Origin of the sequence: Siccibacter colletis, from assembly GCF_000696575.1 — a bacterium.
Classification (GTDB): Bacteria; Pseudomonadota; Gammaproteobacteria; order Enterobacterales; family Enterobacteriaceae; genus Siccibacter; species Siccibacter colletis.
In genome coordinates, this window is sequence record NZ_JMSQ01000008.1 from 229743 (window position 1) to 285945 (window position 56203).

General features: G+C 58.8%; 55 protein-coding genes (1 of these 55 running past the window's edge). 27 read left to right on the forward strand and 28 right to left on the reverse strand.

Annotated elements, in window-relative coordinates; all coding sequences use genetic code 11:
- The 3 genes from selB to ET34_RS0111170 all read right to left on the reverse strand — a co-directional run.
- A protein-coding gene (gene selB, locus ET34_RS0111160) for a selenocysteine-specific translation elongation factor (RefSeq protein WP_031522068.1) crosses the window boundary here: on the reverse strand, positions 1-1501 show its 5' portion. Its footprint begins 350 nt before the window's first position; only the first 1501 of its 1851 coding nucleotides appear in the window; it begins with the start codon at positions 1499-1501; its stop codon lies beyond the left edge, outside the window.
- A complete protein-coding gene (gene selA, locus ET34_RS0111165) occupies positions 1498-2889 on the reverse strand; it encodes an L-seryl-tRNA(Sec) selenium transferase (RefSeq protein ID WP_031522070.1) in 1392 nt (463 codons plus the stop codon). The genes selB and selA overlap by 4 nt, the downstream gene beginning before the upstream one ends.
- A gap of 123 nt (positions 2890-3012) precedes the next feature.
- Positions 3013-3621: a glutathione S-transferase gene (locus ET34_RS0111170; protein ID WP_031522071.1), complete on the reverse strand. Its 609-nt coding sequence runs from the start codon at positions 3619-3621 to the stop codon at positions 3013-3015.
- A gap of 533 nt (positions 3622-4154) precedes the next feature.
- Between ET34_RS0111170 and ET34_RS0111175 the strand changes: the two genes are divergently transcribed.
- The 7 genes from ET34_RS0111175 to lldD all read left to right on the forward strand — a co-directional run bounded on the left by ET34_RS0111175 (position 4155) and on the right by lldD (position 12311).
- On the forward strand, positions 4155-6077 hold the full coding sequence (locus ET34_RS0111175; RefSeq protein ID WP_031522073.1) for a PTS mannitol transporter subunit IICBA: 1923 nt from the start codon (positions 4155-4157) through the stop codon (positions 6075-6077).
- A 142-nt stretch (positions 6078-6219) separates the two neighbouring features.
- Positions 6220-7368 carry a mannitol-1-phosphate 5-dehydrogenase gene (gene mtlD / locus ET34_RS0111180; RefSeq protein WP_031522074.1) on the forward strand — a complete coding sequence of 383 codons (1149 nt, stop codon included), beginning with the start codon at positions 6220-6222 and terminating at the stop codon, positions 7366-7368.
- A 53-nt stretch (positions 7369-7421) separates the two neighbouring features.
- A complete protein-coding gene (gene mtlR, locus ET34_RS0111185; protein WP_051640518.1) occupies positions 7422-7958 on the forward strand; it encodes a mannitol operon repressor MtlR in 537 nt (178 codons plus the stop codon).
- 143 nt (positions 7959-8101) lie between these two features.
- On the forward strand, positions 8102-8464 hold the full coding sequence (locus tag ET34_RS0111190) for a YibL family ribosome-associated protein (protein WP_031522078.1): 363 nt from the start codon (positions 8102-8104) through the stop codon (positions 8462-8464).
- Between the two features lie 243 nt (positions 8465-8707).
- The gene (gene lldP, locus ET34_RS0111195) at positions 8708-10363 is read left to right on the forward strand and encodes an L-lactate permease (RefSeq protein WP_031522080.1); all 1656 of its coding nucleotides are present in this window, start codon (positions 8708-8710) and stop codon (positions 10361-10363) included.
- Positions 10360-11133 (forward strand): transcriptional regulator LldR, encoded by a 774-nt coding sequence (lldR, locus tag ET34_RS0111200; RefSeq protein ID WP_031522081.1) that lies wholly within the window; start codon positions 10360-10362, stop codon positions 11131-11133. Before lldP ends, lldR begins: the two co-directional genes overlap by 4 nt.
- Positions 11130-12311: an FMN-dependent L-lactate dehydrogenase LldD gene (lldD, locus tag ET34_RS0111205; RefSeq protein WP_031522083.1), complete on the forward strand. Its 1182-nt coding sequence runs from the start codon at positions 11130-11132 to the stop codon at positions 12309-12311. The genes lldR and lldD overlap by 4 nt, the downstream gene beginning before the upstream one ends.
- An 88-nt stretch (positions 12312-12399) precedes the next feature.
- Here lldD and ET34_RS0111210 read toward each other — a convergent pair whose 3' ends face one another.
- The 5 genes from ET34_RS0111210 to ET34_RS0111230 form a co-directional block, all read right to left on the reverse strand.
- The gene (locus ET34_RS0111210; RefSeq protein ID WP_051640519.1) at positions 12400-13770 is read right to left on the reverse strand and encodes a Fic family protein; all 1371 of its coding nucleotides are present in this window, start codon (positions 13768-13770) and stop codon (positions 12400-12402) included.
- Positions 13771-13870: 100 nt separating this feature from the next.
- Complete coding sequence (locus ET34_RS0111215; protein ID WP_031522086.1) at positions 13871-15250, reverse strand: carbohydrate porin; 1380 nt, start codon at positions 15248-15250, stop codon at positions 13871-13873.
- Positions 15251-15399: 149 nt separating this feature from the next.
- The gene (locus tag ET34_RS0111220; protein WP_031522088.1) at positions 15400-15702 is read right to left on the reverse strand and encodes a PTS lactose/cellobiose transporter subunit IIA; all 303 of its coding nucleotides are present in this window, start codon (positions 15700-15702) and stop codon (positions 15400-15402) included.
- A gap of 78 nt (positions 15703-15780) precedes the next feature.
- Positions 15781-17106, reverse strand: a complete 1326-nt coding sequence (locus ET34_RS0111225) for a PTS sugar transporter subunit IIC (RefSeq protein ID WP_031522090.1) — start codon at positions 17104-17106, stop codon at positions 15781-15783.
- A 12-nt stretch (positions 17107-17118) separates the two neighbouring features.
- Entirely contained in the window at positions 17119-17433 is a 315-nt protein-coding gene (locus tag ET34_RS0111230) for a PTS sugar transporter subunit IIB (protein ID WP_031522092.1), read from the reverse strand.
- A 293-nt stretch (positions 17434-17726) separates the two neighbouring features.
- Here ET34_RS0111230 and ET34_RS0111235 point away from each other — a divergent pair, with 293 nt between their 5' ends.
- The gene (locus ET34_RS0111235; RefSeq protein WP_031522093.1) at positions 17727-18680 is read left to right on the forward strand and encodes a LacI family DNA-binding transcriptional regulator; all 954 of its coding nucleotides are present in this window, start codon (positions 17727-17729) and stop codon (positions 18678-18680) included.
- A 41-nt stretch (positions 18681-18721) separates the two neighbouring features.
- Here ET34_RS0111235 and yiiM read toward each other — a convergent pair whose 3' ends face one another.
- Complete coding sequence (gene yiiM, locus ET34_RS0111240; RefSeq protein WP_031522095.1) at positions 18722-19423, reverse strand: 6-hydroxyaminopurine reductase; 702 nt, start codon at positions 19421-19423, stop codon at positions 18722-18724.
- Between the two features lie 171 nt (positions 19424-19594).
- Between yiiM and ET34_RS0111245 the strand changes: the two genes are divergently transcribed.
- Entirely contained in the window at positions 19595-20488 is an 894-nt protein-coding gene (locus ET34_RS0111245; protein WP_031522097.1) for a dihydrodipicolinate synthase family protein, read from the forward strand.
- A gap of 50 nt (positions 20489-20538) precedes the next feature.
- Here ET34_RS0111245 and sodA read toward each other — a convergent pair whose 3' ends face one another.
- From sodA to rhaS (ET34_RS0111260), 3 genes are all read right to left on the reverse strand, one after another.
- Positions 20539-21159 (reverse strand): superoxide dismutase [Mn], encoded by a 621-nt coding sequence (sodA, locus tag ET34_RS0111250; RefSeq protein WP_031522099.1) that lies wholly within the window; start codon positions 21157-21159, stop codon positions 20539-20541.
- Positions 21160-21299: 140 nt separating this feature from the next.
- A complete protein-coding gene (rhaR, locus tag ET34_RS0111255) occupies positions 21300-22148 on the reverse strand; it encodes an HTH-type transcriptional activator RhaR (protein ID WP_031522100.1) in 849 nt (282 codons plus the stop codon).
- A gap of 72 nt (positions 22149-22220) precedes the next feature.
- Complete coding sequence (gene rhaS / locus ET34_RS0111260) at positions 22221-23057, reverse strand: HTH-type transcriptional activator RhaS (RefSeq protein ID WP_031522102.1); 837 nt, start codon at positions 23055-23057, stop codon at positions 22221-22223.
- A 288-nt stretch (positions 23058-23345) separates the two neighbouring features.
- Here rhaS (ET34_RS0111260) and rhaB point away from each other — a divergent pair, with 288 nt between their 5' ends.
- The 9 genes from rhaB to rhaM all read left to right on the forward strand — a co-directional run bounded on the left by rhaB (position 23346) and on the right by rhaM (position 33230).
- Positions 23346-24815 carry a rhamnulokinase gene (rhaB, locus tag ET34_RS0111265; RefSeq protein WP_031522104.1) on the forward strand — a complete coding sequence of 490 codons (1470 nt, stop codon included), beginning with the start codon at positions 23346-23348 and terminating at the stop codon, positions 24813-24815.
- A complete protein-coding gene (locus ET34_RS0111270; protein ID WP_031522106.1) occupies positions 24812-26071 on the forward strand; it encodes an L-rhamnose isomerase in 1260 nt (419 codons plus the stop codon). Before rhaB ends, ET34_RS0111270 begins: the two co-directional genes overlap by 4 nt.
- 119 nt (positions 26072-26190) lie before the next feature.
- Entirely contained in the window at positions 26191-27021 is an 831-nt protein-coding gene (gene rhaD, locus ET34_RS0111275; RefSeq protein ID WP_031522108.1) for a rhamnulose-1-phosphate aldolase, read from the forward strand.
- A gap of 77 nt (positions 27022-27098) precedes the next feature.
- Positions 27099-28091 carry a rhamnose ABC transporter substrate-binding protein gene (gene rhaS, locus ET34_RS0111280; RefSeq protein ID WP_035891232.1) on the forward strand — a complete coding sequence of 331 codons (993 nt, stop codon included), beginning with the start codon at positions 27099-27101 and terminating at the stop codon, positions 28089-28091.
- Positions 28092-28176: 85 nt separating this feature from the next.
- Entirely contained in the window at positions 28177-29688 is a 1512-nt protein-coding gene (locus ET34_RS0111285; RefSeq protein WP_031522111.1) for a sugar ABC transporter ATP-binding protein, read from the forward strand.
- Positions 29688-30692: an ABC transporter permease gene (locus ET34_RS0111290; RefSeq protein WP_031522112.1), complete on the forward strand. Its 1005-nt coding sequence runs from the start codon at positions 29688-29690 to the stop codon at positions 30690-30692. The genes ET34_RS0111285 and ET34_RS0111290 overlap by 1 nt, the downstream gene beginning before the upstream one ends.
- On the forward strand, positions 30689-31693 hold the full coding sequence (locus ET34_RS0111295; protein ID WP_031522113.1) for an ABC transporter permease: 1005 nt from the start codon (positions 30689-30691) through the stop codon (positions 31691-31693). The genes ET34_RS0111290 and ET34_RS0111295 overlap by 4 nt, the downstream gene beginning before the upstream one ends.
- Before the next feature lie 77 nt (positions 31694-31770).
- Positions 31771-32919 (forward strand): lactaldehyde reductase, encoded by a 1149-nt coding sequence (fucO, locus tag ET34_RS0111300; protein ID WP_031522114.1) that lies wholly within the window; start codon positions 31771-31773, stop codon positions 32917-32919.
- Entirely contained in the window at positions 32916-33230 is a 315-nt protein-coding gene (gene rhaM / locus ET34_RS0111305; protein WP_031522115.1) for an L-rhamnose mutarotase, read from the forward strand. The genes fucO and rhaM overlap by 4 nt, the downstream gene beginning before the upstream one ends.
- Positions 33231-33269: 39 nt before the next feature.
- Here the strand turns inward: rhaM and ET34_RS0111310 are convergent, their stop codons facing one another.
- The 9 genes from ET34_RS0111310 to ET34_RS0111350 all read right to left on the reverse strand — a co-directional run bounded on the left by ET34_RS0111310 (position 33270) and on the right by ET34_RS0111350 (position 40241).
- Positions 33270-33569 (reverse strand): type II toxin-antitoxin system RelE/ParE family toxin, encoded by a 300-nt coding sequence (locus ET34_RS0111310; protein ID WP_051640520.1) that lies wholly within the window; start codon positions 33567-33569, stop codon positions 33270-33272.
- Complete coding sequence (locus tag ET34_RS0111315; RefSeq protein WP_031522118.1) at positions 33550-33816, reverse strand: type II toxin-antitoxin system ParD family antitoxin; 267 nt, start codon at positions 33814-33816, stop codon at positions 33550-33552. The genes ET34_RS0111310 and ET34_RS0111315 overlap by 20 nt, the downstream gene beginning before the upstream one ends.
- Positions 33817-33961: 145 nt before the next feature.
- Positions 33962-34318 (reverse strand): type II toxin-antitoxin system PemK/MazF family toxin, encoded by a 357-nt coding sequence (locus tag ET34_RS0111320; RefSeq protein ID WP_236633843.1) that lies wholly within the window; start codon positions 34316-34318, stop codon positions 33962-33964.
- Between the two features lie 12 nt (positions 34319-34330).
- Positions 34331-34561, reverse strand: coding sequence for an AbrB/MazE/SpoVT family DNA-binding domain-containing protein (locus ET34_RS0111325; protein ID WP_051640521.1), 231 nt, complete (start codon positions 34559-34561; stop codon positions 34331-34333).
- Between the two features lie 118 nt (positions 34562-34679).
- Positions 34680-35954, reverse strand: a complete 1275-nt coding sequence (locus ET34_RS0111330) for an MFS transporter (RefSeq protein WP_031522123.1) — start codon at positions 35952-35954, stop codon at positions 34680-34682.
- Positions 35955-36005: 51 nt separating this feature from the next.
- The gene (locus ET34_RS0111335; protein ID WP_031522125.1) at positions 36006-38129 is read right to left on the reverse strand and encodes an alpha-galactosidase; all 2124 of its coding nucleotides are present in this window, start codon (positions 38127-38129) and stop codon (positions 36006-36008) included.
- Positions 38130-38231: 102 nt separating this feature from the next.
- On the reverse strand, positions 38232-39242 hold the full coding sequence (locus tag ET34_RS0111340) for a LacI family DNA-binding transcriptional regulator (RefSeq protein WP_031522126.1): 1011 nt from the start codon (positions 39240-39242) through the stop codon (positions 38232-38234).
- A gap of 107 nt (positions 39243-39349) precedes the next feature.
- Entirely contained in the window at positions 39350-39559 is a 210-nt protein-coding gene (locus tag ET34_RS0111345; RefSeq protein WP_031522128.1) for a YdgH/BhsA/McbA-like domain containing protein, read from the reverse strand.
- 133 nt (positions 39560-39692) lie between these two features.
- The gene (locus tag ET34_RS0111350) at positions 39693-40241 is read right to left on the reverse strand and encodes a helix-turn-helix domain-containing protein (protein WP_031522129.1); all 549 of its coding nucleotides are present in this window, start codon (positions 40239-40241) and stop codon (positions 39693-39695) included.
- A gap of 100 nt (positions 40242-40341) precedes the next feature.
- On the opposite strand from ET34_RS0111350, the gene ET34_RS0111355 reads away from it, so the two are divergent.
- Positions 40342-41004 carry an AzlC family ABC transporter permease gene (locus ET34_RS0111355; protein WP_031522131.1) on the forward strand — a complete coding sequence of 221 codons (663 nt, stop codon included), beginning with the start codon at positions 40342-40344 and terminating at the stop codon, positions 41002-41004.
- Positions 41004-41327 (forward strand): AzlD domain-containing protein, encoded by a 324-nt coding sequence (locus ET34_RS0111360; protein WP_031522133.1) that lies wholly within the window; start codon positions 41004-41006, stop codon positions 41325-41327. The genes ET34_RS0111355 and ET34_RS0111360 overlap by 1 nt, the downstream gene beginning before the upstream one ends.
- On the opposite strand, the gene ET34_RS0111365 is transcribed toward ET34_RS0111360, so the two are convergent.
- The 3 genes from ET34_RS0111365 to fdhD form a co-directional block, all read right to left on the reverse strand.
- Entirely contained in the window at positions 41328-42782 is a 1455-nt protein-coding gene (locus tag ET34_RS0111365) for a flagellin N-terminal helical domain-containing protein (protein WP_031522135.1), read from the reverse strand. It lies immediately after the preceding gene.
- A gap of 176 nt (positions 42783-42958) precedes the next feature.
- Entirely contained in the window at positions 42959-43168 is a 210-nt protein-coding gene (locus tag ET34_RS0111370) for a YdgH/BhsA/McbA-like domain containing protein (protein ID WP_031522136.1), read from the reverse strand.
- A 125-nt stretch (positions 43169-43293) separates the two neighbouring features.
- Positions 43294-44118, reverse strand: coding sequence for a formate dehydrogenase accessory sulfurtransferase FdhD (fdhD, locus tag ET34_RS0111375; protein ID WP_072002012.1), 825 nt, complete (start codon positions 44116-44118; stop codon positions 43294-43296).
- 215 nt (positions 44119-44333) lie between these two features.
- Between fdhD and fdnG the strand changes: the two genes are divergently transcribed.
- The 4 genes from fdnG to fdhE are packed head-to-tail and all read left to right on the forward strand — an operon-like array spanning position 44334 to position 49857.
- A complete protein-coding gene (gene fdnG / locus ET34_RS0111385) occupies positions 44334-47384 on the forward strand; it encodes a formate dehydrogenase-N subunit alpha (RefSeq protein WP_152548385.1) in 3051 nt (1016 codons plus the stop codon).
- Positions 47385-47396: 12 nt separating this feature from the next.
- Positions 47397-48299 (forward strand): formate dehydrogenase subunit beta, encoded by a 903-nt coding sequence (gene fdxH, locus ET34_RS0111390; protein ID WP_031522144.1) that lies wholly within the window; start codon positions 47397-47399, stop codon positions 48297-48299.
- Positions 48296-48931: a formate dehydrogenase cytochrome b556 subunit gene (gene fdoI / locus ET34_RS0111395; RefSeq protein WP_031522145.1), complete on the forward strand. Its 636-nt coding sequence runs from the start codon at positions 48296-48298 to the stop codon at positions 48929-48931. Before fdxH ends, fdoI begins: the two co-directional genes overlap by 4 nt.
- Complete coding sequence (fdhE, locus tag ET34_RS0111400) at positions 48928-49857, forward strand: formate dehydrogenase accessory protein FdhE (protein ID WP_031522147.1); 930 nt, start codon at positions 48928-48930, stop codon at positions 49855-49857. Before fdoI ends, fdhE begins: the two co-directional genes overlap by 4 nt.
- Positions 49858-49897: 40 nt before the next feature.
- On the opposite strand, the gene ET34_RS0111405 is transcribed toward fdhE, so the two are convergent.
- Positions 49898-50269, reverse strand: coding sequence for a type II toxin-antitoxin system VapC family toxin (locus ET34_RS0111405; RefSeq protein WP_031522148.1), 372 nt, complete (start codon positions 50267-50269; stop codon positions 49898-49900).
- A 2-nt stretch (positions 50270-50271) separates the two neighbouring features.
- On the reverse strand, positions 50272-50514 hold the full coding sequence (locus tag ET34_RS0111410) for a ribbon-helix-helix domain-containing protein (RefSeq protein ID WP_031522150.1): 243 nt from the start codon (positions 50512-50514) through the stop codon (positions 50272-50274).
- A gap of 294 nt (positions 50515-50808) precedes the next feature.
- Between ET34_RS0111410 and ET34_RS0111415 the strand changes: the two genes are divergently transcribed.
- The 3 genes from ET34_RS0111415 to ET34_RS0111425 are packed head-to-tail and all read left to right on the forward strand — an operon-like array spanning position 50809 to position 52221.
- Positions 50809-51120 carry an antibiotic biosynthesis monooxygenase family protein gene (locus ET34_RS0111415; RefSeq protein ID WP_031522152.1) on the forward strand — a complete coding sequence of 104 codons (312 nt, stop codon included), beginning with the start codon at positions 50809-50811 and terminating at the stop codon, positions 51118-51120.
- Positions 51121-51124: 4 nt separating this feature from the next.
- Complete coding sequence (locus ET34_RS0111420; RefSeq protein WP_031522153.1) at positions 51125-51517, forward strand: amino acid-binding protein; 393 nt, start codon at positions 51125-51127, stop codon at positions 51515-51517.
- Between the two features lie 2 nt (positions 51518-51519).
- Positions 51520-52221 carry an ArsR/SmtB family transcription factor gene (locus ET34_RS0111425; RefSeq protein WP_031522155.1) on the forward strand — a complete coding sequence of 234 codons (702 nt, stop codon included), beginning with the start codon at positions 51520-51522 and terminating at the stop codon, positions 52219-52221.
- A 146-nt stretch (positions 52222-52367) separates the two neighbouring features.
- Here ET34_RS0111425 and yicI read toward each other — a convergent pair whose 3' ends face one another.
- Together yicI and ET34_RS0111435 are read right to left on the reverse strand one after the other, a co-directional pair.
- Positions 52368-54692, reverse strand: coding sequence for an alpha-xylosidase (yicI, locus tag ET34_RS0111430; protein WP_031522156.1), 2325 nt, complete (start codon positions 54690-54692; stop codon positions 52368-52370).
- A 12-nt stretch (positions 54693-54704) separates the two neighbouring features.
- On the reverse strand, positions 54705-56099 hold the full coding sequence (locus tag ET34_RS0111435) for a glycoside-pentoside-hexuronide family transporter (protein ID WP_031522158.1): 1395 nt from the start codon (positions 56097-56099) through the stop codon (positions 54705-54707).
- Positions 56100-56203: the final 104 nt, after the last annotated feature.

Here is a 56203-nt window from a genome sequence, read left to right on the forward strand (position 1 = left end):
GCGGCCTGATACGGTCCCAGCGCGCCTGCTGCTCCTGGCTGAATCCGGCTTCATGGCCCGGCAACGAGAGCCAGCCCTGCTGGCTTTGCAGCTCGCCCGCCTGACGCATGGCATCCAGCAGCGCCAGCACCAGCGCCTCAGGTTCGGTGGGCAACGCCATGCGGCGCAGACGTTCCCGGCCCGGCCCCGGCTCGTCGGCATGCTGTTCGTGGTAACGCGCGAGGGTGGTCAGCAGCGTGGTTTTCCACTCCTGCGCCAGCGCATCGCTGACCAGCATCCCACCCGCTTCAATACCGCTCACCTGCCCGACCAGACGACGCAGCCCGGCATCGCTCAGCTGCCGCGCCCACGCAAATGCCTCAAGGCGCACCGCGCCGCGATCCAGATGCCGCGCCAGCGCGTGCTCATCCGGCGTCGCCTGCGCCAGCTGCATCAGCCAGGCCAGGTACGCCGGCTTGCGTTTCCCGCGCCGCGGCGAGTCGACGAGGATCACCCGCGCTCCACCGAGGGTCGCCCGGGCGGAGATATCGCGCAGGATCAGACGATCGTTATCCGCCACCCACAGCGGCGTATCAAACACCAGCTCCGCCAGGGTGTCGGTGAGCAGCGAGACGCGGCCCGTCACGTGGCTTGCCGCGTGATGCACATGCACCGGCTGCCACTGGCTCAGCGGCGCATCCGCGCGGAGTTCAACGATGACCCGCTCCGACGGCGCGTCGGGTTCGCGCGCCAGCAGCCAGTCACCACGGCGCACCGCCTCTTTCTCTACGTCACCGCTGATGTTCAAAGCGATACGCTGCCCGGCATGCGCATCGGTGGCAGGCTGGTTCTGGGCGTGCAGGCCGCGCACGCGCACCGGCGTAGCGGCTCCCGTTAACCAGAGGGTATCGCCCACGCTCACCGTGCCCGAGAGCGCGGTTCCGGTCACCACCAGCCCGGCGCCCTTCACCGTGAAGGCGCGGTCAATTGCCAGACGAAAACGCTGATGCTCCGGGTGCGGACGCGGGGCGAGCTGCCGCAGATGCTGTTGCAACTCTGTAATACCCTGCTGCTGCGCGGCGGCGGTGACAAACAGCGCCACATCATGCCAGCCCTGTGCCGTAAGAGTGTCGAGCACCGCGGCGCGCACCTCTGCGATACGCGCCTCGCTGACGCGATCGGCTTTGGTCAACGCGACGGTGATGGCTGGCTGTCCCGCCAGGCGCAGGATCGCCAGATGCTCGCGCGTCTGCGCCATCACCCCATCGTCGCAGGCCACCACCAACAGCGCATGGTCTATGCCGCCTACGCCCGCCAGCATATTGGCGAGAAACTTCTCATGGCCCGGCACGTCAATGAAGCCGATCACGCGTCCGTCGGGCTGCGGCCAGTAGGCATAGCCCAGATCGATGGTCATGCCGCGCTTTTTCTCTTCCGGCAGCCGGTCGGCATTCACGCCGGTGAGCGCTTCCAGCAGGGTGGTTTTTCCGTGATCGACATGTCCGGCAGTAGCAATAATCATTTCAGCAACATCTCCATCAGGCTGGTATCCGCGTCCAGGCAGCGGAGATCCAGCCACAGCCGCCCGTCGTACAGCCGGCCAATCACCGGCACCGGCAAGTCACGCAGCGCGCGCGAGAGCGCCTGCAGCTCGCTGCCGCGTCCGCTATGAGGGGTTAAGGTGATGGCGGCAGAGGGCAGCCGGTCAACCGGCAGTGAACCGCTGCCGATCTGCGACAGGCAGGGTTCCACCGTCACCGCGAAGCGTTCGCCGAAGCGGGCCTGAAAATGGGGGATAAGACGCGTGGCCTGAGCGTGGATCTCGTCTGCGCTGCGGGTCAGCAGCCGCAGCGTCGGCAGACGTTGCGCCAGCGTTTCCGGCTGGCGATACAGGCGCAGCGTGGCATCCAGCGCGGCGAGGGTCATTTTATCGGCGCGCAGCGCGCGTTTGAGCGGATGCTGCTGTAGCTTCTCAATCAGCGCCTTTTTGCCAACGATAATGCCCGCCTGCGGCCCGCCCAGCAGCTTATCGCCGGAGAAACTGACCAGGCTGACGCCGGCGCGGATCAGATCGCGCACCACCGGCTCTTTCGGCAGGCCGTACTGGCTGAAATCCACCAGCGAGCCGCTGCCGAGATCGGTAATCACCGGGACGCCGCACGTCTCGCCGAGCTGTGCCAGCTCCGCTTCGTCCACCGCTTTGGTAAAACCTTCAACATGATAATTGCTGGTGTGGACCTTCATCAGCAGCGCGGTCTGATCGTCCAGCGCGCTGCGGTAGTCCTTAAGATGGGTACGATTGGTAGTGCCCACTTCCACCAGCTGGCATCCGGCCTGGCGCATAACATCCGGAATGCGGAACGCACCGCCGATCTCCACCAGCTCGCCGCGCGAAACCACCACTTCCCGGCCGCTGGCGGTGGCGGCCAGCATCAGCAGCACTGCCGCCGCGTTGTTATTGACGATACAGGCGTCTTCCGCCCCGGTCAGCTCGCACAGCAGCGCCGCCAGCGCCTGGTCGCGATGCCCGCGTCCGGCCCCGTCGAGATCGTACTCCAGCGTTACCGGCTGGCGCATCGCCTGGGTCACTGCCGCGATCGCTTCGTCAGCCTGCTGCGCACGCCCAAGATTGGTGTGCAGCACCGTCCCGCTCAGGTTAATGACCGCCCGCAGCGCCGGGGCATTCTGCGCGACGAGTTGCGCCTGCGCCTGCCCGGCCCAGTCATTGCACCAGGCTGGCAGCGCCCCGGCGTCCCGAATAGCGTGGCGCGCCGCCTGCTGAAGCTGTTGCAGCACGGTCACTACCTGCGTGTGGCCCCAGGTTTCCAGCAGCGGAGAGAAGCGCGCATCGCGCAGCAGACGATCGGTGGCAGGAAGCTGACTGTAGAGCGAACGGTTTTCGGTTGTCATGAGCGAGGCCTGGCTGAGAATGTGTACACCGCAACACCATTACTGTGCGGGGCGCGGGAGATCCGCGCCGCGGTTAAAAGTGGTGTCGATTGTACAGGCTCATCGCGTCAGGCCCAAGCCGGGTCAGGAAGCAGGAGGTTCAGTACGGGCAAAGCTCTCACGGCTGAACAAGTTCTCTACCAGCTTCACCAGCTGCGGACGATCCACGCACCAGCCGGGCGCGACGCGGCGGAAATTGAGATAGCCAATCGCACAGGCTACCGCGATGGTGGCGATGGTCAGCTCATCGGCTTTCAGCGACCCGTCGGCGACGTGGCCTTCCAGCGCGTCCAGGCTCTGGTTGATTTTCTCACGCTGGCGCAGCAGTTCAGCCTCGGATTGCTGCTCCGCCGGACGCGCCTGCTCGCGGACAGAGGCCAGCGCCGCATCCATCACGCCGTCGGCCAGTGCTTCCAGCTGACGCACTTTCAGCGCCGCTCTGGCATCGCGCGGCAGCAGCGCCGGGGCGATATCGAGCTGCTCCAGATACGCGGCAATAATCGGCGAGTCGAACCAGGTTTCGCCCTCGTCGGTGACCAGCGCCGGGACTTTACCGAGTGGGTTGTACTGCGCGACGCCGTGGTTTTCGCTGTACGGCGATTCGTTTACGAATTCAAAGGTGATGCCTTTTTCCAACAGGATGACCGAGATTTTACGCACGAACGGGCTTGTATAGCTGCCAACGAGTTTCATTGCCTGCTCCTTAATAAGCGAAATGCCAACTGGGGGTAAGTATGGTTCAGGATACGCAAAAAGGCTGACAAAGCGACCCATTGCGCCGCTGCGGTTGCCGGGCGGTGCGTCATCGTTTTGTCACGCCGGACAGCTGTAATTTTCTTTCACCGCGTAACGAAAAGGATGTTGAAGAAGTGAACAGCTTTACTTAAGAAAAATCCTGGAAAATATTTCGTGATCGCCATCACAAATAGTTAACAAAGCGGCCGCGACAAAACGTGATTTGTTTCACATTTAACAGGATGTTACGACGGTTTTTTCGCCATTGTGATCTTTTTACAGGGCGTTTTTGTGACAAAAATCACACTTAATAGCCCCTGTTGCGGACAACCTGCGTGATGCAGATCACACTTTATTCCCCGGTCTGGACACCATAGCGATTCAGTGCCAGATTTCGCGTCACCAGAGCATGGGTCCGGCTACCTCTGCCGCCACGTAAACAATAAAACTCGGGCTACGAGCCTGCGCGTCAACACAATAAGGGGTGTTCTATGTCATCCGATATCAAGATCAAAGTGCAAAGCTTTGGTCGTTTCCTCAGCAATATGGTAATGCCAAACATCGGGGCGTTTATCGCCTGGGGTATTATCACTGCGTTGTTTATTCCAACAGGATGGTGGCCGAGCGAAACGCTGGCCAAGCTCGTCGGTCCGATGATTACCTATCTGCTGCCGCTGCTTATCGGTTATACCGGTGGCCGTCTGGTGGGTGGCGATCGCGGTGGCGTGGTCGGTGCGATTACTACGATGGGCGTAATCGTCGGTGCAGATATGCCGATGTTCCTCGGCGCAATGATTGCCGGTCCGCTGGGCGGCTGGTGCATCAAGAAGTTTGACGCTGCGGTAGACGGTAAAATCAAATCCGGCTTCGAAATGCTGGTGAACAACTTCTCCGCCGGCATCATCGGTATGATCCTGGCGATTCTGGCGTTCCTCGGCATTGGCCCGGCGGTTGAAGTGCTCTCTAAAGCACTGGCGGCTGGCGTTAACTTCATGGTTGTCCATGACATGCTGCCGCTGGCGTCCATCTTTGTTGAACCGGCGAAAATCCTGTTCCTCAACAACGCCATCAACCACGGCATCTTCTCGCCGCTGGGTATTCAGCAGTCCCATGAAATCGGCAAGTCTATCTTCTTCCTGATTGAAGCGAACCCGGGTCCGGGTATGGGCGTTCTGCTGGCGTACATGTTCTTCGGTCGCGGCAGCGCGAAGCAGTCTGCGGGCGGCGCGGCGATCATCCACTTCCTCGGTGGTATTCACGAAATTTACTTCCCGTACGTGCTGATGAACCCGCGTCTGATCATCGCCGTTATCCTCGGCGGTATGACCGGCGTGTTCACCCTGAGCGTGCTGGACGGCGGCCTGGTTTCTCCGGCGTCTCCGGGCTCCATCCTCGCGGTACTGGCGATGACGCCGAAAGGCGCGTACTTCGCTAACATCGTCGCGATTGTTGCCGCGATGGCGGTGTCGTTCGTGGTCTCAGCCATCCTGCTGAAAACCAGCAAGGTGAAAGAAGAAGACGACATCGAAGCAGCGACCCGTCGCATGCAGGACATGAAATCCCAGTCTAAAGGCGGCGCGGTAGCGGCCACCGCTGGCGATGCCACTGGCGACCTGAGCCACGTGCGTAAAATCATCGTTGCCTGTGATGCCGGTATGGGTTCCAGCGCAATGGGTGCGGGCGTACTGCGTAAGAAAGTGCAGGATGCAGGTCTGAGCCATATCTCCGTCACCAACAGCGCCATCAACAGCCTGCCGGGTGATGTGGATCTGGTGATTACCCACCGTGACCTCACCGAGCGCGCAATGCGCCAGGTGCCGCAGGCGCAGCACATTTCCCTGACTAACTTCCTCGACAGCGGTCTGTACACCAACCTGACCGACCGTCTGGTGGCGGCCCAGCGCCATACCCAGAACGAAGAGAAAGTGCGCACCAGCCTGCAGGACAGCTTTGACGAGAGCAACAGCCACCTGTTCAGACTCGGCGCGGAAAATGTGTTCCTCGGCCGCACCGCGACCCACAAAGAAGACGCGATCCGCTTTGCCGGTGAGCAACTGGTGAAAGGCGGCTACGTGCAGCCAGAATACGTGGAAGCGATGCTGGAGCGCGAGAAGCTGACCCCGACCTATCTGGGTGAGTCCATCGCGGTTCCGCACGGCACCGTGGAAGCCAAAGACCGCGTGCTGAAAACCGGCGTGGTATTCTGCCAGTATCCGGAAGGCGTGCGCTTCGGCGAAGACGAAGATGATATCGCCCGTCTGGTTATCGGTATCGCGGCGCGTAACAACGAGCACATCCAGGTGATCACCAGCCTGACCAACGCGCTGGATGACGACACCGTTATCGAACGCCTGGCTAACACCACCAGCGTGGATGAAGTGCTGGCGCTGCTGGCAGGTAATAAGAGCGCATAATACGCTCCGGCCTCCTCTCCACGGTGAGGGGGCCGGTCGTCAGTTTCATCCCTCTCCTTCGGGAGAGGGCCAGGGTGAGGGAACACCGTACGCTGCCTTCACCCTGGCCCTCTCGGGTAAAAACATTAGTAAGGATATCCACATGAAAGCATTACATTTTGGTGCAGGTAATATTGGACGCGGCTTCATTGGCAAACTGCTGGCGGATGCGGGTCTTGAACTCACGTTCGCCGACGTCAATCAGGTCGTGCTGGACGCCCTGAACGCCCGTCACAGTTATCAGGTACATGTGGTTGGTGAGAATGAGCAGGTGGACACCGTGTCCGGCGTTAATGCCGTGAGCAGCATCGGCGATGAGGTTATCGATCTAATCGCTCAGGTCGATCTCATCACCACCGCGGTCGGTCCGGTGGTACTGGAGCGCATCGCTCCGGCGCTCGCCAAAGGCCTGGCAAAACGTAAAGCGCAGGGCAACGACGCGCCGCTGAACATCATCGCCTGTGAAAACATGGTGCGCGGGACCAGCCAGCTGAAAGGCCACGTCTTCAATGCCCTGAACGATGAAGATAAAGGCTGGGTTGAGAGCCATATCGGCTTCGTTGACTCCGCCGTTGACCGCATCGTGCCGCCGTCTGAATCCGCAACCAACGATCCGCTGGAAGTGACCGTAGAAACCTTCAGCGAGTGGATTGTCGATAAAACCCAGTTCGTGGGCGCGCTGCCGACCATTCCGGGGATGGAACTGACCGACAACCTGATGGCGTTCGTTGAGCGTAAGCTGTTCACCCTCAATACCGGCCACGCTATCACCGCGTATCTCGGCAAGCTGGCGGGCCACCAGACTATCCGCGACGCTATTCTGGACGACGCCATTCGTGCGGTGGTGAAAGGCGCTATGGAAGAGAGTGGCGCGGTGCTGATCAAGCGCTACGGTTTTGAAGCCGATAAGCACGCGGCCTACATTGAGAAAATCCTCGGCCGCTTCGAAAACCCGTATCTGAAAGACGACGTAGAGCGCGTCGGCCGTCAGCCGCTGCGTAAACTCAGCGCCGGCGATCGCCTGATCAAGCCGCTGCTCGGCACCCTCGAATATGACCTTCCGCATCACAACCTGGTACAGGGTATCGCTGCCGCAATGCACTACCGCAGCGAGCAGGACCCGCAGGCCCAGGAGCTGGCGCAGCTTATCGATGAAAAAGGCCCGCAGGCCGCGCTGGCGCAGGTCTCTGGCCTGGACGCCCAGAGTGAAGTGGTGGCGGACGCGGTCAACGCGTATAACAGCCGGGCGTAATCAGTACCGGAAGCGCCCGCCAGCGTGGCGCTTCCGTTTTCAGGTTGTCAGATATGCAGGCAAAATTGGAAGAACCACAGGCCTTCGAAAACCGTGTGCTTGAGCGTCTGAACGCCGGTCAAAGCGTGCGCAGCCTGATCATCGCCGCCGTTGAATTACTCACCGAAGCGGTGAATCTTCTGGTGCTGCAGGTGTTTCGCAAGGACGACTACGCGGTGAAATACGCCGTTGAACCCTTGCTTGACGGCAACGGTCCGCTGGGCGATCTGGCGGTTCGTCTGAAGTTAATTTATGGCCTCGGGGTGCTCAGCCGCCCGGAGTATGAAGATGCCGAGCTGCTGCTGGCCCTGCGCGAAGAGCTGAATCACGACGGCAGCGACTACCGGTTTACCGACGATGAAATCCTCGGGCCGTTTGGCGAGCTGCACTGTGTTGCCGCTCTGCCGTCCGCGCCGCCGTTCGATCCCAGCGACGCCGCTTTATATGCGATGCAGAAACAGCGCTATCAGCAGATCGTGCGCTCAACGATGGTGTTATCCCTCACCGAGCTTATTTCAGGAATCAGCCTGAAAAAGGCGTTTCAGAAGTAGTTTTTCCTCAGGGCGGGGAGCGCATGCTTACCCGCCCTGAGGCGTTCCTGCCATTTCCCCCACCGCGAAAAATCGTGGCACCTGCGTTCCCGCAATCAATAGTGTATCCTTTGGGAGATACACACTTGTAGAGTCAATTTGCTATGAAAGAAGTCGAAAAAGCCGAAATTAAACGCCTGAGCGACCGCCTCGATGCGATTCGCCACCAGCAGGCCGATCTCTCGCTGGTTGAGGGAGCTGAAAAATACGCCGAGCTGGAAAAAGAGAAAGAGACCCTGGAAACCGAGATCGCGCGTCTGCGTGAAGTTCACGGTCAGAAGCTTAGCAAAGAGGCGCAGAAACTCGCCGACATGCCGTATCGCCGCGCCATCACCAGGAAAGAACAGGCCGACATGGGCAAGCTTAAGAAAAGCGTGCGTGGGCTGGTCGTGGTTCACCCGATGACCGCGCTGGGCCGCGAGATGGGCCTGAAAGAGATGACGGGCTTCTCGAAGACGGAATTCTGATCCTGTCGGGTGTGCCTCTCTGGCGCACCCGCTAATTGGTCCAACCAATCCCCTGCAATCTTTCGTCTGTCCTCACAAATCCCGCATCGTCTCTGACAATAATATTGCTCAAACTTAACATTCGGTTAACCATTTGTTGTCATTTACCCTACAACAACACTTTGGTTGGACCACCTTTACACTGACTGCAATCAGGCGAACGCAGAGTCGCCGCGCGGAACAGGTGGGCCACGGGAGCGCGCTATGCAACTCTGGCAGCAAAATTACGATCCGGCAGGCAATATCTGGCTCTCCAGTCTGATTGCCGCTTTACCGATTCTGTTTTTCTTTTTTGCCCTGATAAAACTGAAGCTTAAAGGCTGGCAGGCCGGGACCATCACCGTCGCCATCGCCCTCGCCGTCGCGCTGTTCTTCTACGATATGCCTTACGATCGCGCGTTCGCCTCAGCGGTGTATGGCTTCTTCTACGGCCTGTGGCCCATTGCCTGGATCATTATCGCCGCGGTCTTCGTCTACAAAATTTCGGTAAAAACCGGCCAGTTCGACATTATTCGCTCGTCGATTCTGAGTATCACCCCGGACCAGCGCCTGCAGATGCTGATCGTCGGCTTCTGCTTCGGGGCATTTCTTGAAGGGGCGGCGGGCTTTGGCGCACCGGTGGCGATTACCGCCGCGCTGCTGGTCGGGCTGGGCTTTAATCCGCTCTACGCCGCCGGGCTGTGCCTGATTGTTAACACCGCGCCGGTGGCCTTTGGCGCGATGGGGATTCCTATCCTGGTGGCGGGCCAGGTTACCGGTCTCGACAGCTTCGAGATCGGCCAGATGGTGGGCCGTCAGCTGCCGTTCCTCACCATCATCGTGCTGTTCTGGATCATGGCGATTATGGACGGCTGGCGCGGCATCAAAGAGACCTGGCCGGCGGTCATTGTTGCGGGCGGCTCGTTCGCTATCGCCCAGTACCTCAGCTCGAACTTTATCGGCCCGGAACTGCCGGATATCATCTCGTCACTGGTCTCGCTGGTCTGCCTTACCCTGTTCCTCAAACGCTGGCAGCCAAAACGCATCTTCCGCTTTGACGATATCAATGCCCAGGCTGCGGACCCAGCTGTTGCGCCCAAACGCTATACCGCAGGCCAGATCGTCAAAGCCTGGTCGCCATTCCTGTTCCTCACCGCCACGGTGACGCTGTGGAGCATTCCGCCGTTTAAAGCGCTGTTTGCCAAAGGTGGCGCGCTGGCCGACTGGGTATTCAACCTGCCGGTGCCGTTCCTCGATAAGCTGGTCGCCCGCATGCCCCCGGTGGTGGCTGACGCTACACCTTACGCCGCGGTCTATAAGTTCGACTGGTTCTCCGCCACCGGCACCGCCATTCTGTTTGCGGCGCTGCTCTCCATCTTCTGGCTGCGCATGAAGCCGAAAGACGCGGTGGTGACGTTCGGCCAGACCATGAAAGAGCTGGCGTTGCCTATCTACTCCATCGGCATGGTGCTGGCGTTCGCGTTTATCTCTAACTATTCCGGGCTGTCGTCCACTCTCGCGCTGGCGCTGGCCCATACCGGTCACGCGTTTACCTTCTTCTCGCCGTTCCTCGGCTGGCTGGGCGTGTTCCTGACCGGGTCGGACACCTCTTCCAACGCGCTGTTTGCTGCGCTCCAGGCCACGGCGGCTCAACAAATTGGCGTCTCGGACGTGCTGCTGGTCGCCGCCAACACCACCGGTGGCGTGACCGGGAAGATGATCTCCCCGCAGTCCATCGCCATTGCCTGTGCGGCGGTAGGGCTGGTGGGCAAGGAGTCAGACCTGTTCCGCTTCACCGTGAAGCACAGCCTGATATTCACCTGCATCGTCGGGATCATCACCACGCTGCAGGCCTACGTCTTAACCTGGATGATCCCATGACCTTCACTACCCGGCGTCTGACGGACGAGGTTGCCGAGCGTCTGCGGAAGCTGATTGACGATCGCGGGCTGGAGGCAGGCATGAAACTGCCCGCTGAACGCCAGCTCGCCGCCCTGCTTGGGGTATCGCGCAACTCGGTGCGCGAGGCGTTGCAGGTGCTGAATACCCAGGGCGTGCTGATGAGCCGCCGCGGCGGCGGCACCTTTGTACGCTGGCAGCACGATACCTGGTCGGAGCAAAACATCGTGCAGCCGATCAAAACCCTGCTGGCGGACGACCCCGGCTACAGCTACGACATTCTCGAAGCGCGCCACGCCATTGAGGCCAGCACCGCCTGGCATGCGGCGATGCGCGCCACCGCGGCGGACAAAGAAAAGCTGCGGCTCTGCTTCGAGGCGACCCAGGGCGATGACCCGGACCTGGCCTCCCGGGCCGACGTGCGTTTCCACCTGGCGATTGCGGAAGCATCGCACAACATTGTGCTGCTCCAGACCATGCGCGGCTTCTTCGATCTGCTGCAATCGTCGGTGATTGAGAGCCGTCAGCGCATGTACCTGGTGCCCCCGGTGTTTGCCCGCCTTACCGAGCAACATGAAGCCGTGCTCAACGCGATCCTCGATGGCGATGCCGAAGGTGCGCGTCGGGCGATGATGGCGCACCTGGGCTTCGTCCATACCACGATTAAACAGTTTGATGACGATCTGGCCCGTCAGGCGCGTATTACACGCCTGCCCGGTGACCCGAGCGAAAACCTGGAGAAAGACGCATGATTATCTCAGCAGTGAGCGACTACCGTGCTTCCGCGCAGCGGATACTGCCGCCGTTTTTATTTCACTACATCGACGGCGGAGCGTATGCCGAATATACCCTGCGCCGCAACGTGGAAGACCTCGCGCAGATTGCGCTGCGCCAGCGCGTTCTGAAAAACATGGCGGACCTGAGCCTCGAAACCACCTTGTTTAACGAAAAGCTCGCCATGCCGGTAGCGCTGGCCCCGGTTGGGCTGTGCGGCATGTACGCCCGCCGCGGTGAAGTGCAGGCCGCAGGCGCGGCAGCGGATAAAGGTATCCCGTTCACGCTCTCCACCGTCTCGGTATGCCCGATTGAAGAGGTCGCTCCCACCATTAACCGTCCGATGTGGTTCCAGCTTTACGTGCTGCGCGATCGCGGCTTTATGCGTAATGCGCTGGAGCGCGCTAAAGCGGCGGGCTGTTCAACGCTGGTGTTTACCGTTGATATGCCAACGCCGGGGGCACGTTATCGCGATGCGCACTCCGGGATGAGCGGGGCCAACGCCGCCATGCGCCGTTACTTACAGGCAGTGACGCATCCGCAGTGGGCGTGGGACGTGGGTCTGCATGGTCGCCCGCACGATCTCGGGAATATCTCGACCTATCTCGGCAAGCCTACCGGGCTGGAGGATTACATCGGCTGGCTGGGGAATAACTTCGATCCGTCTATTTCCTGGAAGGACCTGGAGTGGATCCGCGAATTCTGGGATGGCCCGATGGTGATCAAAGGGATCCTCGATCCGGAAGATGCCCGCGATGCGGTGCGCTTCGGTGCCGACGGCATTGTGGTGTCCAACCACGGCGGACGCCAGCTCGACGGCGTGCTCTCCTCGGCGCGCGCGCTGCCGGCCATTGCCGATGCGGTGAAGGGGGATATCGCGATTCTGGCCGACAGCGGCATTCGCAACGGGCTGGATGTGGTGCGCATGATCGCGCTCGGGGCTGATACCGTGCTGCTGGGCCGGGCCTACCTCTACGCGCTGGCCACGCACGGGCGGGCCGGCGTCGCCAACCTGCTGAATTTGATCGAAAAAGAGATGAAGGTGGCGATGACCCTCACCGGTGCGAAGTCCATCAGCGAGATCTCCCGCGACTCGCTGGTGCCCGATCCGGAGTTCACCTCGGTGCTGGCCTCGCTGCCTGCTGCCAGCGCGTAAGGACATTTTGGCGGGTGCAAGCACACCCGCCGCCACATCCAGGCAACACCTGTAGGGTGGGTAAGCGCAGCGCACCCACCACAAAAAATCACCAGTCCTGGGCAGAGGGTTGATTCGCGGTTTTACCGTGCCATTTTTTAAGTTCATGCAGGCTTTTCGGAGACAAATAAACGTTTCCTTTACCTTCTTTCATGGCCCGCATTAAACCTAAAGCGGTGAGCTTTTTCAGATCGTCACGCGCTGTGTTTTCGGACACGCCCATGCGCGTCGACACTTCCATAGCGGTAAATAACACGCCAGGCTGGTTGATGGCGATAGTCGCTAAATCACGTTGACGGCTATTTATCTCGTTAAAAATTCCGGAGTCGTAAAGCCACTGGCGAAGTTCAGTGCGGGTATTAATTATCCCTTTAATATAATCAATGTATTCAACCACAGCGCGCGAAACGATTTCACACTGGTAATTAACGAAATAGGTCAGATCCATATTGTCGGTTTCAGTGTAGAGGTAAGCCCGCACGTATTTCGCTGGCGCGTTTTTTAATAGCTTAGAGATAGAGATATAGCGAAACGCGGTATAACCGCACTTAAGCATATACCAGTAAAATAGCGCCCTTGCGGTACGCCCGTTACCATCTTTGAAGGGGTGTAAATAACCAATCATAAAATGGATAACGCAGGCTTTGACCAGCGGATGGAGATAAGTCTCGTCTTCAGCTTGCTCATGACGGGTATTAATGAATTCACACAGTTCCTCTACCCCTGCCAGCATAAGCTCAGCCGCTGGAGGCGTATGAATTACATTACCTTCGTGATCGGCCACCACCACGTTATCCTCTGGCCCTCTGAATCTACCGGGGGCGTATTTTTCGTCATCAATACCGGCGATAGCAACGTGGTGTATTTCGAGCAGTTCGGCAACACTGAACGGGGCGTTATCCCGCTCCGATACGTACTGCATCATGCGCCAGTTGCCCATGATCATTTTCTCGCCTTCATCACGCGGCTTGCGTCCTACCTTGAGCATCTCCAGCGCAACCCGGCTGGTCGTCGCCGCCCCTTCAAGCTGGCTTGAGGCGATAGCTTCAGCACGCTCAAGCTCATCCATCAAATATTTTCTGGCATCTAATTTTTCATACCGCTCCGTTTCCGCTGCTGAAGAGGTAAGCCGGTCTACGATGGAGCATGATTTTTGGATCGTCGCGGTGGTATTCAGATATACGCCTGAACCCTCGTTGTCGGTCTGTAGCGGGTCAAGAAACATACTGGAGAGCAGACGAGATATTTTCATCGCCGCCCAGATGGCATCGCATTTCTTTTTATCGCTAAAGCGATGACGCAGCTGGTCATAATGAAGATAAGCCACGCCCTGACTACGAATTTCAGCGTAATACCCGAAAAGATCATCTTCTTTCCAGCTGGGACGCGTTTTAACAACTGGCGGTCTGGTTACCCTCACACTTCACCTCAAAATCAATCGAAATTGAGGTGAATATAGGCATGGCATGTTCAAAAAGCAACCAGGACGGGAATGCAAGCACACCCGCCGCTGGCATCTGTCAGAACCAGGCTTCCCACATCGCGCCGACGTTGAAGGAATCCAGCGTTTCATCGTCGGTGCCGTTGACGCGCGCGGTACGCTCGTTATCCACTTCGCCGCCGGTGACGTAGAAGCGCAGCATCGGACGGAACTCCGGCCCCATGGCGATGGAGATGTTCTGCGACAGCGTCAGCTTCCAGCCGCTGTTGTCCCCGCCCTGGTCGTAATCGACGCGCTGCCAGCCGGCTTCCAGCCAGGTGGAGTGCACGTCGTTCCACCAGTACATCGGTCGCACAATCGCGTTGTAGTTGCGGCGATCGTCACGGTTATCCGCATCATTAGCGTAATCATGCCAGGCGAGCAGGTATTCCACCTGGGCCTGTTGAGTAAATTTATACAGCCCTTCGAAGCTGGCATAGATGGCTGTCAGATCGTCGGTTTTGTTGTAAACACTGTTATCAGCGTTATCGGAGTAGCGCGCAATCAGCTTGTTAACGCCGTTGTCACCGGTGTGGCTCAGCACCACGCCACCCTGCCAGGCCTTGAGGCGCTCGTCGCTGTCGACCGCTTTTGAGTCAAAGCCATAGTTCGCATACAGCTCCAGATCCAGCGGCCCGACCTTCATGCCGTGCACTTTCGACGTCAGGGCGTAGTTACCTTTATCGCCGGTGCCGGAGCCGCCGGTACAGGTGATGCGTGACGGGTTACCCTCGTCGTTCATGATTTCCGGGCTGCAGGACTCCACCGCCGCGACGGTGGCAACGTCAAACTTCACGCCGCCGATATCGAAGTTTTTAATCCCGCCGCCCTGGCCGTCATGGTTCATCCAGAAGTAGTCGTTGATGCCCTGCTGCGGACGCTGATGGAAATCACGGCCAGCCCACAGGTAGGCGTCCGGATTAGACTCCAGAATGTTGGTCACACCGGCATAGGCTTTTTTCAGGTTCACCTCATCGCCCCAGTGGTCGATCATGACGTTAACGTCCCAGATAGCGCCGTTATCGCCCTTAAACGCCTTAGAAAGCTGGAATTCACCGCCGTTGCCTTCGTTACCTAAACGGCCAATTGCCGACGAGCCGTTATAGGAGCCGTCAACGCCGACAAATTTCTGATCGCCGCTCTGGAACTGCGCACCGTAGCGGGCGTAACCGGAGAACTTCACGCCAAAAGGAATAGCCAGATCCGGCGATTGCGCTGCGCTTTCCGGCTCGGTAATCGGATCGGCTTTTTTAGCGATCGCGGCATCGATTTTTTCCTGCCGTTCGGCGAGGGCCTTATCCACCGCTTTCGCGACGATGGCGTCGATTTGTTCCTGGGTAAATTCTTGTGCGAAGGTGTTTCCTGAGCAAAGCGCAGCCATGACCGCCAGTGCCACTGGAAGTTTTTTCTGTAATTTCATGTTTGTCTCGATGTAGTATTTTATTTTCAGACAATAACTATCCCGCCCGACTTTCACGGAATAATTGCGCTACCACCATGTCATTATTTATTGGGTACAGAGCGATATTTCTATTTTCGTTGCGGCTTCTCCGTTATTTCATTTATTAATTAACGCTGATACAGCTGAATAATTTCTTCAGATAATTCACGCGCCAGCAGAGAATTCATTAAATGATCCTGAGCGTGCACCATAATAAGCGTCATCGGCTGGCGTGCTTCGCCGGCGTCCTGCTCGATAAGCTTTGTCTGTATCTGGTGCGCCCGGCGGGAATAGCCATCGGCTTCGCGTAGGAGACTTTTCGCTTCATCCAAATCGCCCTGGCGTGCCGAACGCAGCGCTTCAAAACAGAGACTGCGCGACTGACCGGCATTGACGATAATTTCCATTACCGCATCTTCTAATTCAATCATGGCGAATTCTCGTAATTAAGGCGTGGGGAGCCGAAGCGCCGGATAATAATATCCAACGCTGCGGGGTAAATATCGCTATTACTGGCTGACCGGCTGGGCCAGCGGCGCGCTGTTCTGCGCTTTCTGCTCTTCGGTTTTCAGCAGGGAACGTTCGTAAGCGCGCAGGAACGGCAGGTACATCAGCGCCGACATCACCATACACACGACGCACATCACCACTGGACTGAGCGCCCAGTTTGCCGCCCAGGAGGCACCGATCGGGGCCGGGGTCGTCCACGGCGTCAGCGAAACCACCTGCGCCAGCCAGCCAAGCTTCGTAGCGCCATACGCGAGGCAGGCGTTGATCAGCGGTACGCACACGAACGGGATAAACAGCATCGGGTTCATGATAATCGGTGCGCCAAACAGGATCGGTTCGTTGATGTTGAAGAAGCTCGGCACCACGCCCATTTTACCGATGGTGCGCAAGTGGGTGACGCGGCTACGCAGCAGCAGGAACGCCAGCGGCAGTGTGGAACCCACCCCGCCAATCAGCAGATAGTGGTCCCAGAACCCTTGCAGATAGACGTGCGGCAGCGTTGCGCCCGCCGCCAGCGCGGCCTGGTTGGCAGACAGATTCGCCATCCAGAACGGGTTCATGATGCCGGTGACAATCAGCGAGCCGTGGATACCGGCGAACCAGAAAATCTGGCACAGCAGCACCGAGAGCAGAATGGCGGGCAGCGAGTCTGATGCTGACACCAGCGGCTCCAGCAGATGCATGATCGCCTGCGGCAGGATCATCCCGGTCTGCGCTTCGATAAACAGGTTAAGCGGATGCAGCGTCCCCATCACCACCACTACCGGGATCAGGATTTCAAACGAGCGCGCCACACCGGTCGGCACCTCTTTCGGCAGACGGATCGTAATCTTGTTCTGCTTCAGCCAGGCGTACACGCGGGTGGAATAGATGGCGGTAATCAGCGCGGTGAAAATCCCCTGCCCGGAGAGATACTGGGTAGAGATTTTGCCATCCGCATAAGGTGCGGCCACCAGTAAAAACGCCATGAACGCCAACAGGCCGGACATCACCGGGTCCAGCTGAAACTGCCGTCCAAGGCTGGCGCCGATACCGACGGAGATGAAAAACGTCATCACGCCCATGCTGAGGTTAAACGGCAGCATGAGCTGTTCGCGATACGTCTCGGAAAAGTTCAGCCAGCCGCGGGCGAAACCGTTAGTGGTATCGGCGGAGAACGGCGGAAAGATGAAAACCAGCATAAACGAGCCGATGATCATAAACGGCAGCGCGGCGGTGAAGCCGTCGCGGATCGCGATCACGTACTTTTGCTGTCCAAGACGACCAGCCAGCGGGGTGATGGTTTGCTCGATGACGGCAACCATTGACTGATAGAGCGAACTCATAGGAACACCTTTTTAGTGTGCCGCTTCGATAAGCGACAGAGCATAGTCCAGTACTTTATCGCCGCGCTGCATGCCGTAGTCCATCGGGTCGATGGGCTGTACCGGAACGCCGCGGGCGGCAGCCTTTTCTGACAGCGTGCTTAACATGTACTTCACCTGCGGCCCCAGCAGCACCACCTGGTAGCGGGGAAACTGCGTATCGAATTCCGCCACGCCATAAGCGTCGATTTCGACCGGCAATTGACGTGCCTCGGCAGCTTCCACCATTTTTCGTACCAGCAGGCTGGTAGACATTCCCGCAGAACAACACAGCATGATCCTGACCATCGACAACCATCCTTAAATGTAAATAGTTATTGCGGCGTTGATTGGATATTATACGGAAACCGATTTCCATTGGCGGTGATGAGAAGTGAGAGACGCATCATAAAGTGCAGGGCACTGGCGCGTAGTAAGGAGAGTTCCATCACAGCTTTTTGGGCGCTTTTGATAGCAATCAAGCCGAAATGGAAAATCGGTTTCCATGAAAAATGGAAAGCGGCTATACTGCGCTGGCGATTTTATGAGCCGTTATTCGCAACAGAATTATTGGGCCGTATACAGGCCTCCCAGGGGAAAAAATGTCAACAATCAACGACGTATCGCGTTTAGCTGGGGTATCAAAAGCCACGGTTTCACGGGTGTTGAGTGGGTCGCGTGGCGTCAAGGAAGCCAGCCGTCAGGCGGTGCTGAAAGCAGTCGAAGAACTGAATTATCGGCCAAACGTTATTGCTCAATCCCTGCTCAGCCAGTCTACGGGCTGCATCGGCGTCATCTGCGCTCAGGAAAATATTAACCAGACCACGGCTTATCTGTATGCGCTGGAGAAGCAGCTCAGCCAGCATCAGAAGCATCTGCTGCTGCGTTTCGCCAACAGCAAAGCGGAGGTGATGAGCGCGCTGGATGAGCTGACCTGCGGCCTGTGTGACGACGTGCTGATCATCGGGGCGCGCTTTCCGCTCAGCGTACCGCACGACAACGTGATTGTGGTGGACTGTGCGGAAACCGATACGCCAAACAGCATTCAGTTCGATCATGCTTTTGCTGCCGAAACCGCCTGTAATTACCTGATTAGCCAGGGGCGACGTCAAATCGCGCTGATTCATCCGGATGCCAGCGGCTCTGGCGAGCAGGTGCTGCTGGGCTACAAACACGCGCTGGAAAACAACTTCCTGCCGTTCAACCGCAACCTGGTGTTTATGGACTCCACCACCTCTTCGGTAGCGCTCCAGGTATTGCTGAATAATGCCACCACGCTGAACTTTAACGCGTTACTGGTGGCGGATGAGCAGGAGGCACAGCGGGTGATTACCCAGTTGCAGGCATTTAACAAATCGGTGCCGGGCGACATCATGGTATTCAGCCTCGCCGGTTCACTGCAGCTGCCCGGCGTGCCCACCATTCCGGCGATTGAATATTCGATGGACGCGATGGCCGCGCGCATCGTGAGCTGGCTGACGGAAAAAACTCAGCGCGTGCTCGGCTCGCAGGTGCTGCGCGGCGACCTGATCATACCCAACATGCGCAAGCGTTAAAAAAAAGCCTCCGTATGGAGGCTTTTTATATGGGTTAGCGGCTACACGCCTGACGACTTCACCGCAGGCTTATTTCCCCATAAACGGCGATGAAAACTCTCTATTTTGCGGGCATCGCGTCGCTTCTGCATGGTTTTCGCCCAGCTCGCCGACAAGCCGGCAGCGCTCAACAGGCGACGCGTCTGCTCATCGTCGAACGGCTGATGCCAGGCAATGGCAGCGGCGTCAAACACGCTGACATCGCTCAGCCGTGACGCCAGTTCCAGCGGCGTGTCGCTGTTGACCGGCCCGTCATTCAGCACCCGATACAGCCAGCCGGTGCGTCCGCTCTCCTGCATCAGGGAGGAGATATCCGTGATGCCAAAATGGAAATTGATCTTAAAGCACGGGGAACGCGGCTGCGTTACCTGAATCAGCGCGTCGCCCCAGCGATAGATATCGCCGATAAACACGCTCTTCTCATCCATACCCAGAGTGGAAAGATTTTCGCCAAAGGCTGGCGCGACAAAGCGTTCGGCCTGCTCCGGAAATGCCTGCGCCCACCAGGCGTAATGCTCGCGCGGGTAATGACACAGCGCGCGCTCCGGCCCACCGTGGATCTTCTTCTCCGCCTGCTGGTCACCTTCAAGGCCGAGGGTGGTGAGGATCAGTTCCCCTTCCACGCTGCGCTTGGCAATCGCGCTCGGGCGCGTGCCCGCGTATTTCTGGATGCGACCGGTAAAGACCTGAACGGGAAATTTCATCTGCGACTCCTTTTGCCAGTAACCCTTAACAGGCTCGCCGCTGCGCCTCGGCATTGCAACAAAATTCGCGAGGCACCGTCCAAAATCCGATATCGATGAAGGTGCGTGACGCGCTGAGGTGCTATCACTTAAAGGAGTGAAACGCCATTTCAGGATTAAGGAGAGAACGACGTGACTTTACAGCCCGCATTTAACGGCGTCTGGTGCCCCTCTATAACGCCGCTCGACACCCAGGGAAATATCGATCTGACAGGCCTGGCTCGCCACCTTGAGCGGCTGACCGCTGCAAAACTGGATGTCATTTTGCTGATGGGCAGCATCGGCGAGTTCGCCTCGTTCACGCTTGAGGAGCGTCTGCTGCTGATCCACGAAGCCCGCGCCATGAGCGCGACGCCAATGGTGGTGAACGTCTCCTCGACCTGTATTCCGGATATTCTGCGGCTGGCGGATGAAGCGCACCGCGTCGGCTATGAAGCCGTGATGATCCTGCCGCCGTACTACTACGGCCAGACCAGCGCACAGCTGTTGGCGTACTATCGCGAGCTGGGCCGTCAGATTCAGGGGCCGTGGTTTGCTTACAACTTCCCGGCACGCACAGGATGCGATCTGACGCCGGAGCTGATCGCGACGCTGGCCGCAGAGTTCCCGCAGTTTGCCGGCATCAAAGATACCGTGGATTGCCAGTCTCACACCCGCAACATGATCCTCGCCACCCAGGCGGTGCGTCCGGACTTCACCGTGCTGTCGGGCTACGACGAGTACTACATCCCCAATCTGCTGACCGGCGGCAGCGGGATTATCTCCGGCCTGAACAACATCGTGCCGGAACTGTTTGTCCGCGCGAGGGAGGCGTTTGTCCGTGGCGATCTGGTGACCCTGTGCGAGGTGCAGCGCGATATCAGCCGCTACTCGGCGATTTACGCTATCGGGGATGACTTCGTGACCACCATCAAAACCGTGGTGGCACGCAAGTTTGGTTACAGCCAGACCCGCTCACGCAATGCGGGTGGCGAACTCACCGCGGCACAGCTCAGCCAGCTCGATGCGCTGTTCAGCATAGGGTAACGCGCACAAAAAAGCCGACCCTGAGGTCGGCTCGTTCTGTTCAGGACAGATTATTTTTTCGCTGCGAAACGCGCTGCAGCTTCGTCCCAGTTCACAACTTCCCAGAACGCTTTGATGTAATCAGGACGTTTGTTCTGATATTTCAGGTAGTAAGCGTGTTCCCACACGTCCAGACCCAGGATCGGGAAGCCGGATGCGCCAGAGATCGCTTCGCCCATCAGCGGGCTGTCCTGGTTTGCGGTAGAAACCACAGCCAGTTTGTCGCCCTGCAGAACCAGCCACGCCCAGCCGGAGCCGAAACGGGTTGCTGCTGCTTTCTCGAACTCTTCTTTGAATTTCTCAACGCTGCCGAAATCGCGCTCGATAGCCGCTTTCAGGTCGCCCTGCAGGGTGGTGCCGAGTTTCAGGCCTTTCCAGAACAGGCTGTGGTTAGCGTGGCCGCCCGCGTTGTTGCGCAGTACGGTTTTCTTGTCAGCCGGAACCTGATCCAGTTTGGTGATCAGCTCTTCAACCGGCAGGTTAGCGAACTCCGGCAGGCTTTCCAGCGCCGCGTTAGCGTTGTTTACATAAGTCTGGTGATGCCTGGTGTGATGGATTTCCATCGTCTGCTTATCGAAGTGCGGTTCCAGTGCGTCATAAGCGTACGGCAGGGATGGCAGTGTATAACTCATAATCATCATCTCCATTGTTGTCGGGCGGCAGAGGTGTAAACGCCGCGTAAGCAGTGGGTTCATTATAGTTAATTAAATGATCTTGAAAATGTTTATCAATGCCGCATTCGTTATAAGGTTATAACGCCACGCAATGAGAGCTATGCCGCCTGATGGCTGGACTGACGCCACTGGCTGGGCGTCATGCCGGTTTCGCGGGTGAACACCACGGAAAAATAGTTGCTGTCTTCGAAACCGCAGCGCATGGCAATTTCACTGATGAACAGGTCGCTATGGCGCAGCAGATACTGGGCGTGGCAGATGCGCAACTGGCGCAGATACTGATTGATGGTCATCCCGGTCTGGGTGCGGAACTGCTGGCGCAGCGTACGCTCGCTGCACTGGTGACGAGCGCAGAACGGCTCAAGGACGAACGGTTTTTCCAGGCTGCGCGCCAGGGCGGTAATCAGCTTGTCGAGCAGCGCTTCCGGCTCGTCCGGGCTGGCGGTATCGGTGGCGTAGCGGGCGCGTTTTAGGGTAATGGCGAGCTGGGCAAACAGCGTTTCGGCGAGGGTGGCGCTCAGCGCATCCTGCTTGTGACTCTCCTGCTCCAGCTGACTGATGATGGCGCGCGCCTGGGTCATGCCCGCGCTGCCGAGCCGCCACCAGGGCTGGAACGGGCCGCCATTCAGACCGGGGATCAGGCTGTGCCAGTCGAGGTTGAGCCGCAGCCGCTCGGGGCAATAAATCACATTCTGCAGCACCAGATCGTTCACCGAGGCGTAGCTGTGACGGTCTTCGGCGCGGATATAAAACAGATCGCCGCGGGTGATGCGGTACGGACGATCGTTAAGCACGTGCAGGCCATTGCCGCGCCACACCAGCACCAGCTCCCAGAACTCGTGGCTGTGCTCGGCGAAAACGTTTTGCGGATAGCGGTCCGCCACCGCCACGGGTTGCCCCGGCCAGGCAAAGAAGTCGTTTTTGCGAAGAATAAGCGGAGCCGCCACGGCGTTACCTCAGATGCTAACAACCTGACATTATTAGCCCTTTCGGTAAAAAAAACGGTGACTCCCCTCGCGTTACTGAAGCTGCGCGTCGCGCCCCTGACGCACATCGCGCGGTGACCAGCAGAATTCGCGCTTAAACAGCGTCGAAAAGTGGTTACTGTCGCCGAACCCGCAGCGATAGGCGATATCGGTGACGCTCTCGTCGCTGTGGCGCAGCAGATGACGCGCTTTTATCAGCCGCAGGCGATTAAGGTAGCGCTGCGGCGAAAGTCCGGTTTGCTGCTTGAGCTGGCGGTGCAGCGTGCGCAGCGAGAGCGAGAAGCGGTCGGCTATCGCTTCCCAACACACCTCATCGGCATAGTGATCTTCCAGCCAGGCAATCAGCTGATTCAACCGCGCATCGTTGTCTACCGCCCCTTCTGCGAGGCTGCTTTTACGCAGCAGCACCAGCAGTTGCATAAACACAATTTCCCGGTTGGCAACCGCATGAGGATCGTCACCCTGCGGCAGCGCGTCCATCTGCTCAATCAGCACGCGCACCTGGTGCAGCACGCTCTGGTTAACGCGCCAGTGCGAGGGGTAGTGCCCGTCGCGTTCCTGAGGCAGCAGCTTATCCAGCCCCGACAGGAACGAAAACGCGTCCGGCGCGCGGTAGAGCACGTTAGTCAGACAGAGGTTATCGGTGTGCTCATAGAGATGGCGATCGTGATCGCGCACGAAGCAGACCGAGCCGCCGCTCAGGGTATAGGGCTGACCGTTGAAGACGTGAATACCGGTGCCGTGCTCCACGATGACAATCTCATGAAAATCATGGTGATGCTCCGGAAACGCGGACTGCGGCAGGCGTGGCTCAATCGCCAGCGATGTCCGCCCCGACGGGAAAAAATCAATGCCATGCAGTACCGTCATCATCATCTCCGCCCACCTGAAAGTGTCCAGATAGTAGTTAACGCCCTGGCGCCTCACCTTAACTTTTTGACAACAAAGCGCGCAAAGGCTGCGCGTTTTTCAAGATCCGCGCAGCAGATAACAGAAATGCGGCAGGGGTCACAGGGAAGAGCCTTACTGAAATGTGAGCTGCCTCACGTCCATCTTTGCTTTCTTGCCAGCCGCCTGCGGGCGCTGTCACTGGCGAGAAGGTGGCATGCATCGCCCCTTTTTTAGACTGAACGGCATGTTTATCAGAAGGACTTCATCATGCCTGTTCGTCATTGCGTTGCGGTTGATCTTGGCGCATCCAGCGGCCGCGTCATGCTTGCCCGCTACGACAGCGCCAGCTGCGATCTGACGCTGCGCGAAATCCACCGTTTTACCAATACGCTGCGCCGGGTTGACGGGTTCGATACCTGGGATCTCGATGCGCTGGAGCAGGCGATCGTTATCGGCCTGACCCGCGTCACGGCGGAGGGCATCAAACCCGACAGTATCGGCATCGATACCTGGGGTGTGGACATGGTGCTGCTCGACAGCGCCGGTAACCGCGTCGGGCTGCCGGTGGCCTATCGCGACCACCGCACCGACGGCATTATGGCGCAGGCGCTTGCGCAGCAGGGCAGCGCTGATATTTACCAGCGTACCGGCATTCAGTTTCTGCCGTTTAACACCCTGTGGCAGTTTCGCGCCATTGCCGACCAGCAGCCGCAGTGGCTGGAGCAGGCGGCCCACGCGTTGCTGATCCCGGACTATTTCAGCTACCGCCTGACCGGCAACCTCAACTGGGAATACACCAACGCCACCACCACCCAGATGGTCAATATCAACAGCGACAGCTGGGACGAGACGCTGCTGGCCTGGGCAGGCGCGCCGCGCCGCCTGTTCGGGACGCCAACCCATCCCGGCAACGTCATTGGTCACTGGCACAGCCCGCAGGGCGAGGCCATTCCGGTGGTGAGCGTCGCCTCTCATGACACCGCCAGCGCGGTGATTGCTGCCCCGCTGGTTCATCACGACGCAGCCTATCTCTCCTCCGGCACCTGGTCGCTGATGGGCTTTGAAAGCCGCACGCCCTGGACAAACGAGGCCGCGCTGGCGGCCAACATCACCAACGAGGGCGGTGCCGAAGGCCGCTACCGGGTGCTGAAGAACATCATGGGGCTGTGGCTGCTGCAGCGCGTGGTCAAAGAGCAGCAGGTGAGCGATCTGCCGGACCTGATCCGCCGCGCCGCGGCGTTGCCCGCCTGTCTTAGCCTGATCAATCCCAACGACGATCGCTTTATCAACCCGGACAACATGAGCGTCGAAATTCAGGCAGCCTGCGCTGAGCGCCACCAGCCGGTGCCGCAGGGCGATGCCGCGCTGGCACGCTGCATCTTCGACAGCCTGGCGCTGCTCTACGCTGAGGTGCTGCACGAGCTGGCCGCACTGCGCGGTACGCCGTTCCGCAGTCTGCACATTGTCGGCGGCGGCTGTCAGAACCCGCTGCTGAATCAGCTCTGCGCCGACGCCTGCGGCATTCCGGTGATCGCCGGGCCAGTGGAAGCCTCCACCCTCGGCAACATCGCCATCCAGCTTATGACCCTCGACGACATCCGCGACGTCGGGGATTTCCGTCGCCGGGTGACGGCCCGTCAGCCGCTCGTCACCTTCACACCCAATTCCGATAGCGAAATTGCACGCCACGTTGCGCAGTTTCAGCAACAACGTCAAACAAAGGAGCTTTGCGCATGACAACTCAACGAGAACAGGCCTGGATGATTGCGAAGGAGCGCTTTGCGGCCGTGGGCGTGGATGCCGAGGCGGCGCTGCGCCAGCTCGACAGACTGCCGGTCTCCGTTCACTGCTGGCAGGGGGATGACGTTGCCGGGTTTGAGAACCCCGAGGGGCAACTCACCGGCGGCATTCAGGCCACCGGCAACTATCCGGGCAAAGCGCGTAATGCCAAGGAGCTACGCGCCGATCTGGAGCTGGCGTTCTCCCTCATTCCCGGGCCAAAACGCCTGAATCTGCACGCCATTTACCTGGAATCCGACACCCCGGTCAGCCGCGATGCCATTAAGCCCGAGCATTTCAGCCGCTGGGTGGCATGGGCGAAAGAGAATCATATCGGCCTCGACTTCAACCCGTCCTGTTTCTCGCACCCCAACAGCGCCGACGGCTTCACGCTGGCCCACGCCAACGATGACATTCGCCAGTTCTGGATTGACCACTGTAAAGCGAGCCGCCGGGTATCGGCCTCGTTTGGCGAAGCGCTGGGTACTCCTTCGGTGATGAACATCTGGGTACCAGACGGCATGAAAGACGTCACGGTGGACCGCCTCGCGCCGCGTCAGCGTCTGCTGGCGGCACTGGACGAGATCATCAGCGAAAAACTCAATCCGGCGCACCATATCGACGCGGTGGAGAGCAAGCTGTTCGGCATCGGCGCGGAGAGCTACACCGTCGGCTCTAACGAGTTTTACATGGGCTATGCCACCAGCCGCCAGACCGCGCTTTGCCTGGACGCCGGCCACTTCCACCCGACCGAAGTGATCTCCGACAAGATCTCCGCCGCCATGCTCTACGTGCCGCGCCTGCTGCTGCACGTCAGCCGCCCGGTGCGCTGGGACAGCGACCACGTAGTGCTGCTCGACGACGAAACCCAGGCCATCGCCAGCGAAATCATTCGCTATAACCTGTTTGACCGCGTGCATATCGGCCTCGACTTCTTTGACGCTTCCATCAACCGCATCGCCGCCTGGGTGATTGGTACCCGCAACATGAAAAAAGCCCTGCTGCGCGCCCTGCTGGAGCCGGTGGAGCAGCTGCGTCAGCTGGAAGCCGCGGGGGATTACACCGCCCGCCTGGCGCTGCTGGAAGAGCAGAAGTGCCTGCCGTGGCAGGCGGTCTGGGAAACGTACTGCGAGCGTCATGATGCGCCAGCCGGTAGCCAGTGGCTGGAGAGCGTGCGCGGCTATGAGCAAGCGGTGCTGAACCAGCGCGGATAACCCACCGAAGGGTCGTAGGGTGGGTAAGCGTAGCGCACCCACCAGAACAGCATACCCTCCCCGATCGGAGAGGGCCTGGCGAGGGGATACTTCGCCACGACAACAGGAACAGAACGACTATGCAGAACATCCTTAACGCCTGGTTCGTACAGGGCATGATCAAAGCCACCACCGACGCCTGGCTCAAGGGCTGGGACGAGCGCAACGGCGGTAACCTGACGCTGCGTCTCGACGCGCACGATCTGGCGCCCTACGAGGCAGATTTCCACGCCGTGCCGCGCTATATCGCCCTCAGCCAGCCGATGCCCCTGCTGGCGAACACCGCGTTTATCGTCACCGGCTCCGGCAAGTTTTTCCGCAACGTCCAGCTCGACCCCACCGCGAATCTCGGGGTGGTAAAAGTCGACAGCGACGGCGCGGGCTACCACATTTTGTGGGGGCTGACTGACGAGGCGGTACCGACGTCCGAACTGCCGTCACACTTCCTGTCGCACTGCTCGCGCATTCAGGCCACCGGCGGTAAAGATCGCGTCATTATGCACTGCCACGCCACCAACCTGATTGCCCTGACCTACGTGCTGGAGAACGACACCGACATCATCACCCGCTATCTGTGGGAAGGCAGCACCGAGTGTCTGGTGGTGTTCCCGGATGGCGTCGGCATTCTGCCGTGGATGGTACCAGGCACCGATGAAATCGGCGCCGCCACCGCCCATGAGATGACGAAACATTCCCTGGTACTGTGGCCGTTCCACGGCGTGTTTGGCAGTGGCCCGACCCTGGATGAGGCGTTTGGCCTGATCGACACCGCGGAAAAGTCGGCAGAAGTGCTGGTCAAAGTGATTTCGATGGGCGGCATGAAGCAGACCATCAGCCGCGACGAGCTGATCGCGCTCGGCAAACGTTTTGGCGTGACACCGCGCGCCAGTGCTTTAGAGATTAAAAAATAAAATAACTTACCTGCGCTTTCGCCGGGTGCTACGGCGAAAGCAACCTGTACCTGAAACCTGCAAACGTGGAGTACAACATGAAAATAAAAGCAATACCGGCTTGTACGCTCATCGCATCTGTTCTGGCCTTCTCCGGCCCGGCGCTGGCCGAGGTTAAAATCGCGCTGGTCGCCAAATCGCTGGGGAACGGCTTTTTCGAAGCCGCCAACGTCGGCGCACAGCAGGCTGCCAAAGAGCTGGGGGATGTGAAGGTCATCTATACCGGGCCAACCACCACCACCGCCGAGGCGCAAATTGAAGTGCTCAACGGGCTTATCGCCCAGGGCGTGGATGCCATCGCCATCTCCGCCAACGATCCGGACGCGGTAGTGCCGGTACTCAAACGCGCCATGCAGCGTGGCATTAAGGTAGTTTCCTGGGATTCCGGGGTGGAAAAAGCGGGCCGCCAGATCCACCTCAACCCGTCGAACAATGCGCTGATTGGCGAAACCAACATCAAGCTGGCCGCCGCGGCGCTGAAAGAGCTTAAGGTGGAGAAAGGCGACGTGGCAGTGCTGAGCGCTACGCCCACCTCCACCAACCAGAATATCTGGATTGAAGAGATGAAAAAGGTGCTGCCGAAGTACCCTTCCGTCAATCTGGTGACCGTCGCCTACGGTGACGACCTCTCCGATAAGAGCTACCGCGAAGCGGTGGGCCTGCTGAAGTCCCACCCCGATTTGAAAGTGATTGTTTCCCCCTCCTCGGTAGGCATTGTCGCCGCAGCGCAGGCAGTGAAGGACCAGAACAAAATTGGCAAGGTGTACGTTACCGGGCTGGGCCTGCCGTCTGAGATGGCGGGCGCGGTGAAGTCCGGGGCCACCAAAAGCTTTGCCATCTGGAATCCAATCGATCTCGGCTATGCCGCCACTTACCTCGCTCACGATCTGGTGAAAGGCACCGCCACTAAAACCGAGGCCAGCATGGGCAAGCTCGGTAAAGTGAAGCTGGATGCGGATGGCAACGGCGCAATGGCTGAGCCTTACGTCTACGACGCGAGCAACATCGACAAGTTCGCGAAGATGTTCTGATCGGCGCCCAGGCGTGAACAATCCCGCCCTCTCCTGCAGAGGGCCGGGGTGAGGGTGGTTTAACCCATCGATTCGGAGAGACATCATGACGGCATCCACACCGCTGCTGTCGCTCAGGGGCATCACCAAAGTTTTTCCTGGTGTACGCGCTCTTGAGAACGTGCAGCTCGACCTCTGGCCAGGCCAGGTCACCGCGCTTATCGGCGAAAACGGCGCGGGCAAATCCACGCTGGTCAAAGTGATGACCGGCATCTATCAGCCTGACGGCGGCGAAATCCTATATAAAGCGATCCCCATCCAGCTCCCGACACCGGAAGCCGCCCACAAGGTTGGCATCACGGCGATACACCAGGAGACGGTGCTGTTCGACGAGCTGACCGTCACCGAGAACATTTTTGTCGGCCAGTACCTGCATAGCGGGCTGTTCAGAAAGCTCGACTGGCCAGCAATGCATCGCCGGGCACAGGAGATCCTCACCCGCCTGGAAGTGCAGATTGACCCGCGTGCCATCCTGAAAACCCTGAGTATCGCCCAGCGGCATATGGTGGCGATTGCCCGCGCGCTGTCGTTCGACGCCCAGGTGGTGATCCTCGACGAGCCAACCGCCGCGCTGTCACAGCATGAAATTCTGGAGTTTTATCAAATTGTTGAACGCCTGAAGCATGACGGCAAAGCAATTCTGTTTATCTCGCACAAGTTCGACGAAATCTTCGAGCTGGCAGACCACTACACCATTCTGCGCGACGGCGAATTTATCAGCGCCGGGGCGATGAACGACATCACCGAAGAGCGCATGGTATCGATGATGGTGGGGCGCGCCATCACCCAGACCTACCCGAAAATCGCGTGCGAGCCGGGGGAGACGGTGCTGGAGGTAAAAAATCTCAGCCACCCCACCGAGTTCGCCAACATCAGCTTCTCGCTGCGCAAAGGGGAGATCCTCGGCTTCTACGGCCTCGTCGGTGCCGGGCGCACCGAGCTGATGCAGGCGCTGTGCGGCGTCTCCCGACCCGCCAGCGGTGAGATTGTCCTTAATGGTGTTCCCGTCTCGTTCAGCCAGCCCGCCGATGCCATCTGCGCCGGTATCGTCTGCGTGCCGGAGGAACGCCAGAAACAGGGGGCGATTATCGAACTGCCGATCGCCCAGAACATCAGCCTGCCGCAGCTCGGCACCCTCAACCCCAACGGCGTACTCAATGAGACACGCGAATGGGCGCTGGCCGATGAGTATGCCCGTCGCCTGCAGGTGAAAGCGTTTAGCTGGCGCCAGGCGGTGGAAACGCTCTCCGGCGGCAACCAGCAAAAGGTGGTGATTGCCAAATGGCTGGCCACTCACCCGACGGTGATTATTCTCGATGAGCCGACGAAGGGCATCGACATCGGCTCAAAAGCGGCCGTGCACCAGTTTATGTCCGAGCTGGTAGCCCAGGGGCTGGCGGTGATCATGGTCTCGTCCGAACTGCCGGAGGTGATGGGGATGGCGGACAGCATTATCGTGATGCACGAGGGGCTGATGGTGGCGCACTATCGCGCCGGGGAAGCCAGTGCGGAAACCATCGTCAGCGCCGCCAGCGGCGCGGGCAAGGAGGCAGCATAATGTGGCAATCCCTGCTTAAAAATCGCGAAGCGCTGCTGGCGGTGGTCATCGTGCTGATGATTGCCGCCATCGGCAGCCGCGTGCCGTCGTTTGTCAGCCCCGGCAACCTTGTTGAGATGTTCAACGACACCTCGATCCTGATTATTCTCGCCCTCGGCCAGATGATGGTGCTGCTCACCAAAGGCATCGACCTCTCTATGGCCGCTAACCTGGCGCTCACCGGGATGATCGTCGCCCTGCTGAATTTCCACTATCCGGAGTTGCCGGTCTGGACGCTGATGCTGATCGCCACCGCGCTTGGGCTGGTGATGGGCGCGATCAACGGCCTGCTGGTGTGGAAGCTCGGCATTCCGGCGATAGTGGTGACCCTCGGCACCATGAGTGTCTATCGCGGGATTATCTTCCTGCTTACCGACGGCGGATGGATCAACGCCCACCAGATGAGCCAGGCGTTTCTCGCCCTGCCGCGCACGGCGCTGCTTGGCCTGCCGGTACTGAGCTGGTGCGCCATCGCCGCGCTGCTGCTGGTGGGCTACTTCCTGCGCTTCAGCCGCACCGGACGCGCGCTTTACACCGCTGGCGGCAATCCGACCGCCGCCTGGTACACCGGCATTAACGCCGGCAAGATGCAGTTCATCAGCTTCTGCCTCTCCGGCACTCTGGCCGGGTTCTGCGGCTACCTGTGGATCTCGCGCTTTGCGGTGGCCTACGTTGACGTGGCAAACGGCTTTGAGCTTCAGGTGGTGGCGGCCTGCGTGATCGGCGGTATCAGCACCATGGGCGGCATTGGGCGCGTGCTCGGCTGCCTGTGCGGTGCGCTGTTCCTCGGCGTCATCAACAATGCGCTGCCGGTGATTGGCGTCTCGCCGTTCTGGCAGATGGCGATTTCCGGCGCGGTGATCGTTATCGCCGTGTTGCTCAACGAGCGCGGCAACAAACGCAAAGGGCGGCTGATCCTGCGTGATGCGGCGCTGGCCCGACAAAAACAGGCGGTGAATCCATGAGCAAAATAATGATGACCGATGCGCCGGCCGTTGCGCCGGTGCCTCCCACCTTCCTGAAACGCCTGCTGTGCTGGGAAGGGTTTCTGTTGGCGGTGACGCTGGCGGTGTTTGTCGGTAATGCCATCGCCTCGCCGTGGTTTCTGGATATCTGGAATCTGTCGGACGCCACCTTCAACTTCACCGAAAAAGCGATCATCGTGCTGCCAATGGCGATGCTGATTATCGCCAGGGAGATTGACCTCTCGGTAGCCTCCACCATTGCGCTCAGTTCGACGGTGATGGGGTTCTGCGCCCAGGCGGGATTCGGCACTCCGGCGCTGGTATGTGTCGGGCTGGGGGTCGGGTTGCTGTGCGGGCTGTTCAACGGCCTGCTGGTCACGCGCTTCAACCTGTCGTCCATCGTTATCACCATCGGCACCATGAGCCTGTTTCGCGGTATCACTTACATTCTGCTCGGTGACCAGGCGCTGAAAGCGTACCCGGAGAGCTTCGCCTGGTTTGGTCAGGGCTACGTCTGGGGGGCGCTGTCGTTTGAGTTCGCGCTGTTTATCGTGCTGGCGATAGCCTTCTCTTTCCTGCTGCATCGCACCAACTTTGGCCGCCGCACCTACGCCATCGGCAACAACCCGACCGGCGCGTGGTTCTCGGGGATCAACGTGAAGCGCCACAACCTGCTGCTGTTTGCGCTGGTGGGCCTGATGGCCGGGCTGGCTGCGGTGCTGCTCACCTCGCGTCTCGGCAGTACCCGCCCGACCATCGCGCTCGGCTGGGAGCTGAGCGTGGTGACCATGGCGGTGCTCGGCGGGGTCAACATCCTTGGCGGCTCCGGCAGTATGCCGGGAGTGATCATCGCCGCGTTCCTGATGGGGCTGGTGACCTTCGGCCTGAGCCTGCTTAACGTGCCGGGCATCGTTATGTCGATCATTATCGGCCTGATGCTGATTGTGGTGATTTCCCTGCCGATCGTTACCCGTCGCCTGCTGGCGCGGCGGCGAATGTGACGTTGCCCCTTCAGGTATTCACCCCGGCGACACCGGATGCCGCCGCACGAAATATTTCAATATCAAGGAGATATACCATGAGCTTTATGTTGGCATTGCCAAAAATCAGCCTGCATGGCGCAGGCGCAATCGGCGATATGGTGCAGATGGTCGCGGGCAAACGCTGGGGCAAGGCCCTGATCGTGACCGACGGCCAGCTGGTCACGCTCGGCCTGCTGGACAGCCTGTTTGCCGCGCTCGACGCCCACCAGATGCCGTATCACCTGTTTGATGCGGTATTCCCTAACCCGACCGAAGAACTGGTGCAGCAGGGCTATGCCGCGTTTCAGCAGGCAGAGTGCGACTACCTTATTGCCTTCGGCGGCGGCAGCCCCATCGACACCGCCAAAGCGGTAAAAATCCTTACCGCCAATCCTGGCCCTTCTACCGCTTATTCGGGCGTGGGCAAAGTCACCCATCCCGGCGTGCCGCTGGTGGCGATCAACACCACGGCGGGTACTGCGGCGGAGATGACCAGCAATGCGGTGATAATCGATTCGGCGCGCCACGTTAAAGAGGTGATTATCGATGCGCATATTATTCCGGATATCGCCGTGGACGATGCCAGCGTGATGGTCGCCATACCGCCCGCTGTGACCGCCGCCACCGGCATGGACGCCCTGACCCACGCGGTGGAAGCCTATGTCTCTGTGGGCGCGCATCCGCTGACCGACGCCAACGCGCTGGAGGCCATTCGTCTGATTAGCCACTGGCTGACCGCCGCCGTTGAGAACGGCAGCAACCTGGAGGCGCGGGAGATGATGGCCTGCGGTCAGTATCTGGCGGGCATGGCCTTCAACAGCGCCGGTCTGGGGCTGGTCCATGCCCTCGCCCACCAGCCGGGCGCCACACACAACCTGCCGCACGGCGTGTGCAACGCCATTCTGCTGCCGATCATCGAAAACTTTAACCGCCCCAACGCGGTGGCACGCTTTGCCCGCATCGCGCAAGCCATGGGCGTTAACACCCAGGGGATGAGCGATGAAGCTGCCAGCCAGGCGGCGATCGACGCCATTCGCCAGCTTAGCGCCAGGGTCGGCATTCCCTCTGGCTTCAGCCAGCTTGGCGTCACGAAAGCCGATATTGAAGGCTGGCTGGATAACGCCCTCGCCGATCCGTGCGCACCCTGCAACCCCCGCAGCGCCAGCCGCGACGAGGTGCGCGAGCTCTATCTGGAGGCCTTATGATCCGCAAAGCCTTTGTGATGCAGGTAAATCCGGACGCCCATGACGAATATCAGCGGCGGCATACCCCGATCTGGCCGGAGCTGGAAGCGGTGCTGAAAGCGCACGGCGCGCACCACTACGCCATCTGGCTCGACCCGGTGCGTAACCTGCTATTCGCCACGGTAGAGATTGAATCCGAGGAGCGCTGGGACGCTGTCGCCCGCACCGACGTCTGCCAGCGCTGGTGGCAGCATATGCGCGATATCATGCCGAGCAACCCCGATAACAGCCCGATCAGCGAGCCGCTTACAGCGGTGTTTTATCTGGAGTGACAGGCCATAAAAAAGCCCGTGCAAGCGGGCTTTTATGCCTTACAGGGAAAGGTGAAGCATCACGTCCTGCGAATGGTGTAATACGCGAACAACAGTAATGGACATGTCGGTACGGAAAAAAAAGAGTACGTGGTGGGCGCAAGCAAAAGAGTAAATACCTTTACTCAACTCAGGGCGCTTAATCCCAACGTCATGGCGGGCAAGCATATCGAAATGCGAAGAAAGCTTTCCAATATAGTTATCCGCCTGTGCCTCCCCAAACCGGCCCTTGCCATAGCGCCAGATCGCTTCCATGTCCTCACTGGCTTTCGGCGTTAGCTCAATCCGTCTCGTCATCATGCCGATCCCTGGCTTTTAGGTTTTGAAGGAAAGCATCCTGCTTCCACTCTTGCGGGGCACCGCTGTTCACCCCTTCATTGATGAGCGCTCGCAACTGCTGCAGATGCGACTGCGCCTGCTGTTCTCGCAGTAAACGCAGCGAGTCCCGAATCACTTCGCTTTGCGTTCGGTAGTCTCCGGTAGCGATCAGAGACTCCACAAAACCACGAAGCTCTTCACCCAGATCGACGGTCATGGTACGCGCCATATTGCCTCCACTGTAAGAACTAATCTTACAATAGTACCCTGACTCTGGTTACTTTTCCAGCAGGAAGACAGTGAGAAATTGTCCTCAGGTATGACAAAAAAAGCCCGCGCGAGCGGGCTTTTTTATGTAGTAACAAATAACGCGTTTACTGTGGGTCGATAAGATCAACAACCTTATCAAGTACCTCACGCATGACGGCGGCTTCTACCGTGGAGTGATACCGGGCGCCACGTGCTTTGAGATCCATACTTCTCAGCATGTAACACAGGGCCACACCGGTTACGCTGCCTTTATCGGTACTGCCGCCGTCCAGCATGACCGTAACCTGTGCAGATCGCGCGGCGCTTCCACCTGTGGTAATGGGCACGCAGGTGGCGACGCCCAATGCTTTAACCAGCTGTTTGTCGGTAATCACCAGATAATAGTGTGGACCCTGAAATTCACGGCCTTTTGTCGGGTCGCCATTTACGTGCCAGATTTCTCCCTTATGCGGAAATTTCATCCCTGGTGCCATCTACACGATCTCCTTGCCAACGGGTGGTGAGTTCAGCACATCGCCCATCGCCTCGTTAAGCTGTTGAATTTCATCCTCGTCGATACCCTTAAGCAGCTCGGCGAGTGATTTTTTCCCACGCGGACGCGGCTGTTTCGATGTTACCGTCAGCGATTGCCCGGCAGGGTGCAATTCCACCACCATTCCTGCTTCCCAGTTCATTTGCGTCAGCGTTTCTTTAGGGATGGTCATGATGACCGCCCCACCTTGTTGCCTTAGCCTTGTTGCATTCATTTCAGACCCCAGGTCTCACAAAGTAACACTTTTGAGCATAACATAATCATCCGCGAGCTGTAACGCTGTTTAAATATTATACGCGCTGCGCCAGCTCCTCTGGCTGCGCTACCGCACCTTTACGTTTGCTGGATGAGAGCGTAAACGCCGATACCACCGTCACGGTCAGCACGAAGCAGCCGAGCATCAGGTAGGTATCCTGGAAGCCGATGCGGTCATACATATTGCCGGCGAAGGCGGAGAGGAAGATCGCCATCATCTGCTTGGAGAACTGGAAACCAATCAGATAGATGGTGGCGGAAAGGCGCGTATCGAACACGCCGGTAATGTACTTGAAGGCACCCACCAGCAGGAACGGCACTTCCAGCGCGTGCAGCATTTTCAGCGCCACCACTTCCACCACGGTGGTGGCGAATGCCGAGCCGATAATGCGTGTCGCCATAATGGTACCGGCGATCAGCAGAGTATTTTTCGCGCCGATGCGGTTAATGATCCACGGCGAGCAGAACATGATGATGGCATTGCACAGCTCCCCGGCGGTGGTGGCAAAGCCAAATGCCCGCGTACCCGCTTCCGGCGTGGCGAAGAAGGATTTAAAGAAGGTCGCGAACTGCTGATCAAACACGTCATAGACGCAGGCCACGCCGACAACGTACAGAATGAACATCCACATCTTTGGCAGACGGAACAGGCCAAATACCATCTTCGCGGTGATCTGCGGCTGGTTAGCCCCGAGCGCGCCCATCACCTGCGCCGTCTGATTAGGTTTCGGCCGCGCCAGGATCAGCAGCACCATCATCAGCAGTGCCGCGCCGGACCCCATCCAGAACACCAGCGCCGGATTAACATTGAACAGGATGCCAGCGGTGGAGGCGCACAGCCCCCAGCCGAGGCAGCCGAACATGCGTGCCTTGCCGTACTCAAACGCGCTGTTGCGGCTGACGCGTTCAATATAAGCCTCAATCGCCGCCGAGCCGGATGAAAAGACGAAGCCGATATACAGCCCGCCACTTAGCGCTCCGAGCCAGATATTCACCTTCAGCAGCGGACCGAAAACGTAGAGGAAAAACGGCGCGAACAGCACCAGCAGCAGGGTGATGATCCACAGCAGGTGCTTCTTCAGCCCGAGCTTATCGGAAATCACGCCAAGCAGCGGCTGGAAGCTGATGGCGGCCAGCGAGATGCAGGAGAAGACGATCCCGGTATCGGTTTTGTTCAGGCCAATGATGTCCGACAGCCAGATCGGCAGGAACGGAAAGCAGGTCGCCATGACAAAGAAGTAGAGAAAAAAGAACAGACCGAAAATCCAGAAGTTAGGGTTATTTTTGTAGGTACAGGCGGTGGTGTTCATTCAGGATATCCTCAAAGGCGTGGCGCGTCGGGGCCATGCGGCCCCGCTCCGTTACACTCGTTCAACGACAATCAGCAGGGCCGTTTCCGGGTCCATTACCGGCAGCTGTAGCCCGGCCTGCGCCAGCCATTCGCCGCTGGCGCTGACTGGCGAAGTCATCCAGCCTGGCAGCTTGCGCATGGTATGCCCGCCGGCACCGGTTAACGGCAGGGTGGACGGATCTTCCAGCCGAATCTGGTAACGCGCGCCCGGCTCCAGGCCCGGTATTCTCAGGGCGCCAGGCAGCGTGTAATCCGGCATCGCCAGCTGGCTCACCAGCCACAGCCCCTGGGTTTTGTCTTCGCTCACCACGCCCTGTACCTGCGTGGTGTTGTCCGGCATCGCCACCCGCCACATCGTGCCGGAATGGATCAGCCCGCGCCAGCGCTTGTAGAGCGTGGCGTAGCGCTGATAGCCTGCGTATTCGTCGGCATCGGCGGTGACCGGGTCCAGCTCCAGCCCCATATGACCAAACAGCGCAGTCAGGCCGCGGAAGGCAATGCTGTGCTGGCGAAACGTGGCATGACAGTGACTGTTGCCGATATGCGCGCCCATCACTTCCGGCGGGAAGAAATAGCTCATGCCGCGCTGGATGGTGCTGCGCTCCAGCGCATCGTTGTTATCGGAGGCCCAGAAACGGTGGCTGCGGGTCAGTACCTCATAGTCGATACGTCCTCCGCCCGAGGCGCAGGACTCAAACTCCACCTGCGGGAAGCGTGTCCGCAGGGTGTCGAGCAGGCGATAAAACTGACGCGTCTGGGCATCTGCCGCGGCCCTGCCATGATGCCCCGGCTGTACCAGCTCGCGGTTCATGTCCCACTTCACGTAATCGACGGGATGCTCACCCAGCAGCCAGCTCAGGCGCTCCACCAGATAGTCAAACGCCTCGGGAATACTCAGGTTCAGCACCCACTGGTGGCGTCCGGTGGTTTTCGGGTAGCCCGGCAGCGCCAGTACCCAGTCGGGATGCGCGCGGCAGAGGTCGGAATCGGGATTAATCATCTCCGGCTCCACCCAGATACCGAACTCCATGCCGAGGGATTTCACATAGTTGATCACCGGCATCAGGCCGTCCGGATACTTGTTCTCATCAAGATACCAGTCGCCGAGCGCAGCATGGTCGTCGTTGCGCCCCTTAAACCAGCCGTCATCGATGATAAAGCGCTCGACGCCCAGTTCGGCGGCGCGGCTCGCCATCTGCATGATGTACGCCGGGTCATGATCAAAATAGATGCCTTCCCAGGTATTGAGATGCACCGGGCGCGGCTTGTCGCCGGGGAAGCGGATAATCTCGTCACGCAGGAAGCGGTGGAACTGCTGGCTCATGCCGTTTAACCCGGTAGCGGAGAAGCTGGCATAGAGCCACGGAGTATGCAGCGTTTCCCCTTCTTCCAGCGCCATTTCGCCAGGCAAATAGAGCGCTTCGGCCTGGATCAGACGGCGACCATCGGTTTTCGCTTCGCACTTGATACGGTGGTTGCCGCTCCAGCCAAGATGCACGCCCCAGACATCGCCCTGCTGCTCGTGGAAGCCCGGCGTGCCGGCAATCAGCGCCGGAAAGTGTTCATGCGACGTGCGCCCGCGACGGTTTTCCAGCACGAAGCCGTCATGGCTCAGCGCTACGCGGTGCGGCTGGAACTCGCGGATCCATCGACCGTGAAACGCCATCACCTCCCCCGCCCGCTCCGGCACCGGCAGCGTGACGGCGAAGCGATCCACCTGCCACGGCTGCGCACGCTGGTTGGTGAGCGCGTGGCGCACCTTCAGCACGCCGCTGTCGGTCAGCACCAGTTCACTGACCAGCCCCAGACCGGCGTTCACGTCCTCGCAGAAGATCGTCAGGGCATTGCCCTGCTGCTCAACCCTTACCGGGGTAAACACCGGTGAGGCGTCCTGGCCGTTGCGATGCCCTTCCAGGCCTGGCGCGCCAAACAGGCCATGACCGCTCTCTGCCATCAGGGTAATCGGGGAATCAACATCCAGCCGCCCGTTAGCAACCGGGCGCGTCAAACTGTGGCAATCCTGCGGCGAAAACCAGGCAAGATGTGCCCCCCAGTAAACAATTTCCGGGAATGGTGCGAGGACAATGATCACGTCGGTGGCATTGCTGGTGAGGCGGTAACAGGTCTCTTCCATAAAGCATCTCCTGAATCGGGTCCGCTTTAACTGTTGATCCGAAACGTTTCGGATGCCAACCACAACGTTTCGGTTATGTGAGCGTTGTTAAATTATTGAGAATTACTGCGGGGGTGTATTCAGGGTCACACCGGGGAAAAATTCTGGCTGCCAGAGCACCTGCAGCTGCGTCAGCGGCTCACCGGCAATAAGGCGGCGCACCATGTCGGCAATCTGCTGCCCCACGCCCTGACGGGTGGACTGGATCACAGCAGCAACATCAAGTTCAACGATGCTGTCCGGCGGCAGTCCGTCGTACACCACCAGCGATACCGCGTTATCGCCTTGCAGACGACCGAGGGTTTGAAGTGCCATCGCCGCGCCGTCGCCATGGGAGTTGCAGTCCGTGACGATCGCCGTGGGCGGCGTGGGCAGTGCGAGCAGCTCCAGTGTAGCTTTATACCCGGCGCGACGGGTAGGCGGCAGCAGGCGCAGCCATGCATCAGAGAGATGGTACGCCCGCAGCGCGTCGCGCCAGCCGTCCCGACGCTGGGTGATAAACGCCTGGCTGTTGTTCTCCCCGAGCAGGGCAATGCGCTGATGGCCGAGCGCAATCAGACGCTCCGTTGCCTGCCGCGTTCCGGCCTGATTATCGAAATCAAACCAGGCGTAGGGCTGCGCAAGCTGGCTGCGACCCAGCGCCAGGAAAGGGAAATTCGCGCGCTGTAACTCCTGCAGCCGGGGATCGTTATCGAGGGTGTGCGCGACGATCAGGGCATCGACGCGGCGGCTCTGCACCTGGCGCATATAGCTGTGGCGGTCCGCCAGATCGTCATCAGCAATCAGCAGCAGATCGATTTCGTACTGCGCCAGTTCGCGACTGATCTCGCCTACCATCCCGAGAAACACGCTGTTATTCAGCGGGGCGGGCAGCACCGGGAACACCAGTCCGACAGCGTCGATTTTGCCCATCTTCAGACGGCGGGCGAAGGTATTTGGCCGATAGCCGCGACGCTGTGCTTCCGCCTCGACGCGCGCCCGGGTCTCCTGCGACACGTCGTCATAGCCGTTCAGCGCACGGCTGACGGTGGTGACGGAAAGACCCAGATGTGTGGCGATGGCTTTTAGCGACATGGTGAGCGGCCCGTAAAGAGTGATCGCGGGCTAGTGTCGCGCATCCCCGTCACCGAGTCCATATAACAAAAAAAGCGCCCTCAGGCGCTCTTTCGACATGAATTCATTTATTTAGTCAGTTCAGCGGTCATATAAACCTGGTCGCGATTGAACGCGGAGGTGATTTTATAGGATGCGCCCATCTCATGCGCCTGCGCAGCGATTTTCGCTTCGGTATCATCGAGGGTAGAACCGGTTGCGGTCACGGTCTGGCCAGCGAAAGCACCAAAAGCAGAAGTCAGGGCGATAACTGCAACAAAAGTTTTGATAGTTTTCATCGGGTATTCCTTCATCTTATTTTGTCAGGGAGAAGGCTGATTGCCTTCGATGGGTTAATAATAGCCCCCTCTTCCCTGAACAAAAAGCGGAAGGATTTGCTGAGCTTGTTCATAAAAATTGAACAAATATTTATCAGTTCTGCTCTGCCACCAGCAGCGCCTGGGTAGCTGGCTCCAGCGCGCGGAAAACGTGCTCCCGATCGGCGGGATAGCAGATGTAATCCCCCTGGTGCAGCTCTTCCGGCGCCTCCGTCAGCCCGACCAGCGCCCGCCCCTGGGTAATAATGATATGTTCGACGGAACCCGGCGGATGCGGGTGCGATACCCGGTCCGCCCCCGGCTCTGCCATCAGCAGGTAGATGTCACGGCGCGCGCCGGGCGGACAGGTCGCCAGTAAAATGGCCTGATAGTTGGCCTGCTCTGCCACCACCTTAGTGCCCTCCCCGCGGCGAATAACCTGCGTCTGGGCAGCCTGAGGTTCAAACAGGCGCGCAAACGGGATGCCAAGCGCTACGCACAGCGACCACAGGGTTTCGAGACTGGGATTACCATTACCCGCTTCCAGCTGGGACAGGGTTGATTTGGCGATCCCGGCGCGGCGCGCAATCTCGGCCAGCGATAGCCCGGTTCGGGCGCGTTCGCGCACCAGGCTTCTGGAAATCACATCAATGGGCGGTGTCATTTACGGCTCCGGTGTTCTGTAAAACGAACGATCGTTCGCTTGAAATTTAAATTCGCTGTGTTCATTATAATGGATACTCGTTCGATATGGCTAAAGATCTATGTTCACTCAACGTTTCTCTTGCCTGAGCGCCGATACCAGAAAAGCGATTTTCCTGGTGTGCCTCGCGGTTGCGGTGGTCGGCGTCTCTTATGGTTCATTAGCAATGGCCTACGGCTTCCCGCTCTGGCTGCCGCTGGTGCTGTCGATCACCGTACTCGCCGGCGCGTCAGAGTTTATGTTTATTGGCATTATTGCCAGCGGCGGGCATCCACTGGCCGCGGCGGCGGCTGGTCTGCTGGTGAACGCCCGGCATATTCCGTTTGGCGTGGCGGTGCGGGACCTGGTGGGTAATCGCGCGGCCGCCCTGCTCGGCTGCCACATTATGAATGATGAAAGCGTGGTGTTTGGCCTCGCGCAGTCCACTCACGAACAGCGTAAAGCCGCGTTCTGGCTGTGCGGGCTGGGGGTGGCGACGCTGTGGCCGCTCGGTGCGCTGCTGGGGAGCGTGATTGGCTCGCTGCTGCCGTCGCCTGAAGCGATTGGGCTTGATGCGGTCTTCCCGGCCATTCTGTTGGCACTGGTGATCCCGGCGTTGAAAAATCGTACCACCCTGATCCGCGCGACCAGCGGCGCGGCTATTTCCCTGGCGGCGGTGCCGTTCGCACCGGTGGGCCTGCCGGTGCTGCTGTCGCTGCTGGGCGTTCTGACGAGGAAGAAATGATGCACGCTACGCTGTTAGTGATTGCTGGCATTGTGGTGCTGTCGCTTGGCACCTGGCTGATGCGTTTTGGCGGCGCGAAACTGGGCAGCCGCATGGCGCTCTCCGAGCGCTCTCAGGCGATGCTGTCCGATGCGGCCACCACGCTGCTGTTCGCGGTAGCGCTCGCCACCACGCTCTATTCCGGCACCAGTTTCGCCGGGATGGCGCGCCTGTGCGGTGTTGCGGTGGCGGTACTGCTGGCGTGGCGTAAAACGCCGCTGATCATCGTGATTATCGCCGCGGCGGCAGTTACCGCCGGGCTGCGTCTGCTTGGCGTACCCTGATTAGCCTTTCAGTAGGGTCAGCGCCACTTCCGGCATCTGATTCGCCTGCACCAGTACCGCGGTGCTCGCCTGAGAGATAATCTGCGCCCGGCTCATCTTGCTCACTTCCATCGCGTAGTCAGCATCTTCAATGCGGCTGCGCGCTGCCGTGGTGGCAAGCGTGCTCTGCGCCAGCGTGGCTTTGGCGGATTCGAAGGTGTTGATGTGGCTGCCGTACTCGCTGCGGTAGCCGCTCACCTTTTCCAGCGCCTTATCGAGCGCGCCCAGCGCTTTGCTGGCCTCTTCTGCCGGGTCGAGTTTACTTTTCGAAATCCCTAACGTTTTGGTATCGGCCGGCGTTGGCGCAATGGTTTTTTTGCTGATCTCATCGCCGAAGTTGGCGCTGGTCACAATCTCAATCGGCTCACTGGCGCGCGGTGGTTTCGCCGGCACCATCGTCGGTGCCGGCAACGAACTCCAGGTGACGTTGCTGCTGAACGAACCGTTTCCCACTACCATCACAATCAGATCTTCCGGCACGGTGCCCAACAGGCGGAGACGTTCCTGCATCTGCGCGCCGTTCTGCCCATCGTTGAAGCCGCCATTTGACGCGTCTTCGTAGCGATCGGTATCGCCGCTGTAGCGGATCGTCAGGCCGTTCAGCGTCGCGGTCGCGCCACCGTTAAATACCCAGATCGGCCCGCCCTGCGTCAGGGAACTGTCGTCATAGCTCGCGCCCGGCAAAAAGCCGTTCGACTCATTAATAAACTTCGCATTCGCCGAGGCGTCGTCCGTGATCCCTTTGCTCACCCAGGTGTAGTCCGGGTTGGCATCGTTGAACGGCGTACCGACAATATGCTTACCGTCGCGGGTGAAGAGCTGAATATCATCGTCCAGCCCCAGCGAGTTGATGGTGATCACCACGTTAGTCGCGCCGGCAGGCACATAGGCCAGCGGCACGATACCGGAGGTGAAGTTATAGTCGGTCCCAGGCGTCGGGAACTTCACGCTGAGCGGCGGCACGTCGCCATACACCAGCGGCGGCAGCTCCGGGTCATCGGTCGCCAGCGGATACTTGCCAAAAATCTCGGTGTTATTCGAGATATGGTTGATGGTGGCGCTGATGGACTCGAACTCTTTCTGAATGCTGGCGCGGTCCTCCAGCGATAACGTGCCGGTCGCCGCCTGCACCGCCAGCTCTTTGGCGCGGATCAGCAGGTTGCTGATGTTGGCCAGCCCGCCCTCGGCGGTCTGCGACAGGCTGATCCCGTCGTCAATGCCACGCGCCACCGCGCTGTCGGCGCGCAGATTCGCCGTCATACGGTTAGCAATAGCCTGTCCGGCGGCGTCATCGCGCGCGCCGTTGATTCTCATCCCTGAAGATAGCCGCTCCATTGCCTGACTCAGTGCAGATTCGACTTTAGTCTGGTTATTTCTCGTTTTATCGGCGTAGAGATTGGAATTTAAAGTGATCATAGCGGTATTCACATACGGACGGTTTCCCGAATACATGCTATATCGGCCCAGAGAAATTTCGCTTTAAGTGTTTTTTTAATGACCAACGCCCCTGGAAGCCGCGTGGCGTTTGGTTTCAGCTAGTTAGCACGCAAAAAAAAAGCGCCCTCAGGCGCTCTTTCTACGGTAAAGCAGTCTTATTTGGTCAATTCTGCGGTCATGTGGACCTGATTACGGTTGAACGCTGAAGTGATTTTGTAGGAAGCGCCCATATCCTGCGCCTGAGCGGCGATTTTCGCTTCGGTCGCGTCCAGGGTAGAACCGGTCGCGGTAATGGTCTGGGAAGCGAAAGCACCGAAAGAGGAAGCCAGTGCGATAACAGCAACAAAAGTTTTGATGTTTTTCATGATGTAGACCCTTAATGATTTAGTTTGATGTGAGGCGGTCTGCCTCGATGTGATAAATCATAGGGCAAGCCTGTGCTTATAAAAAGCACAAGCTTTTGCTGATAAAAATCAAAATTTTTGAATGATTAGCGCAGACGCTGCGGATGGGTATAGATGGTCGCCCGGCCCGGTTTGCTGAAGCCGACCAGCGTCAGGTTGCAGCGTTCGGCCACGTCAACCGCCAGCGACGTGGCGGCCGAGACGGCAAACAGGATCTCCACGCCGCACATGGCAGACTTCTGCACCATCTCGTAGCTGGCGCGGCTGCTGACCAGCACGGCACCGTCGCTCCAGCCTTCCCGTGCGCGGCGACCCAGCAGTTTATCGAGTGCGACGTGGCGACCGACATCCTCATGTCCACCCGTCGCCTCACCCGAAGGGGTTAGCCAGGCGGCGGCGTGAGTACAACCCGTGAGCTGCCCGACCGGCTGGAACGTCTTCAGGGTGGTTAGTGCCGCATCAAGGTTTGCCAGATCGAAGGTTTGAGTAAAAGGCAATGGCGTCAAGGGCTTGCCAATATCTTCCAGCTGCTCAACGCCGCAGACGCCACAGCCGGTACGCCCGGCGAGCTGGCGACGGCGCGCTTTTAAACCCATAAAGCGCCGGCTGGATAACTCTATTTGGACTTCCGTGCCATTACACCCCTGGACAATATCCATTCCGTAAATTTCGTGTGAAGATTCAACAATGCCTTCCGATAACGAGAAACCAAGGGCGAAAAGTTCCAGATCCTTGGGGGAAGCCATCATCACCACATGTGAAATACCGTTGTAGACCAGCGCTACGGGCTCTTCTTCCGCCAGCATATCCTCGCGGGTATGGTCGAGCGCATCGCGCTGCCACAGCGAAACGGATTTGGCGCCTGTGATTTGAGTCACACTTTCGTTCTGTGCTGATGAAATATTCTTCACTTTTTTTTAACCGTATTGGAACAGCCACACCGGCATTATGGTATTCTCGTGGCCCTTCGCTTCAGGGACTGAGGTGGGAAAACAGCAATTCTGAACCTTTGCGGCTTTGACCGCAAAACAAAAACTAAATCCCCAACGTATCCGCTGCTTCAGGAAACAATAAGCAACGCGGCTACCAACGGGGTGATGAGTAATGTCAAAAGTAAGGAGTGACCATGCAGGTCAGCAGAAGGCAGTTCTTTAAGATCTGCGCTGGCGGTATGGCAGGCACCACGGTAGCGGCACTGGGCTTTGCACCCAGCGTAGCGCTGGCAGAAACACGTCAATATAAACTGCTGCGCACCCGTGAAACCCGTAACACCTGTACGTACTGCTCCGTTGGTTGTGGGCTGTTGATGTATAGCCTCGGCGACGGTGCGAAAAACGCCAAAGCATCTATTTTTCACATCGAAGGGGACCCGGACCATCCGGTAAACCGCGGGGCGCTCTGCCCGAAAGGCGCGGGCCTTGTGGATTTCATCCACTCCGAAAGCCGCCTGAAGTATCCGGAATATCGTGCTCCGGGTTCCGATAAATGGCAGCGCATCAGCTGGGACGAGGCGTTCGACCGCATCGCGAAGCTGGTCAAAGAAGACCGTGACGCCAACTTTATCGAGAAGAATGACGAAGGCACGACCGTAAACCGCTGGCTCTCCACCGGTATGCTGTGTGCGTCCGCATCAAGTAACGAAACCGGCTATTTAACTCAAAAATTTACGCGTTCGCTCGGCATGTTAGCCGTCGATAACCAGGCGCGTGTCTGACACGGACCAACGGTAGCAAGTCTTGCTCCAACATTCGGTCGCGGTGCGATGACCAACCACTGGGTCGACATGAAGAACGCCAACCTCATCATTGTGATGGGCGGGAATGCGGCAGAAGCGCATCCGGTGGGATTCCGCTGGGCGATGGAAGCCAAAATCCATAATGGCGCGAAGCTGATTGTTATCGATCCTCGCTTTACGCGTACGGCGTCGGTTGCCGATTTCTATACACCGATCCGCTCCGGTACTGACATTGCTTTCCTGTCAGGCGTACTGCTGTACCTGCTGAATAACAACAAGTTTAACCGCGAATACGTTGAAGCCTATACCAACGCCAGCCTTATCGTGCGTGAAGATTTTGGCTTTGAAGATGGCCTGTTCTCCGGCTACGACGCGGACAAACGCAAATACGATAAAACCTCCTGGAACTACGAGCTGGATGAGAAAGGCTTCGCCAAACGCGATACCACGCTCAGCCACCCGCGCTGCGTCTGGAATCTGCTGAAGCACCACGTTTCTCGCTACACGCCGGAAATCGTGGAAGACATCTGCGGAACGCCAAAAGCAGACTTCCTGAAGGTGTGTGAATACATTGCCGAAACCAGTGTTCACGACAAAACCGCCTCATTCCTGTACGCACTTGGCTGGACCCAGCACTCCGTTGGCGCCCAGAACATCCGTACGATGGCAATGATCCAGCTGCTGCTCGGCAACATGGGCATGGCAGGCGGCGGCGTTAACGCACTGCGCGGCCACTCCAACATCCAGGGACTGACCGACCTTGGCCTGCTGTCACAGAGCCTGACCGGCTACATGACGCTGCCAAGCGAGAAACAGGCCGACCTCCAGACCTACCTGACCGCCAACACGCCGACACCGCTGCGCGAAGGCCAGGTGAACTACTGGAGTAACTACCCGAAATTCTTCGTCTCCTTGATGAAAGCCTTCTACGGCGACAAGGCGACCGCGGAAAACAGCTGGGGCTTTGACTGGCTGCCGAAGTGGGATAAGGGTTACGACGTACTGCAGTACTTCGAAATGATGAACCAGGGCAAAGTGAACGGCTATTTCTGCCAGGGCTTTAACCCGGTCGCCTCATTCCCGAACAAAAACAAAGTCGTCGCGTCGCTGTCGAAACTGAAGTTCCTCGTCACCATCGATCCGCTCAACACCGAGACTGCCACATTCTGGCAGAACCACGGCGAGCAGAACGATGTGGACACCGCCAGCATTCAGACCGAAGTGTTCCGTCTGCCGTCCACCTGCTTCGCCGAAGAAAACGGTTCTATCGTTAACTCCGGCCGCTGGCTGCAGTGGCACTGGAAAGGTCAGGACGCGCCGGGCGAAGCCCTGAACGACGGTGAAATCCTCGCCGGTATCTTCATGCGCCTGCGCAAGATGTATGCCGAAGAGGGCGGCGCCTGCCCTGAGCAGGTGCTGAACATGAGCTGGAACTACTCCACGCCGCACAACCCGTCGCCGGAAGAAGTAGCGATGGAAAGCAACGGTAAAGCGCTGGCCGATATTATCGACCCGGTTACCGGCGATGTGCTGGCGAAGAAAGGCAATCAGCTTGGCACCTTCGCACACCTGCGCGATGACGGCACCACGTCCAGTGGCTGCTGGATCTTCGCCGGAAGCTGGACGCCAGATGGCAACCAGATGGCGCGCCGCGACAACGCCGACCCGTCAGGCCTGGGCAACACCCTGGGTTGGGCATGGTCCTGGCCGCTCAACCGCCGCATCCTTTATAACCGTGCCTCTGCGGACCCGCAGGGTAAACCGTGGGATCCGAAGCGTCAGCTTCTGTCTTACGCCAACGGTAAATGGGTTGGCGCTGATATTCCGGACTACAGCACCGCGCCTCCGGGCAGCGATGTCGGGCCGTTTATCATGCAGCCTGAAGGGATGGGTCGTCTGTTTGCGATGGATAAACTGGCCGAAGGTCCGTTCCCGGAACACTACGAGCCGTTTGAAACGCCGTTGGGTACCAACCCGCTGCACCCGAACGTTATCTCTAACCCGGCAGCCCGCGTCTTTAAAGGCGACATGGAAGCCATGGGTAAAAAAGATAAGTTCCCGTACGTGGGTACGACCTATCGTCTGACCGAGCACTTCCACTACTGGACCAAGCATGCGCTGTTGAACTCCATCGCGCAGCCGGAGCAGTTCGTGGAGATCGGTGAGAAGCTGGCGGGCAAACTCGGCATCGCCCAGGGCGATACGGTGAAAGTCTCCTCCAACCGTGGCTACATCAAAGCCAAGGCGGTGGTGACCAAACGTATCCGCACGCTTAACGTCCACGGTCAGGAAGTCGATACCATCGGTATTCCTATCCACTGGGGTTACGAAGGCGTGGCGAAGAAAGGCTTTATCGCCAACACCCTGACGCCGTTCGTCGGCGATGCGAATACGCAGACGCCGGAGTTCAAGGCGTTCCTGGTGAATGTGGAAAAGGTGTAACGGAGACGAATCATGGCTTATCAATCTCAAGACATCATCCGTCGTTCCGCGACTAACAGTTTCACTCCCGCGCCTCAGGCGCGGGATCACCAGCAGGAAGTGGCGAAGCTTATCGACGTAACCACCTGCATCGGCTGTAAAGCCTGTCAGGTGGCCTGTTCAGAGTGGAACGACCTGCGTGACGAAGTGGGCAACAACGTCGGGGTGTATGACAACCCGGCCGACCTGACCGCCAAGTCATGGACGGTGATGCGTTTCTCGGAAGTGGAGCAGAACGACAAACTGGAATGGCTGATCCGCAAGGATGGCTGTATGCACTGCGCCGATCCGGGCTGCCTTAAGGCGTGCCCGTCCGAAGGCGCTATCATTCAGTACGCCAACGGTATCGTCGACTTCCAGTCCGAGCAGTGCATCGGCTGTGGCTACTGCATCGCGGGCTGCCCGTTCGACGTACCGCGCCTGAACCCGGAAGACAACCGTGTCTACAAGTGCACCCTGTGCGTAGACCGCGTCAACGTGGGCCAGGAGCCAGCGTGCGTGAAGACCTGTCCAACCGGCGCTATCCACTTTGGTTCCAAAGAGGATATGAAGCAGCTGGCGGGCGAGCGCGTGGCGGAGCTGAAAACCCGTGGTTATGAAAACGCAGGCCTGTACGATCCGGCAGGGGTTGGCGGTACACACGTGATGTACGTGCTGCACCACAACGACAAGCCGAATCTTTATCACGGCCTGCCGGAGAACCCGGAAATCAGCGAAACCGTGAAGTTCTGGAAAGGCATCTGGAAACCGCTCGCCGCTATCGGCTTTGCGGCCACCTTCGCCGCCAGCGTCTTCCACTACGTCGGCGTGGGCCCGAACCGTGCGGAAGAAGAGGAAGACAACCTTGATGAAGAGAAAGACGAGGTGCGCAAATGAAACGTCGTGACACCATCGTGCGCTACACGGCGCCGGAACGCATCAACCACTGGGTCACCGCCTTCTGCTTCGTGCTGGCGTCGGTGAGCGGGCTGGGCTTTTTCTTCCCGTCGTTCAACTGGCTGATGGGCATTCTCGGCACGCCGCAGCTGGCGCGCATCCTGCACCCCTTCGTGGGTGTGGTGATGTTTGCCTCGTTCATCATCATGTTCTTCCGTTACTGGCACCACAACCTGATTAACCGCGACGATATCTTCTGGGCGAAAAACATCCGCAAGATCGTGGTCAATGAGGAAGTGGGCGACACCGGACGCTATAACTTCGGCCAGAAATGCGTGTTCTGGGCGGCGATTATCTTCCTGGTGCTGCTGCTGGTGAGCGGCGTGGTGATCTGGCGTCCATACTTTGCGCAGGCTTTCCCGATCCCGCTGATTCGCGTGGCGCTGCTGGTACATTCATTTGCCGCAGTGGCGTTAATTGTGGTTATCATGGTGCATATTTACGCCGCCCTTTGGGTAAAAGGCACCATCACCGCAATGGTGGAAGGCTGGGTATCCTCAACGTGGGCGAAGAAACATCACCCGCGCTGGTACCGTGAAGTCCGCCAGAAACAGGAAAAATCATCTGAATGAGTATTCGCATCATCCCGCAAGATCAGCTGGAGAAAAGCGAGAAACGCACGGCGGAGAACATTCCGCCGTTATTGTTCCCCAGACTGAAAAATCTCTATAACCGCCGCGCGACACGTCTGCGCGAGCTGGCGGAGAACAATCCGTTAGGCGACTATCTGCGTTTCGCGGCGCAAATCGCCCATGCTCAGGAAGTGGTGCTCTATGACCACCCGCTGGAGATGGACCTGACGACACGTCTGCAGGAAGCCGCAGCACAGGGCAAACCGCCGCTGGACGCGCATATTCTGCCACGCGATGCGCACTGGCAACGCCTGCTGCACTCCCTTATCGCCGAGCTGAAGCCTGAAATGACTGGCCCGGCGCTGGCGGTGATTGAGAACCTGGAGAAGGCCTCTTCGCAGGAGCTGGAAGCGATGGCGAGCGCACTGTTTGCTGCCGACTTCGCCGATGTCAGCAGCGACAAAGCGCCCTTCATCTGGGCCGCGCTGTCGCTTTACTGGGCGCAGATGGCCAGCCTGATCCCCGGCAAAGCGCGCGCCGAGTATGGCGAAGCGCGTCAGTTCTGCCCGGTGTGCGGCAGTATGCCGGTTTCCAGCATCGTGCAGATTGGCACCTCCCAGGGGCTGCGCTATTTGCACTGCAACCTGTGCGAGAGCGAATGGCACGTGGTGCGCATCAAGTGCAGCAACTGCGAACAGACCCGCGATCTGAACTACTGGTCAATCGACTCCGAACAGTCGGCCATCAAGGCCGAAAGCTGCGGCGATTGCGGCACTTACCTGAAGATCCTTTATCAGGAAAAAGACCCCAACGTCGAAGCCGTTGCGGATGACCTGGCTTCGCTGGTGCTGGATGCACGCATGGAGCAAGAGGGCTTCGCTCGCAGCTCCATCAACCCGTTCCTGTTCCCGGGAGAGGGTGAGTAGTTTTTCCCGTCAACCCGTCCTCATTATTGGGGGCGGGTTATCATAAATTGTAGGGAATCGTTACGCCGCTTATGCCAGCGAAATCCTTCGAGTTGCGCGTTACCAGCACACGAGAATTAACCTGCGCCGTTGCCAGAATGATGGCATCAGGCAGTTTCATACCGTGCTGTTGGCGAATCATTACGCTGCGCTCTGCTACTGCGGCTGAAATCGGTAACACATCAAACGCCTCCAGTACCTCACGCGTACGCATTTCTTGACCGTGTTTTTTTGCCCCTACCATTACTTCAATCCATGTCATCAGGCTGATGCCGCGATTAATGGGATACTGTTCCATCACCTTTGCCGCCTGCTGATGCCCACTAAAAAGATCGATAAGGATGTTGGTATCGAATACCGCCACGCCCTCCATGCCTACCACTCCTCACGTAGTTTTCGCTCATACTCCAGCCCATCTTCAGCCGCCTCCCCCCACAGGCCTAACGCCTCGTGAAGAACATTTTGTGTCTGCCTTTCCAGATACTGCTCAATCGCTTCGCGCAGTAGCTCCGCTCTGGCGGTATTGCGGCGCTGTTTGAGGTGATCGAGGCGGCGGATCGCCTCGTCAGGTAAGTCGAGAAGAATTCGTCCCATAATGTTCTCTACTGTCATGACCATATATCACCTCAGTATATCATCATCGTTCGTTTTTGAATCGCCACTTGCAAAAGGCTAATCCTTTTTCTTCGTGCGGTTAAGTCAGGTTTCGGAGGTAATTCCCCTTCTGCGAGGTGCTTTCCAGAAACGTTTTTTCCCTGCATGACGGCGTTTTTCTTCCGTGTCGTTTAGGGTATAAACGCTGAACTTTTCACAGGTGAAAACCGCGCAACGCAGGCACAGTTCGCTCTTCACCGAAGCATCAGGTTATGGCGCAGGATAGATTTGTCGCTCCCCCTGACGGAGAGCAAACAAATGATTGCGGTACTTTTTGAAGCAGACGTATTACCGGAAAAGCAGGCGCGTTATCTGGCGCTGGCGGCGGAACTTAAGCCCCTGCTGGCAGATAGTGAGGGCTTTATCAGCATTGAGCGGTTTCAGAGCCTGACCAGCGAGGGGAAGATCCTGTCGCTCTCATGGTGGCAGAATGAAGACGCCGTGCTGAGCTGGAAGCGTAACGTATTGCACCGCGAAGCACAGACCGAAGGGCGCGCTTCCATTTTCGCCCACTACCGGATTCGCATTGCTCAGGTGGTCAGAGATTACTCATCAGATATGCAAGGATAAGCCGATGTACGATATTCACGTAGTGCTGGAAAACACGCCAGGTCAACTGGCAGCCCTGGGTTATGTGCTTGGTCAACACGGTATCGGCCTTGAGGGCGGCGGTGTGTTCAGCGCCGGGAGCGACTCGCATGCGCATTTCCTGGTGGCGGAGGGTGAAAAAGCCCGTGCGGTGCTGGAGCGCGAAGGGTTCAGGGTTGAAAACGTCTGCCAGCCGCTGATGCGTAAACTTAAGCAGGAGCGTCCCGGCGAGTTAGGTGAGATTGCCGCAGCCCTGGCAGATGCGGGCATTAATATCATTACCCAATACAGCGATCATGCGAATCAGCTTATCCTTGTCACGGATAATCCTGAACTGGCGCACCGGGTTACGCAGCGCTGGCCCATCACCCGTGAGTGAATATGCTTAAACCTTCTACGCCAGACGGGCATGACGATGCCCTCGAAGACGCGATCGTCGCGGTTGCCGCCGCAATGTCTGATGCCTCGCGCGTAAAAATGCTCTGCGCATTAATGGATGGGCGTGCCTGGACCGCGACCGAGCTGAGCGCCGTTGCCGATATCGCCTCATCCACTGCCAGTGGGCATCTGGCGCGTCTGGTAAAGGGAAAATTGATCACCTGCCTCTCCCAGGGCAGGCATCGCTATTATCGCCTCGCCGGTCATGACATCGCCGCGCTGCTTGAGGGGATGATGGGCGTATCCTGGAAGCGGACAGACCCGATGCGAACCCGCACACCGCAGCATCTGCGTAATGCTCGTACCTGCTATGACCATCTGGCGGGTGAAGTCGCCGTAAACATTTATGCGGCGTTAGTGGATGAGGGCTGGCTGCAGGCAGATGGTGCGGCGCTGACAGAGAAAGGCCGCGCGCGTTTTCAGCAGGCTGGTATTGCGCTCAGTCCCAGCCCCCGACGAAAGGCATGCTGCGCCTGTCTCGACTGGAGCGAACGGCGCTTTCATCTTGGTGGCGAAGCGGGTGCAGCGCTTTTCCTGCACGGCGAGCACAAAGGATGGCTGGTGCGCACGCCCGGATTCAGGGAGGTGACCATCACACCAGCCGGGCGTCTGGCGCTCAAAAAGTTGTTTAACGTTGAGGTATAAGCTGGCACCGGTGCGTTGCATTTAGCTGCCCGGCTACGATAGCCAGGAAATGGCAGGGCAGATAAACCGCGCGCCTGTCTTCGTTGTACCGCTTGCCAGACGCAACAAAAAAGCCGCCCGCGGGCGGCTTCATCCGGCTTTACGACTTAAAGCGTGATGCTGAAACTGCTCACGCCCTGAGTTGGGGCGATCACTATGCCCCACTCGCTGCCCACCAGCGTTGCACCATCAACGCCTGTCACCTGCGGAATATTACGCAGGCACAGCGTCCAGTCGGTCGCGGTGCCCTCGCTGTGCACTGTCAGTTGGTTACCGGTGCGGTTCACCCTCAGGGTAAACAGAACAGAACCGTCCGCTGCGGGCACCTCGCACAATGCCTCACGGCCATCGTCGAGATTAAACAGCTGGAAGGCGGTGCCTTCATGCCAGGCGTAGTCCGGTTGCTGGTCGTTGGCTCCCAGCGCCAGCAGCGTGTTGTCGCGTACATACACCGGCAAGCTCAGGAAATCGTGCTGCTGTTTGTACCAGCGGCTGCCGGTAAGCACATCGTTGTGCCACAGGTGTGTCCAGCGCCCTTCCGGTAGCCAGAAGCTTACCTCGCCCTGCTCGCTGAATACCGGCGCCACCAGCAGCGCATCACCCAGCATGTACTGCCTGTCCAGATAGTCGCAGGCCGGGTCGTCCGGGAACTCCAGCATCATGGCGCGCATCACCGGTGTACCGCACTCCCGCGCCAGCGCAGACTGGCGATACAGGTATGGCATCAGGCGGCACTTAAGCTCGGTGAAATGCCGCACCACGTCACAGGCTTCGTCATCGTAGGCCCACGGCACGCGATAGGATTTGCTGCCGTGCAGGCGACTGTGGCTGGAGAGCAGACCAAACGCGCACCAGCGCTTATAGACGTGTGCCGGTGCGGTGTTTTCGAATCCACCAATGTCGTGGCTCCAGAATCCAAACCCGGAAAGCCCAATCGACAGCCCGCCGCGCAGGCTTTCAGCCATTGATTCATAATTCGCATAGCAGTCGCCGCCCCAGTGCACCGGGAACTGCTGGGCACCCACCGAGGCCGAGCGGGCGAACAGCACCGCTTCCTCTTCGCCCACCGTCTCCTTCAGCACGTTCCACACCAGCTCGTTATAGAGATACGCGTAATGGTTGTGCATTTTTTGTGGATCGGCGCCGTCGTGCCACACCACGTCAGTGGGAATGCGCTCGCCGAAATCGGTTTTAAAGCAGTCCACGCCCATCGCCACCAGTCGTTTCAGATGCCCGGCGTACCACGCGCTTGCTTCCGGATTGGTAAAATCAACGATCGCCAGCCCCGGTTGCCATTTATCCCACTGCCACACCGCGCCGTTCGGGCGTTTCAGCAGATAACCTTTCTCCATCCCCTCGCGGAACAGCGGGGATTTCTGGCCGATATACGGGTTAATCCAGACGCAGATTTTCAGACCGCGCGCCTTCAGACGTTTCAGCATGCCTTCCGGGTCCGGGAAAGTAGCCGGGTCCCATTCGAAATCACACCACTGGAAGGCTTTCATCCAGAAGCAGTCGAAGTGGAACACGTGCAGCGGCAGGTTGCGCGCCGCCATGCCATCGATAAAGCTATTCACCGTCTCTTCGTCATAATTAGTGGTGAACGAGGTGGTGAGCCACAGCCCGAATGACCAGGCAGGCGGTAGCGCGGGCCGGCCGGTGAAGCGCGTATAACGGTCCAGCACGGCTTTTGGCGTCGGGCCATCAATCACAAAATACTCCAGATGCTCCCCTTCCACGCTGAACTGCACCTTCGAGACTTTCTCCGAGCCAATCTCAAACGACACGCACTCGGGATGATTCACCAGCACGCCATACCCACGGTTGGTAAGGTAAAACGGAATGTTTTTATAGGCCTGCTCGGTGCTGGTGCCGCCGTCGCGGTTCCAGGTTTCTACCGTCTGCCCGTTACGCACCAGCGCGGTAAAACGTTCGCCCAGGCCATACACCGTCTCGCCCACACCGAGGTCGAGACGCTCGAAAAGATAGTTGCGCCCGGTGGTGCCGTCCTGCACGTAGCCGTTATTTTTCACCTGGCTGCCGGTGATGCGCACGCCGTCGCGCAGGAAGTCGAGCGCCCAGTATTCGCCCTTACTGATGCGTACGCTCAGGCTGCCGCTGGAAAGTTCGGCGTAATCATCGCCGTTATCGAGCCGCACCGGATAGGTCGCCTCTGCGTTGAGGGGGAAATGTGGACCGCTGTCAGCCACCCCCTCAAAATGCGTAATGCGCACACCGATAATGCCCTCCTGTGGCGAGAAAAAGCGCAGGGTGAAGAGCGGCGTATCCAGTTGCCAGGTGCGCTCGCGCACGTCGCGTGGCGCGGCATACACCACCAGCTCACGACCCCGTACCTCGACATTAAACACCTGCAGCGGATGCGTTAGCGTCAGACCGGGCTGGATCAGCCAGTTACCATCACTGATTTTCATCGTCTTATCCTCTTACTGCTGAAATTCTTTGCGAACCGGCACCTGCTCAAATTCCTGCTGATTGCGCCGGGCGCTGTCGGCCAGCTGCGACATGATTGACGTCAGATACGGTGTTTTCAGGGTGTAATAGCGCTTCGCTACCACGGCGCTGATGAGATAGCAGATGGCCGGCACGATAGTGAACAGCGCGATAATGATGCTGATGGTGGCGCTGTTCTGGGTAGTGGCCGCCGCGTTATAGCCGCCGCCCGCCAGCATCCAGCCAATCAGCGCTCCGCCGATAGCCAGGCCCAGCTTCAGCACGAACAGCGTCCCGGCAAAGCTGATACCGGTCAGGCGCTTGCCATTGCGCCACTCGCCGTAGTCCACGGTATCGGACATCATGACCCACTGGATCGGCGTCACCAGCTGGTGCAGCACACCGATAACAAAGATGAATACGAACATCAGCACGCTGGCATGCAGCGGCACGAAGAACATTGCAAAGCTCAGCACGGCAAGCGCCGCATTGGTCCACCAGAACACGCTCACTTTGCATTTCCAGTCGGTGAGGGGTTTAGCCAGCGCGCTGCCAAACAGATTCCCGACGCAGTAGGTCGTCAGGAACGCGGTAAACAGCGCCGGGGAGCCCATAATCCAGGTGACGTAATACATCATCGCCCCGCCGCGCACCGACACCGCGAGGATATTGAGGATGGTAAGAATGCCCACGACGCGCCACTGGTCGTTTTGCAGGATGTCGCGCAGATCCTCGCGCATTGGCGTGGTATTGGGCGGAGTCTGTACGCGCTCTTTGGTGGTGAAGAAGCAGAACGCCAGCATCAGGAAGGCCACCACCGAGAGCACAGCAATCCCGCCCTGGAAGCCGAGGGCTTTATCTTCACCGCCAATCAGGTTAACCAGCGGCATCATCAGCACCGTTGACAGCATGCCCCCTGCGGTCGCCAGCACGAAGCGCCAGGATTGCAGCGAGATGCGCTGCTGCGGGTCGCTGGTGACCACGCCGCCCAGCGCGCAGTAGGGAATATTGACCACGGTATACATCAGTGTCAGCAGCGTGTAAGTGATCGCGGCGTAAACCATTTTGCCGGTCAGGCTGAGGTCCGGCGTGCTGTAGGCGAAAACGCAGACGATGCCGAACGGCAGCGCCCCGAAGATGATCCACGGGCGGAACTTGCCCCAGCGACTGCGGGTGCGGTCGGCCACCAGGCCCATTACCGGGTCGGAGATGGCATCCAGCGCACGCGCCAGCAGGAACATGGTGCCGACAAACCCGGCAGGAATACCGAAGATATCGGTATAAAAGAACATCATGTACAGCATCACATTATCGAAGACGATGTGGCTGGCGGCGTCACCCATGCCGTAGCCAATTTTCTCCTTCACAGACAACACCTGATTGCTCATCACGTTGATCCTCGGGGCTTTTTAGCAGCTAAAAAACGTAACCGAGGTTGTAAACCATCCCACCGCCGCCGGGTATTCTGTTTTCTGGTTATCAAATTACGTTT

What these genes read in the sequence shown, in the direction of transcription:
- selA (WP_031522070.1), bottom strand. Translation starts at nt 2,889, where the DNA reads ATGACAACCGAAAACCGTTCGCTCTACAGTCAGCTTCCTGCCACCGAT.
- ET34_RS0111170 (WP_031522071.1), bottom strand. Translation starts at nt 3,621, where the DNA reads ATGAAACTCGTTGGCAGCTATACAAGCCCGTTCGTGCGTAAAATCTCG.
- ET34_RS0111175 (WP_031522073.1), top strand. Translation starts at nt 4,155, where the DNA reads ATGTCATCCGATATCAAGATCAAAGTGCAAAGCTTTGGTCGTTTCCTC.
- mtlD (WP_031522074.1), top strand. Translation starts at nt 6,220, where the DNA reads ATGAAAGCATTACATTTTGGTGCAGGTAATATTGGACGCGGCTTCATT.
- mtlR (WP_051640518.1), top strand. Translation starts at nt 7,422, where the DNA reads ATGCAGGCAAAATTGGAAGAACCACAGGCCTTCGAAAACCGTGTGCTT.
- ET34_RS0111190 (WP_031522078.1), top strand. Translation starts at nt 8,102, where the DNA reads ATGAAAGAAGTCGAAAAAGCCGAAATTAAACGCCTGAGCGACCGCCTC.
- lldP (WP_031522080.1), top strand. Translation starts at nt 8,708, where the DNA reads ATGCAACTCTGGCAGCAAAATTACGATCCGGCAGGCAATATCTGGCTC.
- lldR (WP_031522081.1), top strand. Translation starts at nt 10,360, where the DNA reads ATGACCTTCACTACCCGGCGTCTGACGGACGAGGTTGCCGAGCGTCTG.
- lldD (WP_031522083.1), top strand. Translation starts at nt 11,130, where the DNA reads ATGATTATCTCAGCAGTGAGCGACTACCGTGCTTCCGCGCAGCGGATA.
- ET34_RS0111215 (WP_031522086.1), bottom strand. Translation starts at nt 15,250, where the DNA reads ATGAAATTACAGAAAAAACTTCCAGTGGCACTGGCGGTCATGGCTGCG.
- ET34_RS0111220 (WP_031522088.1), bottom strand. Translation starts at nt 15,702, where the DNA reads ATGATTGAATTAGAAGATGCGGTAATGGAAATTATCGTCAATGCCGGT.
- ET34_RS0111225 (WP_031522090.1), bottom strand. Translation starts at nt 17,106, where the DNA reads ATGAGTTCGCTCTATCAGTCAATGGTTGCCGTCATCGAGCAAACCATC.
- ET34_RS0111230 (WP_031522092.1), bottom strand. Translation starts at nt 17,433, where the DNA reads ATGGTCAGGATCATGCTGTGTTGTTCTGCGGGAATGTCTACCAGCCTG.
- ET34_RS0111235 (WP_031522093.1), top strand. Translation starts at nt 17,727, where the DNA reads ATGTCAACAATCAACGACGTATCGCGTTTAGCTGGGGTATCAAAAGCC.
- yiiM (WP_031522095.1), bottom strand. Translation starts at nt 19,423, where the DNA reads ATGAAATTTCCCGTTCAGGTCTTTACCGGTCGCATCCAGAAATACGCG.
- sodA (WP_031522099.1), bottom strand. Translation starts at nt 21,159, where the DNA reads ATGAGTTATACACTGCCATCCCTGCCGTACGCTTATGACGCACTGGAA.
- rhaS (WP_031522102.1), bottom strand. Translation starts at nt 23,057, where the DNA reads ATGACGGTACTGCATGGCATTGATTTTTTCCCGTCGGGGCGGACATCG.
- rhaB (WP_031522104.1), top strand. Translation starts at nt 23,346, where the DNA reads ATGCCTGTTCGTCATTGCGTTGCGGTTGATCTTGGCGCATCCAGCGGC.
- ET34_RS0111270 (WP_031522106.1), top strand. Translation starts at nt 24,812, where the DNA reads ATGACAACTCAACGAGAACAGGCCTGGATGATTGCGAAGGAGCGCTTT.
- rhaD (WP_031522108.1), top strand. Translation starts at nt 26,191, where the DNA reads ATGCAGAACATCCTTAACGCCTGGTTCGTACAGGGCATGATCAAAGCC.
- rhaS (WP_035891232.1), top strand. Translation starts at nt 27,099, where the DNA reads ATGAAAATAAAAGCAATACCGGCTTGTACGCTCATCGCATCTGTTCTG.
- ET34_RS0111285 (WP_031522111.1), top strand. Translation starts at nt 28,177, where the DNA reads ATGACGGCATCCACACCGCTGCTGTCGCTCAGGGGCATCACCAAAGTT.
- ET34_RS0111290 (WP_031522112.1), top strand. Translation starts at nt 29,688, where the DNA reads ATGTGGCAATCCCTGCTTAAAAATCGCGAAGCGCTGCTGGCGGTGGTC.
- ET34_RS0111295 (WP_031522113.1), top strand. Translation starts at nt 30,689, where the DNA reads ATGAGCAAAATAATGATGACCGATGCGCCGGCCGTTGCGCCGGTGCCT.
- fucO (WP_031522114.1), top strand. Translation starts at nt 31,771, where the DNA reads ATGAGCTTTATGTTGGCATTGCCAAAAATCAGCCTGCATGGCGCAGGC.
- rhaM (WP_031522115.1), top strand. Translation starts at nt 32,916, where the DNA reads ATGATCCGCAAAGCCTTTGTGATGCAGGTAAATCCGGACGCCCATGAC.
- ET34_RS0111310 (WP_051640520.1), bottom strand. Translation starts at nt 33,569, where the DNA reads ATGATGACGAGACGGATTGAGCTAACGCCGAAAGCCAGTGAGGACATG.
- ET34_RS0111315 (WP_031522118.1), bottom strand. Translation starts at nt 33,816, where the DNA reads ATGGCGCGTACCATGACCGTCGATCTGGGTGAAGAGCTTCGTGGTTTT.
- ET34_RS0111320 (WP_236633843.1), bottom strand. Translation starts at nt 34,318, where the DNA reads ATGAAATTTCCGCATAAGGGAGAAATCTGGCACGTAAATGGCGACCCG.
- ET34_RS0111325 (WP_051640521.1), bottom strand. Translation starts at nt 34,561, where the DNA reads ATGACCATCCCTAAAGAAACGCTGACGCAAATGAACTGGGAAGCAGGA.
- ET34_RS0111330 (WP_031522123.1), bottom strand. Translation starts at nt 35,954, where the DNA reads ATGAACACCACCGCCTGTACCTACAAAAATAACCCTAACTTCTGGATT.
- ET34_RS0111335 (WP_031522125.1), bottom strand. Translation starts at nt 38,129, where the DNA reads ATGGAAGAGACCTGTTACCGCCTCACCAGCAATGCCACCGACGTGATC.
- ET34_RS0111340 (WP_031522126.1), bottom strand. Translation starts at nt 39,242, where the DNA reads ATGTCGCTAAAAGCCATCGCCACACATCTGGGTCTTTCCGTCACCACC.
- ET34_RS0111345 (WP_031522128.1), bottom strand. Translation starts at nt 39,559, where the DNA reads ATGAAAACTATCAAAACTTTTGTTGCAGTTATCGCCCTGACTTCTGCT.
- ET34_RS0111350 (WP_031522129.1), bottom strand. Translation starts at nt 40,241, where the DNA reads ATGACACCGCCCATTGATGTGATTTCCAGAAGCCTGGTGCGCGAACGC.
- ET34_RS0111355 (WP_031522131.1), top strand. Translation starts at nt 40,342, where the DNA reads ATGTTCACTCAACGTTTCTCTTGCCTGAGCGCCGATACCAGAAAAGCG.
- ET34_RS0111360 (WP_031522133.1), top strand. Translation starts at nt 41,004, where the DNA reads ATGCACGCTACGCTGTTAGTGATTGCTGGCATTGTGGTGCTGTCGCTT.
- ET34_RS0111365 (WP_031522135.1), bottom strand. Translation starts at nt 42,782, where the DNA reads ATGATCACTTTAAATTCCAATCTCTACGCCGATAAAACGAGAAATAAC.
- ET34_RS0111370 (WP_031522136.1), bottom strand. Translation starts at nt 43,168, where the DNA reads ATGAAAAACATCAAAACTTTTGTTGCTGTTATCGCACTGGCTTCCTCT.
- fdxH (WP_031522144.1), top strand. Translation starts at nt 47,397, where the DNA reads ATGGCTTATCAATCTCAAGACATCATCCGTCGTTCCGCGACTAACAGT.
- fdoI (WP_031522145.1), top strand. Translation starts at nt 48,296, where the DNA reads ATGAAACGTCGTGACACCATCGTGCGCTACACGGCGCCGGAACGCATC.
- fdhE (WP_031522147.1), top strand. Translation starts at nt 48,928, where the DNA reads ATGAGTATTCGCATCATCCCGCAAGATCAGCTGGAGAAAAGCGAGAAA.
- ET34_RS0111405 (WP_031522148.1), bottom strand. Translation starts at nt 50,269, where the DNA reads ATGGAGGGCGTGGCGGTATTCGATACCAACATCCTTATCGATCTTTTT.
- ET34_RS0111410 (WP_031522150.1), bottom strand. Translation starts at nt 50,514, where the DNA reads ATGGTCATGACAGTAGAGAACATTATGGGACGAATTCTTCTCGACTTA.
- ET34_RS0111415 (WP_031522152.1), top strand. Translation starts at nt 50,809, where the DNA reads ATGATTGCGGTACTTTTTGAAGCAGACGTATTACCGGAAAAGCAGGCG.
- ET34_RS0111420 (WP_031522153.1), top strand. Translation starts at nt 51,125, where the DNA reads ATGTACGATATTCACGTAGTGCTGGAAAACACGCCAGGTCAACTGGCA.
- ET34_RS0111425 (WP_031522155.1), top strand. Translation starts at nt 51,520, where the DNA reads ATGCTTAAACCTTCTACGCCAGACGGGCATGACGATGCCCTCGAAGAC.
- yicI (WP_031522156.1), bottom strand. Translation starts at nt 54,692, where the DNA reads ATGAAAATCAGTGATGGTAACTGGCTGATCCAGCCCGGTCTGACGCTA.
- ET34_RS0111435 (WP_031522158.1), bottom strand. Translation starts at nt 56,099, where the DNA reads ATGAGCAATCAGGTGTTGTCTGTGAAGGAGAAAATTGGCTACGGCATG.